Consider the following 55392-nt stretch of genomic DNA (forward strand, 5'->3'; position numbering starts at 1 on the left):
CGGATCACGTCGGCGCTGGTGCTGTTGCCTCTGACGGCTCCGATCACGTCGGCGCCGGAGCCGTTGCTTCCGATGGCGCGGATCACGTCGGCGCTGGTGCTGTTGCCTCTGATGGCTCCGATCACGTCGGCGCAGGCGCCCTCGCCGCCGATGGCGCAGACAAGGTCGGTGCCAACCGGCTCGCCTACTCCCGCGCAGGCGTTGGTTCGGACCAGGTCGCTTCGGCCCTTATGAGCGGCAGCTATTCCGACCAGTTCAACAGTCCTCAATAACCGCTATCGGCGCAACCAGCCCACCGCTGGTTGCGCCGCACTAGCACATTTGTGCTAATCGACCACCCCGATCCCTGGCGTTATATTCCCTCGCAACCCCCGACGCTCCCCAACATTGCCGCTGCGCAGTGCGCGGGATCGTTGTGCCTGGAAAAACAACAACACCAAGGAAGAAACACCATGAAACAGCAGCTCAGCCTCGCCAGGATCTCGATTCTCGGTGCCCTGCTCCTCGGCGCCAGCGGTTGCCAGACCGCCAAACCCACCGAAGACAGCATGCGCGAACGCGCCCAGACCGTCATCGGCCAACCAGTGACCAAGATCGGCAACATCCGCAACGACAGCACGCTGACCTACTACACCGCCTACACCGCCGCCGGCGAATACAACTGCGAGCTGCCCAGCGGCGCGATCATCGCAGTGGCCAGCATGGGCATCATGACGCCTCCGCTGTCTTGCCTGCCCAAAGGCGCGTCGCCGATTCCGTACCAATAATCCGGTGCAGAAAAACCGTTCAAATGCCTCTTCTCATCCGGTAAAGGATTGCGCTCGATCATGAAAACACTCATCGCCACCCTCAGCCTCGCAGCCATCGTTCTGACCGGCTGCGCCACCCCCAAGCAATGGGAAGCCACCGGCGGCAGCAAGACCGACGGCGTTGTCCAGGTCTCCTATGAACTGGGCCAGTTCGAGAGCGGGCAAACCTCCGCCGCTCAAGGCCTGGCCGCGGCTGAAGGACGTTGCAAGGTCTGGGGCTACAAGAGCGCCGAAGTGTCGGGCTCGGAGAAAAACATCTGCCGCACCATGGGCCAGTACAACTGCCTGCAAACCACCATCACGCAGGACTATCTGTGTAAGCGCTGACCGCTTCGGTCTGCCGGTCGCGCAGCGCACGCAGGGTCGCGCGCAGCTCGGCCGGGCGTACCGGCTTGGACAGAATGGCGATCTGGCGGTCATGCAGCGCCGCCTGGATTTTTTCGATGTCGTGCCCGGTGATGATCATGGCCGGCACCGCATAACCGCGCTGACGACGAACCTCGTCGATGCACTCGATACCGGTGCTGTGAGAGCCGAGGTCATAGTCGGCGACGATGATGTCGCAGTCCGTGACCAAGCCCTGTCCGCTGAGTTCGGCCTGCACAAGGCAACCCCAACGCTCGAGCAACGCCGACGTCGCCAACAGAACGTTACGATCATCTTCCACCAGACACACCTTCAGCCCTGTCAGCAACCCGACCTGTCGAGCCTCTTCACGATTGACCGGCACCTGCGGCGATGCGAGGGGCAGCCCATACAAGGTCACGGCCGTGCCATGCCCCAGCCGTGAGCGGATCGCAACGTCGACACCGATCAACTGCCCCAGACGCCGGACAATCGACAGTCCCAGCCCCACGCCCTCAACGTCCTTGTCGCGCAACTGGCGCACCCGATAAAACTCCTCGAACACCTTGGGCAAATGCTCTTCGGCGATACCACTGCCGCGGTCATAGATCGCGATGGCCAACCCCGCGCCGCGCTTGCGAACACCGATCAGCACCGGCCGGTGCGCGCCGTATTTGAAGCAATTGGAAAGCACGTTCTGCACCATCGTCGCGAGCAACGCCGGATCGGTGCGCACCCAGTGTTCGCAAGGCCGCAAGCGCAGTTCGACACCCGCCCAGCGTGCGGCTTCGGCGTTCTGGCGGATCAGATCCGCCAGCCATTCACCCAGCTCAAGCGTCTGCAACCGGGGCAGAATCCGCCCGTTGTCGAGGGTGTAGAGATCGAGAATCGAGCGAAACAGCTGCGACACGTTGAGCAGCGAACGGTCAATGCTGTCCACCAGCCGCCGCTCCTCCTCGCCCAGTCGTGACTCGCGCAGACACGCGGTGAACAGGCCGATGGAGTGGATCGGCTGACGCAGGTCATGACTGGCCTGGGCCAGGAAACGCGACTTCTCAAGGTTCGCAGCGACCGCTTCTTCCGATGCTTTGCGCGTACGCTCCAGCAACAGGTGCGCATACACCGGAATCACCGTGCTGGTGATCATCAGCATCAGCACCATGAACGGTTGCGCCTGCCAGTACGGCGTCAATCGATAGACCGCCAACAGCGCCAGCAATGCCAGCACCGTGGCGATCGCCAGGTAGCGCGAGCCGTAGCGCATGCCGTTGCCGAGATTGACCCAGACCATGACGGCATAGATGGGCAACGCCGCCTCGCCGCCGACCACCAGCCCGAAACTGGTGCCGGTGTAATCGTGGAGCATGCCGAAAATCCGCCGCGCCGGATAATGCCCAGGCCAGCGCACGATGACTTGACGAAGCACAACGGAGGCCAGCAGAAACAGGGAAATGTAGGTGACCACCGGCAGATAAGTATCGAAGCGCTGCCCCGGCAGGAAACCGAGCACGGCCATGTAAACCAGGGCGATGCTGGCGATGATGATGCGCAGATTGGCCTGGTCGAGTTCGGTGTTCTTTTCGAACTTCATGGTGGAACGTCCTTGTGCGGCAGTCGTCATAAACAGCACGAATCAACAGGCAATGCCTTCGCCCGGTGCTAAGGTGCATGCCGTGAGAAATGCTGACCCAGGGAGGGTTTTGCCATGGCGTGCCGAATCATCATAGCCGACGATCATCCGTTGTTTCGCGAAGCGCTGCTGCGCACCGTCCAGCGTCTGCTGCCCGAAGCCCTGATCGAAGAAGCCGGCGATCTCGACACCGTGCTCGCCCTGCTGCCGGCCGGCGATGAGCCCGACACCTTGATTCTCGACCTGCGTTTTCCCGGCCTGACCTGTGTCAGTCAGCTCGCGGAATTGCGCCGGCGTTTGCCGCGAACCACCCTGATCGTGGTGTCGATGGTCGATGACGAAGCACTGATCGGCGAAGTCATGGCCGCCGGCATCGATGGATTCATCGGCAAGAACATCGCCCCCGACGAAATCGGTCAGGCGATCCGGGCGATTCGTGAAGGTGAGGTTCTGGTGAAATTCGCCCCGTCCGGCCTGCTGCCGCTGGACACCGGCACCGCCCTCACCCCGCGTCAGCAAGAGGTGCTGCGGCTGATTGCCCAAGGCAAGACCAACAAGGAAATCGCCCGTGAACTGGATATTTCGCCGTTCACGGTGCGGATTCATGTGTCGTCGTTGTTGCGGGTGCTCAACGTGCCGTCGCGGGCTGCGGCGGCAGTCAAGTATTCCGGAGCGGGTTAGCGTCAGAAGCCTAGATCAAGGATCGACCTGGGCCATCAGTTCAGGCACCGATTCCTGGCGTTTCGCATACCGCTGCGCCAGCACCGCGCAGACCATCAGTTGAATCTGATGGAACAGCATCAGCGGCAGAATCAACACGCCAATCGTGCTGCCGGCGAACAACACCTGCGCCATCGGCACACCGGTGGCCAGGCTCTTTTTCGAACCGCAGAACAGAATGGTGATGCGGTCTTCCAGACTGAAACCGAACAGCTTGCCCAGCACTGTGGACGCCAGCAGCACCAGCGCCAGCAGAATGCAACACACCACCACCAGCCCCAGCAAGTCGATCACCGGAATCTGGTGCCAGATGCCCTCGTTCACCGCTTCGCTGAAAGCGCCGTAGACCACCAGCAGAATCGAGCCCTGATCGACAAATTTCAGCCAGTTCTTGTTGCGACCGACCCATGCCCCGATCCAGCGGCGGGCGATCTGACCGGCGATGAACGGCAGCAGCAGTTGCACACTGATTTTCACGATCGCATCGAGGGTCGAGCCACCGTCACCGTGAACGTTCAGCAACAGCGTCACCAGCAGCGGCGTGAGGAAAATTCCGAACAAACTGGACGCCGCTGCGCTGCAGATCGCCGCCGGAATGTTGCCCCGCGCCAGCGAAGTGAAGGCAATCGCCGACTGCACCGTGGCCGGCAGCGCACACAGGTAAAGCATGCCCATGTACAGCTGATCGCCGATCAATGGCGACAGCAGCGGCTTGAGCGCCAGTCCCAGTAGCGGGAACAGGACAAAGGTCAGGCCGAACACCAGCAAATGCAGGCGCCAGTGACCGGCGCCGGCGATGATCGATTCCCGCGACAGCTTGGCGCCGTGCAGGAAAAACAGCAGCGCGATGGCAATGTTGGTCAGCCAGCCGAAGCCGGCCGCGACCTGGCCGCTGGCGGGCAGGAAGCTGGCCAGCAGCACCACGCCGATCAGGGTCAGGGTGAAGTTGTCGGGCAAAAATCGTGGGCGCGTCATGGTTTGCTCATCCGGGGGGTTGCCAGTACGTTGAAGCGACTCTAACGTGACTGAAAATTACCGACTAACGCCGAAGAACCCACAGATGCCGCCAAAAGGACACGACAAGAGCGTCAGACGCAGCATTCCCGGGCTGCCCAGCCTGCCGCGTCCACTGTACGGGCGCACCGAATCGCTGCCCAATCGTGCACTCACCCGCCGCCACAGTCATCCGTGGGTGCAGTTGTCCTATGCGATCCAGGGCGTGCTCGAAGTGCAGACTGCCGTCGGTCGTTTCGTTGCCCCACCGGAGCGTGCGGTGTGGATTCCGGCGGGCGTACCACATCGGGTGTTCAGTTCACCGCACACGGAAATGCGCAGCCTGTACATCGATTGCAGTGTTGCCGACTGGGCGCCGGAGCGTTGCCATGTGCTCGGCGTCAGCGATCTTTTGCGTGAGCTGATTCGAGCGTTCAGTCAGATTCCTGTCGAATATGACCAGAGCGGCCCGCACGGGCGCCTGGCCCAGGTGATCCTCGATCAACTGGCCGATGCCCCGCCCATCGACCTGATGCTGCCATTGCCGCAGGACAGTCGCCTGCGCCAGATATACCAGAGTCTGGAGCAACATCCGGAACAGCAGACCACCCTGGCGCACTGGAGCGAAAAATTCGGCGTGACCGAGAAAACGCTGACTCGGCTGTTCCTGCGCGACACCGGCTTGACCTTCCGCACCTGGCGTCAGCGCCTGCGTCTGTTGGGTGCGCTGACGCCGCTGGAGCGTGGCGAACGCGTCACCGACGTGGCTTTGGCGTGTGGTTATGACTCGACGTCGGCCTTTATCGCGGCGTTTCGCCAACAGTTTGGTGAGACGCCGGGAGAGTTTTTCCGATGAAATTAACCGATATTTATCGACTTTGTGCATGCCAATGGGCCAATTTCAGGGTAGAGTTTCGCCCATCAAGAATCTTTGACATCTTTCGACGATAACAATGACCAACCACCCTTTAGCGAACCTGTCGGCGGTAACAGCATGATCGAAGTCACTGAAGTTTCCATTGCCCAATTGCGCGCGGCGCTCGAATCCGGCCAGACCACGGCGGTTGAACTGGTGCAGGCTTATCTGGCGCGCATCGACGCCTATGACGGTCCGGACACCGCTACGGCCCTGAATGCGGTGATCGTGCGCAACCCTGACGCGCTGAAAGAAGCGCAGGCCTCCGATGCCCGCCGTGCCAAAGGCGAAACCCTCGGTCCACTGGACGGCGTCCCCTACACCGCCAAAGACAGCTATCTGGTCAAAGGCCTGACCGCCGCGTCCGGCAGCCCGGCCTTCGTTGATCTGGTGGCCCAGCGCGATGCGTTCACCATCGAGCGCCTGCGCGCGGGCGGCGCTATCTGCCTGGGCAAGACCAACATGCCGCCAATGGCCAATGGCGGGATGCAGCGCGGCGTCTATGGCCGGGCTGAAAGCCCGTATAACGCTGATTATCTGACTGCGCCGTTTGCTTCCGGCTCGTCGAACGGTGCCGGCACCGCCACCGCTGCCAGTTTCTCGGCCTTCGGTCTGGCAGAAGAAACCTGGTCGAGCGGTCGCGGCCCGGCTTCGAACAATGGCCTGTGCGCCTACACGCCGTCGCGCGGGGTGATTTCGGTACGCGGTAACTGGCCGCTGACGCCGACCATGGACGTGGTGGTGCCCTACGCCCGTACCATGGCCGACCTGCTGGAAGTCCTCGACGTGGTGGTCGCCGAAGACACCGACACCCGTGGCGACCTGTGGCGCCTGCAACCGTGGGTGCCGATCCCGAGCGTCGCCTCGGTGCGCCCGGCTTCTTACCTTGAACTCGCCGTGAAAAGCGATGCACTGGCCGGCAAACGCCTCGGCGTGCCGCGCATGTACATCAACGCCGACCCTGAAGCCGGCACCAGCGAAGAACCGGGCATCGGCGGCCCGACCGGGCAACGCATCAACACTCGTGCCTCGGTGATCGATCTGTGGAAACAGGCCCGTCAGGCCCTCGAAGCCGCCGGCGCCGAAGTGATCGAAGTGGATTTCCCGCTGGTCTCCAACTGCGAAGGTGATCGTCCGGGCGCGCCGACCGTGTTCAATCGCGGCATCGTCTCGAAAGAGTTCATGCACCACGAACTGTGGGACCTGTCGGCCTGGGCGTTCGATGATTTCCTGCGTGCCAACGACGACCCGAAACTCAACCGTCTGGCAGACGTCGACGGCCCGAAAATCTTCCCCCACGACCCGGGCACCCTGCCCAATCGTGAAGGCGACCTCGCTGCCGGCATGGACGAATACGTGCGCATGGCCCAGCGCGGCATCACGCCGTGGGATCAGATCCCGACCCTGCCGGACGGCCTGCGCGGTCTGGAGAAGACTCGCAAGCTCGACCTCGAAGACTGGATGGATCGTCTCGGCCTCGACGCCGTGCTGTTCCCGACCAACGCCGACGTCGGCCCGGCGGACGCCGACGTCAACCCGGCCTCGGCGGATATCGCCTGGAGCAACGGCATCTGGGTCGCCAACGGCAACCTCGCAATCCGCCACCTCGGCGTGCCGACCGTCACCGTGCCGATGGGCGTGATGGCCGACATCGGCATGCCGGTGGGGCTGACGTTTGCCGGTCGCGCCTATGACGACTCGACGTTGCTGCGTCTGGCAGCGGCGTTTGAGGCGACCGGTTCCAGGCGTCTGGTGCCGCCACGCACGCCAGCGCTGGCGGCAGGCAAGTAAATGCAAAACGGCGGGATCGATTGATCCCGCCTTTTTTTATCGCTCTGCCAACTCTTCCAGCAAATCCGCCGAAGGCACGAAAAACAGACTGCCGGTGACCGCCGTGCTGAAGTCCAGCAACCGGTCGTAGTTGCCCGGCGGCTTGCCGACAAACATGTTCTCCAGCATCTGCTCCAACGGCTCCGGCGAACGCGCGTAGCCGATGAAATAAGTGCCGAACTCACCTGCGCCGGGCCGGCCGAACGGCATGTTGTCGCGCAGGATTTTCACCTCTTCGCCGTCCTTGGTGATGGTCGTCAAGGCGCTGTGGGAGTTGCTCGGTTTGACCGAATCGTCCAGCTCGATATCGGACAGTTTGGTGCGCCCGATCACCCGTTCCTGCGCCTCGACCGGCAACTCGTTCCACGCCTTCATGTTGTGCAGGTACTTCTGCACCAGCACATAACTGCCGCCACTGAACGGCTGATCTTCATCGCCCACGAGGGTGAAATGCTCGGCTTTGCGGCCGACCGGATTTTCCGTGCCGTCGACAAAACCGATGATGCTGCGCATGTCGAAATAGCGGAATCCTTGCACCTCGTCGGTCACCGTCACGGTGCCGTCCAGCGCCGACATCAACTGCGTCGCCAATTCGAAACACAGGTCCATCTGATCGGCACGAATGTGCAGCAGCAAATCGCCCGGCGTGGAAACGGCGCGCCGCCCTTCTACGCCGAATTCGCGAAAGTCATGCAAGGACGCCGGGCGTGGACTGCCGAACAGACGATCCCAAGCGCTGGAAGAAAATCCGCAGACACAGGACAGGTTGCCCGAAGGAACGCGCTTGCCGACCGAACGCGTCAGCCCCGCGACATCGGCGCACCAGCCGCGGACTTTTTCCGCTGCACCTGAATCGGCGTTGAGGGTCGCCACAATGAATATGGCAGCGCTGGTGATCGGGCTGCAAACGGCTTGAGGATCTGGCGTGTCGATGATCGTGACTCCCAAGGGATGATGGACTGGCTCGAAGGGAGGTTAGCAAAGAAGCACTGACTGAAATACCTTCCGTCACCCCATTGCCAAGGCAGACACTTCGTTAATAACGAACAATACCCACGAAATAAACGATTTTTCTTTGTCGGAAGGCTCCTACTAGCATGGCCTCGTCTACCCCGAAAAACATAAAGACAGGGAGAACGGCATGCACCCCATCAACATCGGCGAACCCTGGATGTGGGTCGCCTTCATCGTTTTTGTCCTCTCCATGCTGGCCGTCGACCTGTTCGTCCTCGGTGGGCGCAAGGCGCATCGGGTTTCGGTACGGGAAGCCTCATCCTGGGTATTTGCCTGGTGCATGCTGGCGATGGCCTTCGCCGGATTGCTCTGGTGGTACCTGAACGGCGAATTCGGCCCCGAAATCGCCAAGGTCAAGACCCTGGAATTCCTCACCGGTTACCTGATCGAGCAGTCGCTGTCGATCGACAACATGTTCGTCTTCGTGATGATCTTCAGCTACTTCGCCGTGCCCCCGGAGTTGCAGCGCCGGGTACTGCTGTACGGCGTGCTCGGGGCAATCGTGATGCGCGCGGCGATGATCTTTGCCGGGGTCTGGCTGGTGTCGCAATTCACTTGGCTGCTGTATGTGTTCGGCGTGTTCCTGATCATCACCGGGATCAAGATGCTGGTGTTTGCCGAGCAGCAACCGGACCTTGATAACAACCCGCTGCTGCGCTGGGTGCGCGGGCATTTGCGGATCACCAACGGCTTTCACGGCGAGCGCTTTTTTGTGCTGCAGAACGGTGTGCGCTGGGCCACACCGATGTTTCTGGTGCTGGTGCTGATCGAGGCGAGCGACCTGATGTTTGCGGTCGACAGCATCCCGGCGATTTTCGCGGTGACGACTGATCCGTTCATCATTTTCACCTCGAACATTTTCGCGATCATGGGCCTGCGGGCGCTGTACTTTCTGCTGGCGGACATGGCCGACCGCTTTCATCTGCTCAAGTACGGGCTGGCGCTGGTGCTGGTGTTCATCGGCGGGAAGATGACGGTGATGCCGTGGTTTCACATGCCGGTGGAGTGGTCGCTGGCGATCGTCGGCGGGCTGATTCTGGCGTCGGTGGTGCTGAGTCTGATCCTGACGAAGGACAAATCGCCTGAAGAAAGTCAGGCGAAATAACAGCCGGGGGAGCGAACGTGGTTCGCTTCCCCGGTTTTGGGCTTATTTATCCGACTTGATGCTGGTCCAGACCCGGGTCCGCACCCGCTCCAGTTTCTGCGGCAACGGTTGCACCACATACAGCTTCTTCAGCGCTTCGCTGGTCGGCGTCAGGTTCGGGTTGCCGGTGATTTCCTTGTTGATCAGCGGCAGCGAATCCTTGTTGGCATTCGGGTAACCGAGGAAGTCGCTGATCGAAGCGATGACCTTCGGATCGAGCAAGGTGTTGAGGAACTCGTGGGCCTCTTCGACGTTCTTCGCGCTCTTCGGAATGGCGAAGGTATCGAACCAGATCGGCGCGCCTTCCTTCGGCAAGCGCCAGTCGACCACCACGCCGTTGCCCGCCTCTTTGGCACGGTTGCCGAACTGGTAGAAGCTGCCGGAATAACCAATGGCCACGCAGATATCGCCGTTGGCGATGTCGGTCATGTACTTGGCCGAGTTGAAGTAGGTGACGTAAGGGCGAACCTTGAGCATCAGGTCCTTGGCTTTCTCATAGTCGGCCGGGTTCTGGCTGTTCGGGTCGAGGCCCAGGTAATGCAAGGCCAGCGGCAGGATTTCCGATGGCGAATCGAGCATCGCCACGCCGCAGGATTTCAGCTTTTCCATGTTCTCCGGTTTGAACACCAGGTCCCAACTGTCCACCGGTGCATTCTCGCCGAGCGCCGCCTTGACCTTGGCCGGGTTGAAGCCGATCAGCACCGTGCCGACCATGTAGGGCACGCCGTACTGATTGCCGGGATCGTTGGCGTCGAGCAACTTGAGCAGCGCGGGGTCCTGGTGACTCCAGTTCGGCAGCTTGGACTTGTCGAGCTTCTGGAACACGCCAGCCTTGATCTGGGTATCGAGGAACTGGTTCGACGGCACCACCAGGTCATAGCCGGAGTTACCGGTCAGCAACTTGGCCTCGAGGGATTCGTTGGTATCGAAGGTGTCCCAGGTCACTTTGATGTTGCTTTTGGCGGCGAAATCCTTGGGCACCGACGGCAGAATGTAATCCGCCCAGTTGTACACCCGCAGTTCGCGCTGTTCGGCCTGTACGGCGCTGGCCAGCAGCGTCAGCCCGAAAACAGTGGCGCCCAGAATGCGTTTCATCGTGACCATGTTGTGTTTCCCCGAATGCAGCGTGAGTCGATGGTTTTTATGTTCTGTACACGGCAGCGGCTGTCAAATCAGCCAAGGGCAAGGAAGGTGCAGCATTTAGTTGTGGCTCCGATTCTTGCTGACAGCGTAGTCGCAGCACAGTAGCCGGTTGGCCAAAAGGGGATCGAAATGGCCAATTTGCGTGACCGCCGGGATGCGGAAACAACAATGCCCGGCGAAGTGCCGGGCATTGTTTGAACAGCCTGCGAACGCTCAGTCGGTAAAACCCAACCGCGCCGCCCTGCTCTGCTGAGTCTGGCCACGGGTCGCGAGGCAGTAATACAGCGGGCACGTCACGATCAGGCCGACCAGCCATGACAGGTCCGCGCCTTCCACCAGATTGGCGTACGGCCCGACATACAACGATGTGTTGGCGAACGGTAGTTGCACGATGATGCCGATGAAGTAGGCAATGATCGCGTGCAAGTTGAAGCGCCCATAAATGCCGCCGTCGGCGCGGAAGATCGAAGCGATGTCGTAGCTACCGCGCTTGATCAGATAGAAGTCGATCAGGTTGATCGACGCCCACGGTACCAACACCAGCAGCAGCGCCAGAATCAAACCGATGAACTCGGAAATGAAATCCGCCGACGCGCCCAGCGCCACCAGGCAGCAGCCCGCCAGCACCACGCCCGACAAGCTCACTCGCACTTTGATACTCGGCGTCCATTGGCTGGCAAAGGTCTGGATCGAGGTAATGATCGACAGTACCGCGCCATACAGATTCAGCGCGTTGTGGCTGATGATGTTGAGCAGGAACAGCACCATCAGAATCGGCCCGAGCCAACCGGTGGATTGCTTGACCGCCGCCATCGCCTCAGTGCCTTCCGGCGTCGCCAGTACCGCCACCGCGCCGAACGTGAACGACAGAATCGTGCCCAGCGTGGCGCCCAGATAAGTCGCGATAAATGGCTTGCCGATCCCGATGTCCGCCGGCAGGTAGCGGGAATAGTCGGAGACGTACGGCGAGAAGCTGATCTGCCAGATGATCCCCAGCGACATCGTCGCCAGCCATCCGGACAGATTGAAGCTGCCCCGGGTAAGGAAGTCCGCCGGCAACTCATGGGCGAAGATGTAGATGAACCCGGCCAGCAACGCGCTGCCCATCACCCAGGTGCCGATGCGATTGAGCGTGTGGATGAAGTTGTAGCCAATCACGCCAATGGCCGTGGCGCTGAGAGCGCCGATCAGAATGCTCAACGGCACCGGCACCGACGGCGCAATGCCGACGATGGATTTACCCGCCAGCACAATGTTGGAAATGAAAAAGCCGATGTAGATGATCGCCGCAAAGAACACGATCAACAGCGCGCCGTAACGCCCGAACTGGCCCCGGCTCTGCACCATCTGCGGAATGCCCATGCGCGGGCCTTGCGCCGACGCCAGGGCGATCACCACGCCGCCGATCATGTGCCCCAGCGCAATCGCCAGCAGCCCCCAGAACAAGTCGAGATGAAATACCTGAACCACCATAGCGCCGGTGACAATGGGCAGTGGCGCAATGTTGGTGCTGAACCAAAGGGTGAACAGGTCGCGGGCCTTCCCGTGGCGTTCCGCGAGTGGGACGTAGTCGACCGTGTGATTCTCGATCAACGGATCTTGCCGGGACATCTGGGACATAAAAATGAACTCGATTGGGTCTGTTCTTATCGTTGTATGAAGCCAAACCGGGGGAGATTCGTGGCCGCCCCTCAGGTGAACACCATATTATGGTATTCCAACATTTTCACAAGACTGATCCGCTGTTTGCGGCGTTAACTGATCCGGCATCCTCTCCGATATCAAGGCCTTACGGCTAGACGAAAGGCCCGTAACTGTTGAGTTTCCGACGAAAACACCACGTTTATCGTTTCACCAAAAAAGCGCTTGCAATCGATGTATTACGGTATACCATCAGACCCATAAACACATAAAAACACGCTTCACCGCACTCGAGGATTGACCAATGATCGATGCTGCCGTCTACAAACAAGTCATGGGCTCGTTCCCGTCCGGCGTTACCGTCATCACCACGCTGGATGACGACGGCCAGATCGTCGGCCTGACCGCCAGCGCCTTCAGCTCGCTGTCGATGGACCCGGCGCTGGTGCTGTTCTGCCCCAACTACAGTTCCGATTCCTACCCCGTCCTGATCAAGAACAAACGCTTTGCCATTCACGTGCTGTCCGGTGGTCAGCAGAGCGAAGCCTACGCCTTCGCCCGCAAAGGCAAGGACAAGGCGCAGGGCATCGAGTGGACGCTGAGCGAACTGGGCAACCCGATCCTGGCCAACGCGACAGCTATCATCGAATGTGAGCTGTGGCGCGAATACGAAGGCGGCGACCACGCGATCATGGTCGGCGCGGTGAAGAACCTCATCCTCCCTCAGCAGGACGCCGGCCCGCTGGTGTACTGCCACGGCAAGATGGGCGCCCTGCCCGCCTTCGCCTGATCCGCACGATTGCACTTAAACAGGCCGGCAAGCGACCGGCCGACCACAAGAGATTCGAGGTAGCGTCATGAAATTTTCCCTGTTCGTACACATGGAACGCTGGGACGAAAGCGTCAGCCACCGTCAACTGTTCGAAGACCTGACCGAACTGACGTTGATGGCCGAGGCCGGCGGTTTCAGCACCGTGTGGATCGGCGAACACCACGCGATGGAATACACCATCTCGCCGAGCCCGATGCCGCTGCTGGCCTACCTCGCGGCCAAGACCACCACCATTCATTTGGGCGCCGGCACCATCATCGCGCCGTTCTGGCACCCGCTGCGGGTCGCCGGTGAATGCGCCTTGCTCGACGTGATCAGCAACGGCCGGATGGAAGTCGGTCTGGCGCGTGGTGCCTATCAAGTGGAATTCGATCGCATGGCCGGCGGCATGCCTGCCTCCAGCGGCGGTCAGGCGCTACGGGAAATGGTTCCGGTGGTCCGCGCGCTGTGGCAAGGCGACTACGCCCACAATGGCGAGATCTGGAAATTCCCCACCTCCACCAGCGTGCCGAAACCGATCCAGAAGCCCAATCCGCCGATGTGGATCGCCGCCCGCGACCCGGACTCGCACAACTTCGCCGTGGCCAACGGCTGCAACGTGATGGTCACGCCGCTGATGAAGGGCGACGAAGAAGTCCTAGACCTGAAGAACAAGTTCCAGACTGCGCTGGACAACAATCCGGATGTACCGCGTCCGCAATTGATGGTGCTGCGTCATACCCACGTGCACTCGGCGGATGACCCGGAAGGCTGGAAGGTGGGCGCCAAGGCGATTTCACGTTTCTATCGCACGTTCGATGCCTGGTTCGGCAACAAGGAGGTGCCAGTGAACGGCTTCCTGGCACCGAGCCCGGAAGAGAAGTTTGCCGGGCGTCCGGAGTTTGAGCTGGAGAGCCTGCACAAGACCGCGATGATCGGCACACCGGAAGAGATCATTCCGCGGATCAAGTACTACCAGGAACTGGGGGTGGATGAGTTCAGTTTCTGGTGCGACAACAGCTTGCCGCATGCGGAGAAGAAGAAATCGCTGGAGCTGTTTATCAAGCATGTGGTGCCGGCGTTTCGTTAAATACGCCAAGCGCCCCTGAATGCACAGCGCCCCGAACAGAACGTCGGGGCGCTTTTTTTTCGTCTGACGCAGGTGTCAGTACGCAGTAGAAGTTGTCGCGATATCTTCCGGCGCCAACTGGCGACCATCGGCCGATAGCAGCTCCAGTTTCCTGATCGGCTTTCGCTTCTGCGCATCGACCATCACAGAGCCCGACTCGCCCGGCTCGAACATGAACTCGCCACCCCACTGCGACAATGCAACGATCACGGTTTGCAACGCCCGGCCTTTTTCAGTCAGCACGTACTCCTTGTAAGCGCTGCCATCGGACGCCGGCACCAGCCGCAGGATGTCACGCTCCACCAGCCCTTTGAGCCGGGTGCTTAACATGTTCTTGGCGATTCCCAGGCTCTTCTCGAAATCGCTGAAACGACTGATGCCTTCCAGCGCGTCGCGGATGATCAGCAGCGACCACCAGTCACCGATCAGGTCGAGTGTCCGGGCGATCGGGCAGGCATTGCCCGCAAGGCTTTTGCGTTTCATTCAGCGCTCTCCAGCAAAACGGTCATCAAATCGTGGTTGCATCTTACAACTCTGACGCCCGCAGGCGTCTACGCTGATCGGCTGGCGAAACTTAGCACCTGCGTACAAGTAGACCAGACGCTTAACCGCGATAGTCAGCGATGCCATCCCGGCAACCACACACGCCCCGACACAAGGAGTTTTCATGAGCACCTTCACGACCCAAGACGGCACCGAGATCTATTTCAAGGACTGGGGCAGCGGCAAGCCCGTGCTGTTCAGCCACGGCTGGCCGCTGGATGCCGATATGTGGGAATACCAGATGGAATACCTGAGCAGTCGTGGCTATCGCACCATCGCCTTCGACCGCCGCGGCTTCGGCCGCTCCGAGCAGCCGTGGACCGGCTACGACTACGACACCTTCGCCGATGACATCGCGCAACTGATCGAACACCTGGATCTGCGCGACGTGACCCTGGTCGGCTTCTCCATGGGCGGCGGCGATGTCAGCCGCTACATTGCGCGCCACGGCAACGAACGCGTTGCCGGGCTGGTGTTGTTGGGCGCGGTGACGCCGCTGTTCGGCAAGAAGCCGGACTTTGCTGAGGGCGTCGACAAGTCGGTGTTCGACGGTATCAAGGCTGGTCTGCTGAAGGACCGCGCGCAGTTCATCGCTGACTTCAACGCTCCGTTCTACGGCACCAACCAGGGCCAGAAAGTCTCCGACGGCGTGCTGACCCAAACCCTGAACATCGCGCTGTTGGCCTCGCTCAAAGGCACCGTGGATTGTGTCACCGCCTTCTCGGAAACCGACTTCCGCCCGGACATGGCGAAAATCGATGTGCCGACCCTGGTGATTCACGGCGATGGCGATCAGATCGTCCCGTTTGAAACCACCGGCAAACAAGCGGCTGCGCAAATCAAGGGCGCTGAGCTGAAAGTCTACGCAGGCGCGCCGCACGGCTTTGCGGTGACCCATGCGCAGCAATTGAATGAAGACCTGCTGGCGTTTCTTGATCGCTGAGTCCTGCTGATCTGAACGCGCCTTGAAAAGGGCCGTCGACAACCCTGTCGGCGGTCCTTTTTTTTGTTGTCCCGGTTTTCAGTGCCAGGGCGAAGCCCCGTGTTTACGGGGCTTTCAGGCCTCTGCATCACGTTTTTATCTTCACATGCCAGCTTAATAATATTTTACCGATAACCACCCCCTCCCTAGTCTGATCCCAAGCACAGAGAACAGGTCGACAGCGACCTGAATCCAACGGCCTCGTGAGAAGGGATCAGAGATGACCACTGAAATAATAAAAACAGACACGCTTGTTGTCGGCGCCGGTCAAGCGGGTGTGGCCATGAGTGAACACCTGAGCAAACTCGGGGTGCCGCACCTGGTGCTGGAGCGCAGCCGCATTGCCGAACGCTGGCGCACCGGGCGCTGGGATTCGCTGGTGGCCAACGGTCCGGCGTGGCACGACCGCTTTCCGGGGATGGAATTCGATGATGTCGATCCGGACGGTTTCGCCCACAAGGAACGCGTCGCCGACTACTTCGAAGCCTATGCGAAGAAATTCAATGCGCCGATCCGCACCGGCGTCGATGTGAAAAGCGTGGTGCGCAATGTCGGGCGTCCGGGCTTCACCGTCGAGACCTCCGAGGGCGTGATCGAAGCGGCCCACGTCGTCGCCGCCACCGGCCCGTTCCAGCGTCCGGTGATCCCGCCGATTGCGCCGAAAGATGAGCGCCTGCTGCAGATTCACTCGGCCGACTATCGCAACCCGCAGCAACTGCCGGCCGGCGCAGTGCTGGTGGTCGGCGCCGGTTCGTCGGGCGTACAGATCGCCGATGAATTGCAGCGCTCGGGCAAGCAGGTTTACCTCTCGGTCGGCGCCCACGACCGCCCTCCCCGCGCTTACCGCAACCGTGATTTCTGCTGGTGGCTGGGCGTGCTCGGCGAGTGGGATCAAGCCGCTATGAAACCCGGCCGCGAGCACGTGACCATCGCCGTCAGCGGCGCCCACGGTGGCCGCACCATCGACTTCCGTGGCCTGGCCCATCGCGGCATGACCCTGGTCGGCGTCACCGAATCGTTCAGCAACGGCGTGGTGACCTTCAAACAGGACCTGCGCGACAACCTCAAGCGTGGCGACGAGAACTACCTCGCACTGCTGGATGCCGCCGACGCCTACATCGAACGCAACGGCCTCGATCTACCGCTGGAACCGGAAGCCCGCGAAACGTATCCGGATCCTGAATGCGTGAAAAACCCGCTGGCCGATCTCGATCTGGCCGCCGCCGGTATCACCTCGATCATCTGGGCCACCGGGTTTGCCGTGGACTATTCGTGGCTGAAAGTCGCCGCTTTCGACGACAACGGCAAGCCGCAACATCAGCGCGGTGTGTCCAGTGAATCGGGCGTGTATTTCCTCGGCTTGCCGTGGCAATCGCGACGCGGCTCGTCGTTCATCTGGGGCGTGTGGCACGACGCCAAATACGTGGCCGATCACATCGCCACTCAGCGCAAATACCTGGCCTATCGCGATGCCGAACAACGCGAAGCCGCGCTGCACAACCACGCTGTCGACACCGTCGACGCTTGATTTCCCTCTTCAATCCCGGCGCCCATCGCGCCGGGCCCGATTTCGTCAGGAGCCGCACATGAGTCAGCCAACCCACACCCGCATCCGCATGTTCAACACCAAGGACACCTACCCGAACCAGACCCTGGATAACGATCTGTGCCAGGCGGTGCGCGCCGGCAATACCGTGTATGTCCGTGGTCAGGTCGGGACCAATTTCGACGGTGAACTGGTCGGCCTCGGCGACCCGCGCGCGCAGACCGAACAGGCCATGCGCAACGTCAAGCAACTGCTCGAAGAGGCCGGCAGCGACCTCAGCCATATCGTCAAGACCACCACTTACCTGATCGACCCACGCTACCGCGAGCCGGTGTACCAGGAAGTCGGCAAATGGCTGAAAGGCGTGTTTCCGATCTCCACCGGGCTGGTGGTGTCGGCTTTGGGTCAGCCGCAGTGGCTGATGGAGATTGATGTGGTTGCGGTGATTCCCGAGTAATTCGACCTTAGCGAAAGGAGGCCACACATGACATTTTCCATCGCCGCCCGTTGCCCCGAAACCGGCCAGTTCGGCATCGCCATCAGTTCCTCCAGCATCGCCGTCGGCGCCCGCTGCCCTTGGTTGTTGCCGGGTGTTGGCGCGGTGTCGAGCCAGAACATCACCCTGCCGTCGCTCGGTCCGGAAGTGCTCGCTTTGATGGAGCAAGGCCTGGCACCCGAGGCTGCACTGGACAAGGTGCTGACCCGCAACGGCTACAGTCAGTACCGGCAGATCACGGCGATCAATCACCTCGGCCAGACCGCGCATTTCAGCGGCGCGCAGACCCTCGGCGTGCACAACGCCGTGTCCGGCGAGCAATGCGTGGCGGCGGGCAACATGCTCGCCGGGCGCTCGGTGATCGAAGCCATGGTCAGCGCGTTCGAAGAAGGCGAAGGGCAACTGGCCGATCGCCTGATCAAGGCCTTGCACGCCGCCCAGTCCTTGGGTGGTGAAGCAGGTCCGGTGCATTCGGCAGCGGTGGTCGTGGTGGGTGAACTGACCTGGCCCATCGTCAACCTGCGGGTGGACTGGGCCGATGCAGACCCGATCGGCCAATTGCAAAAACTCTGGGACGCCTATTGCCCGCAGCTTCAGGACTACATCGACCGCGCCCTCGATCCGGCCAAGGCGCCGGGTTATGGAGTTGCCGGAGACGACCGATGAGCGACAGCGTCGCGTTGCTCAAGACGCTGGTGGAGTTCGACACCACCAGCCGCGAGTCCAACCTGCAATTGATCGACTTCGTGCGCAGCTACCTCGAAGGTTTCGATGTGCCGTGCGAGCTGATCTACAACGATGAGCGCAGCAAGGCCAATCTGTTCGCCACGATCGGCCCGGCCGATCAACCGGGCATCGTGTTGTCGGGGCACACCGATGTGGTGCCCGCCGATGGCCAGCCGTGGACGCTGCCGCCGTTCGAACTCAGCGAGCGCGACGGCAAGCTTTACGGTCGTGGCACCGCAGACATGAAAGGCTACATCGCCTGCGTGCTGGCGCTGCTGCCGTCGTTGATCGAAGCACCGCTGCGCCTGCCGGTGCACATTGCCCTGTCGTACGACGAAGAAGTCGGCTGCCTCGGTGTGCGCTCGCTGCTCAAGGTGCTGGAGCAACGTCCGGTCAAACCGCTGCTGTGCATCATCGGCGAGCCGACCGAGCTCAAACCGGTACTTGGGCACAAGGGCAAACTGGCTGTGCGCTGCGATGTCCAGGGTCATGCCTGTCACTCGGCCTACGCGCCGCTCGGAGTGAACGCCATCGAGTGCGCCGCCGAGCTGATCGGCGAGCTCGGACGTATCGGCCGGCAGCTCAAGGACGAACACGTCGATCCGCGTTTCGACCCGCCGTATTCCACGGTGCAAACCGGCGTAATCGGCGGTGGCAAGGCGTTGAACATCGTCCCCGCCGATTGCCGTTTCGACTTCGAAATCCGCGCCCTGCCCTCGCAGGATCCGGCGCTTGTCGCCCAGCAACTCAAGGCCTACGCCGAACAGCAAATGCTGCCGCGCATGCGGGCCGTCAGCGAGCAGAGCGATATCCGGTTCAGCGAACTGTCGGCGTATCCGGGGCTGGCGACGGATGCCCGGAGCCAGGCTGCCGAATTGATTGCCACGTTCTGTGGTTCGGACGATTTCGGTACTGTTGCGTTTGGGACCGAAGGTGGCTTGTTTGACGCAGTGGGGATTCCCACGGTGGTGTGCGGCCCCGGCAGCATGGATCAGGGCCACAAGCCGGACGAGTTCGTCAGCGTCGATCAGCTCACGGCCTGCGATGAGATGCTGCAACGGATGCTGGCGTCTATTCGCCTTTGAAAGACCGGTCTGGCTGCCGGATTCAAATCCGCAGCCGAGCCGCAATAACACCGACAGACAGCTGCTCCAATGGAGGTCAGCTGCGTTGTCGTTCATGGTGCTGAAACACCCGAGACAGAGCGTTTTCAGCTGACCGGAGAGCCTCGTTTTTTTAACGCCTGAAGCAACAAAACTACTAATTTATCTCTCCCCTTTCCTTGCCCATGATCAACCCCAACAAGAAATGCGCCGTCCGTGCCGGCGCTCACTGAAGTACGTCCACGTACTCGTCCTTGCCTTGGAGTTCGTCATGGCCACCTCTGCAACAACGTCCGCACCGCTCATTGAGAAACACACGATCGGCTATGTGCCGCCCGAAGATCGCCACGGAAAGGTTCGGGATCTGTTCACCCTCTGGTTCGGCGGCAATATCGCGCCGTTGCCCATCGTCACCGGCGCCCTCGGCGTGCAGCTGTTTCACCTGAATCTGGTGTGGGGCATCGTCGCCATTCTGGTTGGCCATCTGGTCGGCGGTGTGCTGATGGCGCTGCACTCGGCGCAGGGCCCGCAGATGGGCATTCCGCAGATGATCCAGAGCCGCGCGCAGTTCGGCTCCCTCGGCGCGCTGCTGGTGGTGTTGATTGCCGGCGTCATGTACATCGGCTTCTTCGCCTCCAACATCGTGCTGGCCGGCAAGTCGCTGCATGGCGTGGTCGACAGCGTTCCGGTGCCGGTCGGCATCCTCATCGGCGCGCTGGGTTCGGGGATCATCGGGATCATCGGGTACCGCTTCATCCACGTGCTCAACCGCATCGGCACCTGGGTCTTGGGGATCGGCATCGTGGTCGGCTTCGGCTACATCCTCACCCACATCCAGACCGATGATTTCCTCACACGCGGCAGCTTCAACCTCTCGGGCTGGCTGGCAACTGTGTCGCTGGCAGCGCTGTGGCAGATCGCGTTTGCGCCGTACGTCTCGGACTACTCGCGTTACCTGCCAGCGAATGTGCCGGTGGCAGCGACCTTCTGGACGACCTATCTGGGTTCGGCGCTAGGTTCGAGCCTGTCGTTCGTGTTCGGCGCCGTCGCCGTGCTGGCAACGCCAGTGGGTATGGACACCATGGACGCGGTGAAACTCGCCACCGCCGCCATCGGCCCGCTGATGCTGGTGCTGTTCCTGCTCAGCGTGATCAGCCACAACGCCCTCAACCTGTATGGCGCGGTGCTGTCGCTGATCACCCTGGTGCAGACTTTCGCTTACCGCTGGATCCCGACCGCCAAGAGCCGCGCCGTGATTTCGATCATCGTCCTGCTGGCCTGCTGCTTCGCTGCGGTCGGCGCCTCGGCAGACTTCATCGGCCACTTCGTCGACATGGTGCTGGTGTTGTTGGTCGTACTGGTGCCGTGGACCGCGATCAACCTGATCGACTTCTACGCCATCCACAAAGGCCAGTACGACATCGGCTCGATCTTCCAGGTCGACGGCGGCATCTACGGCCGTTACAACCCGCAGGCCTTGCTGGCTTACGCGATCGGTATCGCGGTGCAGATTCCGTTCATGAACACGCCGCTGTACGTCGGGCCCGTGTCGGCGCACATCAACGGCGCGGACCTGTCGTGGCTGGTTGGCCTGCTGGTGACCTCTCCGCTGTATTTCTGGCTGGCGACTCGTGACAGTGCTTATCGTCGGCGGCTGACTTCCGGAAAACTGGCGAACAATCTGTAAGTCATCCGTTTTGCGCTGACACGCGAAGGCCCTCGCAAATGAGGGCCTTTTTTTGTTTTGGATGGAGCCGTCTATTTAGCTTTGAACGCCTCACGCCGCGCCTGTCGTTCGGCGGCGTACGCCTCTTGCGGCTGGCTGATCAGATCCTCACGGCGCAACACTTCACCGCAGTGATCGCACAACGGCCCGAGTCCGGCGCTGTGGTTGCAGTTCTTGTGGGTCATGTTCACCGCCAGCCCTTCCTCCGGCGACTTGCACCAGGTCTCGCCCCAGGCACGTAACGCAATCACCACCGGGTAAAACGCCTCGCCCTTTGCAGTGAGGTGGTACTCGTAGCGTTTCGGCCGCTCGTTGTACAAGCGACGCTCGACCAGTCCGTCCGCCTCCAGACTTTTCAGACGGGCGGCGACCATCTGCGGCGTGCCGCCGGTCTGCGCCAGGATCTCGTCATAGCGGTGGCTGCCCATGAACAATTCGCGCAAAACCAGCACCGTCCAGCGGTCGCCGACGATCGACTCGGCCCGGGAAATCGGGCACAGCGTGTCGGGAAGACTATCGTTTACAGCCATCAGGGCTTGCCTCTTTCACAGTTACTATGATTATCATATTAACACGATGCGGGAACAAGCCCTGAGCATCGATCACTCTCATTGCCGGAGTACATCGTCATGTCGAAACCTCTTTATCCGCTCGACAGAACCGCCTACCTGCTGGTCGATCCGTACAACGATTTTCTCTCCGACGGCGGCAAGATCTTTCCGCTGCTCAAACCGATGGCCGAGCAGAACGGCTTGCTCGACAACCTGCGCAAACTCGACCGCGCCGTGCGGGCCCTGCCGATTCCGGTCGTCATCGTACCGCATCACCGCTGGGTAAAAGGTGACTACGAGAACTGGGATCACCCCACCCCGACCCAACAAAAGATCATGCACATGCACCACTTCGCGCGCGGCGAATGGGGCGGTGAATGGCACCCGGATTTCGCGCCGAAGGACGGCGACATTGTGGTTCAGGAACACTGGGGCTCCAGCGGTTTCGCCAACACCGACCTGGACTTTCGCCTGAAACAGCAAGGCATCACCCACGTGATCATTGTCGGCCTGCTGGCCAACACCTGCATCGAAGCCACCGCCCGCTACGCGTCGGAACTCGGTTACCACGTCACTCTGGTACGGGATGCGACCGCCGCGTTCAAAGAGGAAATGATGCACGCCGCCCATGAACTCAACGGTCCGACGTTCGCCCATGTCATCACCACTACAGACGAACTGATCGCCAACCTTCAGTCGCAAGGTGACGCAAAATGACTCTGACCGGCCACCTGCTGATCGGCGCCGCTGACGTCCCCGCTACCGAGGGCACGATGAAGGCGCTGAACCCGGCAACCAACCAATTGCTCGAACCGGAATTCGCCCTCGGCGGTGCGTCGCAGATCGATCAGGCGGCAACCCTCGCTGATGCGGCCTTCGACAGCTACAGCCACACCTCGCTGGCCGAGCGTGCGGCGTTTCTGGAAAGCATCGCCGACAACCTCGACGCCGTCCGTGAGGAGCTGGCCGCCCGCGCCGCACTGGAAACCGGCCTGCCCCAGGCACAACTGGAGGGCGAAGCCGCCAAGGCCGCCACCCAGTTCCGCCAGTTCGCCGACGTGGTGCGCAAGGGTCGCTTCCTGCAATTGGCGATCGACCCGGCGCAACCCGATCGCCAGCCGCGGCCACGGATGGATCATCGCCTGCAAAAAGTCGCCATCGGCCCGGTGGCGATCTTCGGAGCAAGCAATTTTCCGATCTCCTATTCAGTGGCCGGCGGTGACACCGCGTCGGCACTCGCGGCCGGTGCAACGGTGATTCTCAAGGCGCATAACGCGCATCCCGGTGCCTCGGAAATCCAGGCGCGCGCCATCCGTAAAGCGGTGCAAATGCACGGTCTGCACGAAGGGGTTTTCTCCATGGTGCGCGGTGGTGGCAATGCCATCGGTGAGGCGCTGGTCGATCATCCTTTGATTAAAGCGGTGACGTTCACCGGTTCAGAGGTGGGCGGCATGGCGCTTTATCGTCGCGCGCAATTACGGCCTGATCCGATCCCGGTGTTCACCGAAATGACCAGCGTCAACCCGACGTTCATTCTGCCCGCAGCGCTGTCCGCGCGTGGCGGTGAAATCGGCGATGGCTTTGTCGAGCGGATGCTGGTGAATGTCGGGCAGGCCTGTCTGTGTCCGTCGATCCTGATCGCGGTCGAGGGCGAAGGTCTGCAAGCGTTACGCAGCGCCATGATCAAGCGGGTCAGTGCAGCGTCGGCGCGTACGATGCTGACGCCGGGGATTCACGGTTCATACGTCAAAGGGCTGGTGGCAATGGAAAGCGTGGGGGCCAATCTGGTGGCGGTCGGCGCGCCGGCGGATGGTCAGTTTGAGGGACGCTCGGCGTTGTTGGAAGTTGACGGCCAAGGCCTGCTCAGCGAACCGGCGCTGGCCCATGAAGTGTTCGGTCCGGCGGCGCTGTTGGTAACGGTCAGGGATGATGAAGAGTTGCTGGCGGTCGCCCGTTCGTTCAAGGGTCAACTGAGCGCAGCCATTCACCTTGAAGACCGCGATCTGGATCTGGCCCGGCGTCTGCTACCGATCCTCGAGCGCCGCACCGGACGCATCGTGGTCAACGCTTTCGCCCATCCGCAGGAAGTGACCTTCGCCACCGTACACGGCGGGCCGTTCCCGGCCACCTCGGACAGCCGTTTCACCTCGGTCGGCATGACCTCGATCGAGCGCTTTTTGCGGCCGGTGGCGTATCAGGGCTTTCCCGATGCATTACTGCCGGAGGTGTTGCGCGACGCCAATCCACTCGATCTGCCCCGCAGCATCGACGGCCAATAAAAAATGCCCGGTTCGGCGGATCACCGAATCGGGCATGCTTGTTCAATCAAATAAGCAGGTCCTCATAGAAAGCGCCGTACGGAAGCTCGGGGTGTTCGATCTGGATTTCCAGAATCCACACACCGGCATTCGGCGCCTGATCGAAGTCACCAAGATTGCCGCCGCGATAGATCGCGTGAGGGAAATCGCTGACCCGGTGGCCCTTGATGTCCAGGTTCAGTTTCCAACCCATCGCCTCGGCCTGATCGGTGGCGTAACGGTACAGCCCGACACCGGTCACGCCCTTGCGCCAGAAGGTTTCGACCTTGTCGAAGAGTTCTTTGGAGGCCGCCGCGCAAGCGACCATTTGTGGGTCGGAACCGGTGACATACGTCGCCCCGGCATCGCCTTCGTGACCTTCCCAGACCACGCCCATGTCGATGAAGAAAATGTCGTTCTCGCCCAGCACCGGATCGCCGTCGGAACGCTCCTTGAAGGTCTTCAGCGTGTTGGCGCCGAAGCGGATCAGCAGCGGATGCCAGATCCGGTCCATGCCCAGTTCGACGAGAATTTCCTTGCCCCGCGCATGGGCTTCAGATTCGCGCATACCGGGTTTGATCACCTTGGCGATCTCGTCCACGGCCTTCCAGGTCAACTGCTGGGCGTGGCGCATGGTTTCCAGCACAAAACGCTCACCTACCGCTTCTTTCCCGCTCAGGGCTGTGGTCATCGCTGATTCCTTCTGGCTAATCGCTTGCGCTGTATAGTTTTTTATATTGCGAAACAGGACGCCTAAGATACAACCATGACACAACGTGTCAATTCTCTTCTGCGCGCACCACACCGCGCTCTTCCAGCAAGCGCACAAACATGCTCAGACTGCGCGAAACCGTGCCCCGCCGCCATACCAGCCACGTCGTCAGATAGCGGAAATCCGACGCCAGCGGCCATACGCTGACCGTCGCGCAGCCGGGCATGCTTTGCAGCATGCTGCGTGGCATCAGGGCCAGGCCGGCGCCGGCACTGACACAGGCGAGCATGCCGTGATAAGACTCCATTTCGAAGATCTTGCCGGGCACGGCAGCATCGGTGCTGAACCATTTTTCGAAGTGATGGCGATAGGAGCAGTTCGAACGGAATGCATAGATGTTCTCGCCATTCACGTCCGCAGCGCGCTGGATCGGCCCGTGATGAAGTGGAGAGATGATGACCATTTCCTCTTCGAACGCCGGAATGCCTTCCAGCGCCGGATGCAGGACCGGGCCGTCGACGAACGCGGCCGCCAGGCGACCGGAAAGCACACCGTCGATCATCGTCCCGGACGGACCGGTCGACAGGTCCAGATCGACCTTGGGATGTTGCTGGTTATAGGTCGCCAGCAAACCGGGAATCCGCACCGCCGCCGTGCTTTCGAGCGAACCCAGCGGGAACGCCCCTTGCGGTTCCTCGCCGGCCACCGTGGCGCGGGCTTCCTGGACCAGGTCGAGAATGCGCCGCGCGTATTCAAGAAAACTCCAGCCGGCCGGCGACAGGCGCAAACGGCTTTTCTCGCGGATGAACAGGTCGACGCCTAGATCCTCCTCCAACTGCTTGATGCGCGTCGTCAGGTTCGACGGCACGCGATGGATCTGCGCCGCCGCAGCACTGATGCTGCCGTGCTCGGCAACGGCCTTGAAGATTTCCAGTTGCACCAGATCCACAGTCATTCTCCAATCGTGAAAGAAACGCTCTTTATTATTCAGTTTCCAGAAACCAAACGCCACCCTACTCTGAGCGCATCCACTGACCTCGCAGGACGATGCCATGAGCCCGATTTCCAGCCAGACCCACGCCATCTCGATCAACCCCGCCACCGGCGAGCAGATCGGTCACTACGCGTTCGAATCCGCCGAAGCCCTCGACGCTGCACTGACCCGCGCCGCATTCGGCTTCAACAAGTGGAAACGCAAACCGCTGCAGGATCGCTCCCGCGCCCTGACCGCGCTGGCCGGCGCCCTGCGGGACAGCAGCGAAGCCATGGCGACCATGATCACCCGGGAAATGGGCAAGCCGATCGCCCAGGCCCGTGGCGAAATCGAGAAATGCGCCAAACTCTGCGAGTGGTACGCCGAACACGGCCCGGCCATGCTCAACGCCGAAGCGACGCTGGTCGAAGGCGGCAAGGCGCGCATCGAGTATCGTCCGCTCGGACCGATCCTCGCCGTGATGCCGTGGAACTTCCCGATCTGGCAGGTGCTGCGCGGCGCCGTCCCGGCGCTGATCGCCGGCAACACCTACGTGCTCAAGCATGCGCCGAACGTGATGGGCAGCGCCTATCTGTTGCGCGACGCCTTCACCCGCGCCGGTTTTGCCGATGGCGTGTTCGAAGTGATCAACGTCACCCCGGAAGGCGTGTCCAGCGCCATTGCTGATCCGCGCATTGCTGCCGTGACCCTGACCGGCAGCGTCCGTGCCGGCATGGCCATCGGCGCACAGGCCGGTGCCGCGCTGAAGAAATGTGTACTGGAACTGGGCGGCTCCGATCCGTTCATCGTGCTCAATGACGCCGATATCGACGAAGCTGTGCAAGCAGCCGTCATCGGTCGTTACCAGAACTCAGGGCAAGTCTGCGCCGCCGCCAAACGCCTGATCATCGAAGAAGGCGTGGTCGAAGAGTTCACCCGCAAATTCGTCGAAGCCACCCGTCAGTTGAAGATGGGTGATCCGTTGGCCGCCGACAATTACATCGGCCCGATGGCCCGTTTCGATCTGCGCGACGAGCTCGATCAACAAGTGCGCGACACCCTCGAAGAAGGCGCCACCCTACTGCTCGGTGGCGGCAAGGCCGAAGGCCCCGGCAATTACTACGAGCCGACCGTGCTGGCCGATGTCACCGACCGCATGACCTCGTTCAAACAGGAACTGTTCGGCCCGGTGGCCTCGATCATCACCGCCCGCGATTGCGCTCACGCCGTGGCCCTGGCCAACGACAGCGAGTTCGGTCTGACCGCCACGATCTACACCGCCAACGTCGCCCTGGCTCAGCAACTGACCAGCGAACTGGAAACCGGCGGCGTGTTCATCAACGGCTACTCCGCCAGCGACCCGCGCGTGACCTTCGGCGGCGTGAAGAAAAGCGGTTTCGGCCGTGAGCTGTCGCACTTCGGCGTGCGCGAGTTCTGCAATGCGCAGACGGTGTGGCTGGATCGCCGCTGATCCAATGAAAAGAAGCCCGGAAGCGTTTTGCGCTTCCGGGCTTCTTCATTTATGCCGCAGCCTGTTGGGGTTCCGACTCCGTCCGATCTTTGCTTAATAGCCCCAGCACCACAGCCGCCGACACCAGCGTGATGATCGTCAGGATGTGCAGCAGGTACTGAAACGCCGAAGCGTAACCTTGAACCAGACGCTCATTGGCCAGGCCCGGAACCGTGTTGATCGCATGGGCCATGTCACCGGTGGTTACCCGGTGCGCGGTCTCGGCAATCAGCGCTGCATCTGCACCGTTGGCCACAGCCTGCAGATCGGTATGCAGCAGCGAGGCAATAATCGCCGCCACGCTCGCCAGTGCTATCCCTTCACCCGCCACCCGCACCGTGTTGAAAATCCCGGCCGCCATTCCGGCGCGCTCTTTCGGCACCACGCTGACCGACAGTCCATCCATCAAGCCCCACGGCAGGCCCGCGCCGATCCCGATCAACACCATCGGCACCACCAGCGCGAATTTCGGCTCGCCGACGTTGTACAGGCTCAGCCAGTGCAGCCCCACGGCGGCAATCAAAAAACCCACGCCCGACAAGACTCCCGCCGAAACAAAACGAGTCATGGACGCCGCCAGCATCGGCACCACCAGCATCGGTGCCGAGAGCGCCAGCAACAGCAGACCGGCATCGATTTCACTCAAGCCTTCGACACCGATAAAGCGCAGCGGCAGCATGACCACCAGCACGATGTAGCAATAGCAGGTGCCGATCGGCAGCATCTGCACGCCGACGAAGCGCGGAAAGCGGAACAGCGTCAGATCGAGCATTGGACGTTTGACGCGCATTTCGATGCAGACGAACAGTGCCAGCAACAACGCCGAAGCACCCAACAGACCGACCACTAAAGGACTGCCCCAACCGCTTTCGGGCGCCTGGATCACACCGAACGTGAACAGCGCCAGCATCGAGCTGAACGTCACGGTACCCGGCCAGTCGAGACCGCTGGCGTCGGGGTCACGGGTTTCACGCATGCGCGGCAGGCCGAAGACCATCGCGATCACACCAATCAGCGCGGTAAACACAAAGATCGCGCGCCAGTTGAACGCCTCGATCAACGCCCCGGCCACCAGAGGTCCGAACGCGAGACCGATGCCAAACGTGGCGCCGAGCATGCTGTACGCACGAGTGCGCGCATGGCCTTCGAATTCCTGCGCCAACGCCGCCGAACCACTGGCCAGCGCCGCCGCACCGGCCACGCCCTGAATCGCCCGAAGCACATCCAGCCAGAACACCGAAGGCGCCAGGCTCTGGGCAATCGACGCTGCGGTGAATAACAGCATGCCGGCAGTGAACAGGCGCTTGCGTCCATAGACGTCGGCGAGCGCCCCGGCCGCCATCAGCAAACTGCCGAACGACAACATGAACGCATTGGTGATCCAGGTCAGCGCCACCGGGCTGCCGCCCAGGTCACGGCCGATGGCCGGCGTTGCCACCGCGCCACCGGTAAAACTTAACGGAAGGACCAGCGCCGACAGGCAAATGGCCGCGAGGATCAGCAGCTTTTCGCGCGCGCCCTGGTATTGGGAGACGGTTGTCATGGATTTCATCCAATGAATAGAAAACAAGGCTGCGATCAACAGAGCGCAGCCTGCGATGGCTTCAACGGAGGGTTACGTCAGTCCTTGAAATCCGTGGACAACGCCAGCTCATTCCACTCGGCCAACTCCTGCGCCACCAAGCGGTTCTTCGCCTCGATTCGCGCGACCGTGTCGCTGCCCAATGCCAGCCGCTGCGGCGGGTTCGGTGCGTTGACCAGCGCCAGCATCGCTTCGGCAAACTTCTGCGGATCACCCGGTTGCGCATGGTTGGCCGCTTCAGCAAAGGTGCGCATCTTGCCGACGGTTTCGTCGTAGTCCGGCAGCACCAATGCGGTCTTGACCAGCGACTGTTCGTCGAGGAAGTCAGTGCGGAAGAAGCCCGGTTCGACCACCGTGGCATGAATGCCCAGCGGCGCCAGTTCCTGATGCAGCGCTTCGCTGATTCCTTCCACTGCGAACTTGGTCGAGCCGTAGACACCCCAGCCCACGTAGGCCTGATAACCGCCAATCGACGAGATGTTGATGACCCGTCCGCTGCGCTGGATGCGCATGTGTGGCAGCACGGCGCGGGTGACGTTGAGCAGACCGAACACGTTGGTGGCGAACAGGCGCTCGGTTTCGCTGGCGCTGGTTTCTTCGACGGCACCCAACACGCCGAAGCCGGCATTGTTGATCAGCACGTCGATGCGACCGAAGCGCTTGATGCCTGCTGCCACCGCTTGGTGGGCTTCCTCTTCGCGGGTGACGTCCAGCCGCACGGCCAGCAGGTTCGGGTGATCGCCGAGGCAGTCGGTGATGTCTTGCGGGTTGCGGGCGGTGGCAATCACCGCGTCACCGGCACGCAGGGCCTGTTCAGCGATAAGGGTGCCAAAACCACGGGAAGCTCCGGTAATCAGCCAGGTACGCATATCAACTCCTCCTGTCGGTGACCCTGGCGAGATTGCCGGGGCCTTCTTGATGAGTTGAGTCGACTTTAAAGCCGTGCTACTGATGTGATAATCCCAACAAATTTGCATGACTTTGTGAAAGGCGTTCACAAATGAAAACCCCGTCCACGGCGGATCTGCCGATCTTTCTCTGCATCGCCCAGCACCTGAATTTCAGCCGTGCGGCGGTGGATCTGGGCCTGACACCGTCCGCGCTGAGTCATTCGTTGCGGGCTCTGGAAAATCGCCTAGGCGTGCGCCTGTTCAATCGCACCACCCGCAGTGTGGCGCTGACCGAAGCGGGCGAGCGGTTATACGCGCGGCTGAAACCGGCGTTTCGCGACATCGACGACGCCCTCGAAGACCTCAATCACTTTCGCGACAAGCCTTCCGGCAACCTGCGTATCACTGCCGGGCGCCAGGCCTGTGAGCTGGTGCTGCTGCCGATTGCCAGCGAGTTCTTGCAGGCTTATCCAGACATTCGCCTGGAAGTGGTCGAAAGCGATGCGCTGCTGGATATCGTCGCCTCCGGATTCGATGCAGGTGTACGCTTCGGCAATCGGCTGGAAGCTGACATGGTGTCGATGCCCATCGGACCGAATCTGCGTTCAGTGGTGGTCGGCGCACCCGGCTTTTTCGAACGACATCCCGCGCCACAGAAACCTGAAGATTTGCATGCCCTTCCCTGCATCCGACATCGGTTCCCGAGCGGTTCGATGTACCGCTGGGAATTCGAACGGGGTGGTATAGAACAGGAAATCGAGATCAACGGCCCGCTGACGCTGGGCGATGTCAGCCTGATGATCGGCCCGGCATTGCAGGGCTTGGGACTGGCCTATGTGTTCGAGGACATGGCCCGGGAACATCTGGCGAGCGGGCGGCTGGTACAGGTGCTGGCGGACTGGTGCCCGTACTATCCCGGGCTGCATCTGTATTACCCGAGTCGGCGCCACGTGCCGGCACCGCTCAAGGCGTTTATCGATTTCGCCCGCAATGCCCGCGAAGGCAAAACGGGCTAAGCCGCTTTACAAATACTTCAACCAGGCAATGTCACGGCGTCGGGCCTTCAGTGCCGAAAACCAGCGCACGGCCGGGAACAAAGCGGCCGCCAGCACCATCGCCGCCAGCCAAACCGCCGTCACCGACGAGAAACCGAAATAGGTGCCCTGATTGAGCCCGAACAGCGCCACGCCGATCAGGTACAGCACCTTCAGCGCATACAAGTGCAGCAGGTAAAAAAACATCGGTGCCGAACCGAACACCGTCAGCCAGCGAATCCAGCGTCGATCCTGCGCGCGCTCGAATACCAGCAACAGCAGTAGCCCGACACTCACCGTCAACGTGATGAACAACAGCGACGGCGGGTATTTGGTGATGTTGAAAAAACTCATCAGGGTTTGCAGGCTGTTGTCACTGATCGACCACGGTTTCTCGCCATAACCGTTGACCAGTCGCACTGCCACAAAGCCCAGCAACCCGGCGACACCACCGATCAACAAACGGCGCTGGCGCACGCCGGCATCGGCTGCGCGAGCGAACCACGGCCCCAGCGCGTAACCCAGCCCGATCACGCCGATCCACGGCAGCAACGGGTACGAGGTACGCAGACGCAAGGTCTCGCCCGCCTCGATCCAGCCGCGGTCATGCAGGATTGCCCACGGTACGTGCAGCGCCGACTCGGTTGCGAAGTGCAGCCCGTCGAGCAGGTTGTGCCCGGCGATGATCGTCAGGCTCAGCGTCAACAACAGCCAGCGTGGCAGCCAGACCAGCAGCGACAACGCGATCATGCTCAGGCCGATCGCCCAGATCACTTGCAGGTAGATCACGGTCGGTGGCAACTGGAACGTCCAGGCGAAATTCACCAGAGTGAATTCAAGCGCCACCAGAAACAGTCCGCGCTTGAACAAAAAGGCACTGACGTCAGCCTTGCCGTCGTACTTCTCGCCGAACAGCCACGCCGACAACCCGGTCAGCAACACGAACACCGGTGCGCACAGATGCGCCAGGGTACGGCTGAAGAACAGCGCCGGTTCCGTGCTGGCGATGTCCATCGGGTCAGTGACCTGACGATGCAGCAGAAAGGTTTCGCGCACGTGGTCCAGCAACATGAACAGAATGACCAGGCCACGCAGCGCATCAATGGACAGCAACCGGCCAGTCGCCGAGGGGGCAGAACGGGGAACCGCAATCGTCATGGAGGTATCGCAATCGAAAGGTTGATCGATGCGACCGCCCGAAAGCGGCCACATAATTTGCGTTACCTTATAACATGAAAAACCGATCCAATCGCTAGCGGTTCTCAAACAGCGATTACGCTGTACGCAGGATTTCCAGCACGACCTGCAACGGATGGCGCAACTGTCGATCGGCCTGGCGCTTGACCTGACTGCGGCAGGAATACCCGGTGGCCAGCGCCTCGCCCTTCTCCACCGGCGCCTCGATCTGCTTCGCCCAGGATTGCTCGTAAATCACTGCCGACGTCTCGCGATTGCGCGCTTCGTGTCCGTAAGTGCCGGACATGCCGCAGCAGCCGGTGGCCTGAGTCGCGAGCTTCAGGCCAACGCGCTCGAAAACCTGCTCCCATTGCCGGGTGGCGGCCGGGGCGTTGGTTTTTTCGGTGCAGTGCGCCAGCAGGCGGAAGGGTTCGGCGCGACGTTGATCGATTTGCTCCGGCATGACCTTGAGCAACCACTCCTGCACCAGCGCCACCTCCGGGCATTTCTCCATCCCCGGCACTTTCAGATACTCCTGGCGATAGACCAGGGTCATGGCCGGGTCGAGCCCCACCAACGGCACGCCGATCTCGGCCAGTGCGCGCAATTGCCCGGCATTGCGCAGCGCCGCGCGATTGAACGCCGACAGGAAGCCCTGCACATGCAGCGGCTTGCCGTTGGCACTGAACGGTGCCAGATAGACCTGATAGCCCAGTCGCGAAATCAGCTCGATCAGATCCGCCAACAATGGCGCCTCGAAATACCGGGTGAAGGCATCCTGCACCAGCACCACGCTGCGTTCGCGCTGGGCTGCAGACAGCGCCGACAACACCTCGACCGACGCCGGCTGAACCTGCCAGCGACGCATCGCCGCGTGGAAATCGAAACGGCTGAGCAACGGCACATCGACCATGCCGCCAAGGCGCTCGATCAAGCGCCGGCTGAACGAGGCGCCCATCACGCCGTTGTAGAGCAACGGAATCCGCGCCATGTACGGAATCGTGTACTCCAGCGAAGCGATCAGATAATCCCGCGCCGGCCGCAGATAACGGGTGTGGTACAGCTCGAGAAACCGCGAGCGGAAGTCCGGCACGTTCACTTTCACCGGGCACTGCCCCGCGCAGGATTTGCACGCCAGGCAGCCGGCCATGGCGTCGTAAACCTCGTGGGAAAAGTCCTGTTCCTGCGCACGGCTGTTGCGCCAGCGCTGGAGCAACGTGCTGAAAAACGGCGGACGGCGACTGGCATCGGCCAACACATCAACACCCGCCTCGCCCTGCAACCGCAGCCATTCGCGAATCAGCGAGGCGCGGCCTTTTGGCGATTGCGCACGCTGGCGGGTGGCTTTCCAAGACGGGCACATCGCATCGTCGGGATCGAAGTTGTAGCAGGCGCCGTTGCCGTTGCAGTGCATGGCCGCGCCATAGTCCTGCCAGACTTTTTCGTCGATCTGCCGATCGAGCTCGCCGCGCAGGGTCACTTCGTCGATCTTCAGCAATGCCGCGCCGGGAATATTCGGCGTGGCGATCTTGCCGGGGTTGAACTGGTTGAACGGATCGAACGCCGCCTTCAAGGCTTGCAGCGCCGGGTACAGTTCGCCGAAGAAGGCCGGCGCATATTCCGAGCGCAGACCCTTGCCGTGCTCGCCCCACAGCAGACCGCCGTAACGCTGGGTCAGCGCGGCGACGCCGTCCGACACCGGGCGCACCAATGCGGCTTGTTGCGGATCCTTCATGTCGAGAATCGGCCGTACGTGCAGCACGCCGGCATCGACGTGACCAAACATGCCGTACTGCAACTGGTGGCTGTCGAGCAGGTCGCGCAACTCGGCGATGTACTCGGCCAGGTGTTGTGGCGGCACGGCGGTGTCTTCGACAAACGGCTGTGGGCGCGCTTCACCGGCGACGTTGCCGAGCAGGCCCACCGCGCGTTTGCGCATGCCGTAGACGCGATTCACCGCCGCATGCCCGACGGCCAGCGTGTGGCCCAGGCGCTCGACCGTGGCGTCGGTGCCCAAGTGCTGGACGAAGGCCTCGACCCGGCGTTGCAGCTCCTCGGGATCGTCGCCGCAGAACTCCACCAGGTTGATCCCCAGCGTCGGCCGCTCGGCGCTTTCCGGGAAGTACTCGGCGACGCCATGCCAGACGATGTCCTGCATCGCCAGCAACAGCACTTTGGAGTCGACGGTTTCGATCGACAATGGCTTGAGCGCCATCAACGCCCGGGCATCGCGCAAGGCATCCATGAAGCCGGCGTAGCGAATGTTCACCAGCATCGTGTGCTTGGGGATCGGCAACACGTTGAGCTTGGCCTCGACCACAAACCCCAGCGAACCCTCGGCGCCGCACAGCACGCTGTTGAGGTTGAAACGATTGTCGGCCTCGCGCAGGTGCGCCAGGTCGTAGCCAGTCAGACAGCGGTTGAGATCGGGGAAGGTTTCCCGGATCAGCTCGCCCTGCTCATCGATGATCTGCCGCGCACAGCGATACACCTCGCCGGCCCGGCCCTCGCGGGCGCATTCCGCTGCCAGCTCGCTTTCTGCCAGCGGGCGGCCGTGCAAACGTTCGCCACCGCGCAGAACCATGTGCAGTTCCAGCACGTGGTCGCGGGTCTTGCCGTAGGTGCAACTGCCCTGGCCGCTGGCGTCGGTGTTGATCATGCCGCCGACGGTGGCCCGGTTCGAGGTCGACAGTTCCGGGGCGAAAAACAGCCCGGCGGATTTCAGCGCGGCGTTGAGTTGATCCTTCACCACACCGGCCTGTACCCGCACCCAACGCTGTTCAACGTTGATTTCGAGGATGCGGTTCATGTGCCGCGACAAGTCGACGACGATGCCGTCGGTCAACGACTGGCCGTTGGTGCCGGTGCCGCCACCGCGAGGCGTGATCACCACTTTCTGGTAAGCCGGTTCGGCGATCAGACGCGCCAGCAGCGCTACGTCGTCAGCGTCACGCGGGAACACCGCCGCTTGCGGCAAGCGCTGATAGATCGAGTTGTCAGTGGCGAGCACCACGCGGCTGGCGTAGTCGGCATTGATTTCGCCGCGAAAACCGCTGGTTTCAAGGGCTTTGAGAAACTGTTGGTAGTCGGTGTTCAACGCGGTGGAAGGCGACAGCTGGGCAATCATCGGGAGGGCAATCTCGGTCAAAAACGGGCCGTGTGGCGGTGAACAGTTGTGCGCAAGGAATGATTGCGTCACGCTCCCGCCATCTCATAGGCCTTATGTTCATTGCAGAGCGATGTCGGGACAACCGTAAAATCGACCCGCAATCCATGACTAAAACGAATGAATCCGCGAACCCTCACTCCCTCGATGTCGTTGCTGCTGGCTTTTGAAGCCGCTGCACGCCATGAAAGCTACACCCGCGCCGCCCACGAACTATCGCTGACCCAGAGCGCCGTCAGCCGGCAGGTGCAGATTCTGGAAAAGATGCTCGGCATGCGCCTGTTCAGCCGCGAAGGCCGGCGGGTGATCCTTACCGACGTCGGGCGCATGTATCAGCGCGAACTGTCCGAAGCCCTCGGCCAGATCCGCAGTGCGACCTTGCAGGCCATGGCATTTGGCTCAGGCATCCACAGTTTGCGCCTGGCGACCCTGCCGACCTTCGGCTCGAAATGGCTGCTGCCGCGCTTGAAGGATTTCTACACCGCGCACCCGGGCATGACCGTTCATCTTCATTCGCGCATCGAGACGATTGACTTCGACACCAGCGAAATCGACGCGGCGATTTGCGTCGGTGGCGGTGACTGGCCGGGGCTGACCGCCCACCGCCTGCACACCGAAGAACTGGTGGTGATCGCCAGTGCGCAGCTGTCCGATGCCGAACGCCGTGCGGCCGACAAGGACATCGCCGGGCAACTGCTGCTCAACGTCAGCAGCAACGCTCAGGCCTGGTCCGAGTGGTTCAGCCATCATGCCCTGCCCCATCGCAGTATGCGCATTGGCCCGAGTTTCGAGATGACCTCGCACTTGATCCAGGCCGTGCGCGCCAATATCGGGATCGGGCTGGTGCCGAGGATTCTGGTGGAAGATGAATTGCATAACGGCGAGCTATTGCAACTGGGTGAACCGATCAGCAGCCGGCGCAGCTATTACCTGGTTTACCCGGCGCGCAATGAGTCGCTGGCGTCGCTGAAGGCGTTTCGCGACTGGTTGATGCGTACGCTTTGAAACAACCGAGGGCGCCGTTCGGCGCCCTCTGGTTTTGCTCGATCAGAATCGTGGCTTCAGCGCTTTCCAGTCAGGTTTATAGCGTTGCATCTGCCGCACATCATCGCGCTGGCGAATGCCGCAGGTCAGGTACTGGTCATGCAGCTTGCCCAGTTGATCGTGATCCAGTTCCAGCCCCAGGCCCGGCGCACGCGTGATCTTCACGCAGCCATCGACAATCGGCAGCTTGCCGCCTTTGATCACCTCTTCATCCGGCTCCTGCCACGGATAATGGGTGTCGCACGCGTAGTCCAGATTCGGCACGGCGGCCGCCACGTGCGCCATGGCCATAAGGCTGATGCCCAGGTGTGAGTTGGAATGCATCGACACGCCGAGGCCGAAGGTGTCGCACATTTTCGCCAGGGTCTGGGTATCGCGCAGGCCGCCCCAGTAATGGTGATCGGCGAGAACAATCTGCACGCTGTTCTGCGCCACGCTGCGGCGGAACTCGTCGAAATCAGTGACCACCATGTTGGTGGCCAGCGGCAGCCCGGTGCGTTTGTGCAGCTCGGCCATGCCGTCGAGGCCCGGGGTCGGATCCTCGTAATACTGCAGATCATCACCCAGCAACTCGGCCATGCGGATCGAGGTTTCCAGCGACCAGTTGCCGTTGGGATCGATGCGCAGCGGATATCCGGGAAAGGCCTTTTTCAGCGCCTTGATGCACGCCACCTCATGTTCCGGCGGCAACGTGCCGGCCTTGAGCTTGATGCTCTTGAAACCGAACGCCTCGATCATCCGCGCCGCCTGGGCGACGATCTGCTGTTCGTTCAGCGCCTCGCCCCAGTTGTCCGGTTTGTAGGGTGAATCGACGTGTTGCGCGTACTTGAAAAACAGGTAGGCGCTGAACGGTACTTCGTCGCGCACCGCCCCGCCCAGCAGATCCACCAACGGCACATTCAGGTAACGAGCCTGCAAGTCGAGAAACGCCACTTCGAACGCCGAATACGCATTGCTGACGGCCTTGCTGGCGTGGGAACCGGGCGCCAGTTCGGCACCCGCCAGACTGGCCGGTTTGTGTGCGGCAACCGTGGTCTGAACGATCCGACGCAGCTGATTAAGATTAAACGGATCGAGGCCGATCAACTGCGACTGCACCTGTTGCTGGATCGCCAGCGCCGGGGCATCGCCATAGCTTTCGCCGAGGCCGATGTAGCCGTTGTCACTCTCGATCTCGATGATCGAGCGCAGGGCAAACGGTTCGTGGATGCCACTGGCGTTGAGCAGCGGCGGATCACGGAAGGCAATCGGAGTGACGGTTACGCGAGTGATTTTCAAAATGACGCTCCTGTAGAGTCGAAATCAGTGGCTCGCCAGCGGGTTGGCCGTCGGCGCAACGGCGGTTTCGGGTTCAGGCTTTGCCGGGGTGTTGCCTTTGGCGCCTGGCGCCATGCGGGCGAAGAAGATAACTACTGCCGCTAACAGCGAAGTCGCGGCCAGGCCATACAGACCGCCCTCGATAGAGCCGGTGGTCTGTTCCAAAAAACCGAACGCGGTCGGCGCAACGAAGCCGCCGAGGTTGCCGATGGAGTTGATCAGAGCAATGACTGCCGCCGCGATGCGCGCATCCAGATAGCTCTGCGGAATCGGCCAGAACAGTGCCGAAGCCGCCTTGAAACCGATGGCCGCGAAACAGATGGCGACGAAGGCGAAAATCGGCCCGCCGGTGGTGGACATGAACATGCCGAACGCGGCGATCACCAGGGTCAGTGCGGCCCAGGCCTGCTGGAATTTCCACTTGCCCGCCAGCGCCGCAAAGCCGTACATCGCGACGATGGAAATGATCCACGGCACGGAGTTGAGCAGCCCGACCTGGAAGTCGCCCAGGTTGCCCATTTTCTTGATCATGCTCGGCAGCCAGAAGGTGGCGCCGTAGATGGTCAAGGCGATGGAGAAGTAGATGAAGCAGAACAATGCGATCTGCCGATCCGCCAACAGTTTGAACATCGATGGTTTGGCGACGTGGGTCGCTTCGCGGGCACGTTGTTCCTCGGCGATTGCCATCACCAGCGCTTCACGCTCCTCTTCGGTCAGCCACCTGGCCTGGCGCGGATGGGATTGCAGCCAGAACCAGACAAACCCGCAGAGCACCACCGACGCAGCGCCTTCGATCAGGAACATCCACTGCCAGCCGTGCATGCCCAGGCCGCTGATATGCAACAACGCGCCGGACACCGGACCGGATATCACCGAAGCAATCGCCGACCCGCTGAGAAATACCGCCATGGTCTTGCCGCGTTCAGAAGCCGGCAGCCATTGGGTGAAGTAATAAATGATCCCCGGGAAGAAGCCGGCTTCGGCAGCGCCCAGGATGAAGCGCAGCACGTAGAAACTGGTTTCGCCTTTGACGAACGCCATGGCCATCGCCGCTGCGCCCCAGGTGAACATGATCCGCGTCAGCCAGGCGCGGGCGCCGTAGCGTTGCAGAAGCATGTTGGACGGCACTTCAAACAAGGCGTAACCGATGAAAAACAGACCGGCGCCAAGGCCATAGGCGGCAGCACCGATACCCAGATCGGTTTCCAGATGACTGCGCACGAAACCGATGTTGACCCGGTCGATGTAGTTGACGATGAACATCACCACGAACAACGGCAGCACATGGCGCTTGACCTTGGCGGCAGCGCGGGCGAGTACCGTGATGTCCGGCGAACTCTGGAGGGTTTTCAAGGGGCGACTCCCGATCTTTGTTTTTGTAGGGAAGGCCTGTTCAGGCGTAGAGCGATCATGGACGGGGCAATTGATCCCGTCTAATCTAACCTGGCATTCGATTGATACCTGGATTAGATCAATGTTCGAATTGACCCAACTGCGCTGCTTCACCACTGTCGCCACCGAACTCAACTTCCGCCGCGCCGCCGAGCGGTTGAACATGACCCAGCCGCCACTCAGCCGGCAGATCCAGTTACTGGAACATCATCTGGGCGTCGAACTGTTTACCCGCAGCACGCGCAGTGTCGCGCTCACCGCCGCCGGCCGGGCGTTTTTCATCGAGGCGCAGAATCTGCTCGAACGCGCGCAACAGGCTGCCGTCACCGCCCGGCGCTTTGCCGAGGGCGATATCGGTTCGGTGAACATCAGTTTTGTCGGCAGCGCGGTGTACGAATTTCTGCCCAAGGTCATCGCCGAGGCGCGCCTCAAGCAGCCGCAGGTGAAGATCGACCTGACTGAAATGAACACCTATCAGCAACACGAAGCCCTGCGTGCCCGTCGCATCGATCTGGGCATCGTCCGCGCGCCGTTGCTCGAACCTGGTTACGCCACCGAATGCCTGGTGCGCGAGCCCTTTGTGCTGGCGGTACCGAGCGGCCATCGACTGGCGGAGGCAGACGACGTTTCAGTGAAGGACCTGGATGGGCAGCCCTTCCTGATGTATTCCCACGCCGCCTATCCGCCGTTCAACGAATTGCTCACCGGCATGCTGCGCTCGGCCCGGGTCGCTCCGGATTACGTGCAGTGGCTGGGATCTTCCTTGACGATTCTGGCGCTGGTCAACGCAGGCATGGGCCTGGCGCTGGTGCCGCGTTGCGCGACCAGTGTGGTGTTCAGGAATGTGGTGTTTCGCGAGATCGATCTGGGCGAAGGGGTGCAGAGCGAGCTGCATCTGATCTGGCGGGAGAACAACGACAACCCGGCGTTTGCGATGTTGCTGGAGGGCATTCGCCGGGCGGTGAAGGATGGATGGGGTCAGGAATGAGCTTGCGGATATGGAGGGTATTTCGGCGGAGGAGGTGCCTTTGATGCCTCGATCAATGGTTTCTCCAGCCGCTTTCCGTCCGGCCCTACAAAAAGACGCTTTATATGTGGAGGTATCAGTTGCGGTGCTCTGGCTGTCATGATGAACCCTCTGATGCCGGGCTGAATTCAACCCATTGAACCTTCGTGGAATCTATCAGCAAAAATTCGGCGCTAATAGGCTCCTTTGTTCCATCGCCATTAATCCAGCACGGGTACTGCATCACAAACTGCCCGGAGGTCGACTCCGGCGGCCACTCAACCGGCCAGCCTAGAACACGCCTTTCATCGTTCAAATGCAGAGTGATAACCCGATCGAATTGCGCAAACGCGCAGAACCATTCACTGGGATAGGAAGATTGTTTCGTTACGTTTCTGCTGCGCAACCACCTATGCAATTTGCCATTAGTTGCCAGACAACAAGCCATCAATCCCAGCAGCAAGGACGCAGAAAATGCCCAGCACGTTTCAGCTTTCGCATCCCATCTCCCTACAGAAATCCCCTGCTCTCCCACCCACACACAAACCGCCCCAATACCCAGCACCATCCCGTGAATCACAAACGTGAAAATCAACGCCTGTACAATCTGTCCGAACGTATCCGGCCGTTTGAACGCCGTCAGGGTGTAGAAAATCCAGGTCGAGACAAACCCGGGATCAGGTACTGCAACAACGGAATCACTTCTTTCACCAGATCATCCATGATCGGTCGCTCCTTGAATCAAAAAAACACTCCTCCTAAAACAGCAATGCCGGCCCGTAATGAGCCGGCATTCAAAGCCTAGTGCACGCGGGAGGAACGCTCGCGATCATCTGTCACCGCGCATTACTATCCTGCAGAATCCGATCCACGCCCTTCTCTGCCGCCATCAGCACCGCCGCATGAAGGTTGATGCATGACCTGGATCGTTTCATCATCGCCCAAGGTTTCGAGGAGTAACGCCATGACCCGTTATCAGCCATTGAATTGTGACCTTTACGACTACCTGGAAATCGCTTGCCTGCGCGGCTATCAGCTCGACATCGAGTTGATCGACGGTCAGCGGCTGATGGCCAAAGCCGTGACCACGCGAACCAGCAGTGACAAAGAAGAATTCCTGGTGATCGAGCAACAAGCCGCGCAACAGGAAATTCGCCTCGACCAACTGCTTGCCATCACGCCTCAGGAGACCAACGCCGAGTTCGGTCGGGTGATCCTTGCCGAAGGGGTTTGCGCAATCTGAACAAAAAATCCCGCTCGGAATCAACCGGCGGGATTTTTTGTGACACGTCGCTTTACGCGACGACGGGAATCACCGGATCCGCAGCAGCCAGCGCAATCGCACCGGTCAGCCGCTGGCCGGTTTGTGACCTTACAGACAGTCGCGCACCGCTTTGCGCAACGACCCGGACTTCGCCCACGGCGGCCCCTGATACAGGGAAACGCGGCTGCCGTCCTTGTACTTGACCACATCGAGAATCTCGTCGGCGGTGACGATGCTCGGCGCGGTGATCCGGTAGCCATTGGAAATCGCTGTCTGGGACGTCTTGGCAACGTCCTGCTGCCACAGGGGCAATACACAAGCGGCGTAGTCCTTGGGAGTCTTGTCGCTGGTCTTGCTGACATTCGGTTCGCCCGGCACCAGTGAAGCAGGCAACGAACAACCGGCCAATGCCGCCATCAGCATCCCCCCGATCAACATCCGCATGGTGATTCCTTCATCTGAAAAAACGCGAATGTACCCTGTAACTGTTCGGACATCCATCGTAGCGCTCTGCCTGCATTCCCTGAAAACCGGGCCGTTCAGCTCATCGACAGAAGACCTTGCCCCACACCGGAAAAATGCGGCTAATCTGTTTTACCGAGAATGTTCCGGAGGTGATCATGCGGCTCAATGAATACGAACACGAACTTCAGCGTGACCTGCAAAGCGTGGCATCGGACCTGAGATGGTCGGCGGTGGACCTCAAGCGTATCGCCGAGCAACTGCGCCAGTCGGGCAACGAGGCGGACGCCCAGGCGGTACTGCGATCCTGCGAGGTACTGCAAAGCGATGAAGAACGCCTGCAACTGTACGCCCGGGAAGTGAAAGCCCGCGCCATCAGCCGAACCAAAGTCCACTGAACCTCACCCTTCCATAGCAAAAGCCCCGGACAACCGGGGCTTTTTCTTCACAGACCTTCAGTCTGCCTTGCGACCGCGTGCGCGGCTTTTGTACCCCGGCAGCGCGGCGGCGTACGCCAGCGCTTCCTCGCGACTGGCAAACGAAGCGAGCCGGTCACCCTGCGTGCAGACCCGCCACGGGCCGTTGTTGACGCTGAGTACGTCGTAGCCATTCATGTGCATTTTGTTCAGCATCGCCATGCTCATAGGCACCTCCTGTCTGCTGAAGAACTTTTCCACCTTACACCCGCAATGCCCCCTGTGCCGACCGAACGTCGCACCGCGGCCGCGTCAAGTCTCCGGCACTTTTGCCGCTGCCAGGCACTCAGAAGCTCTAGACCGGCAGCGGCCCAAATATTGCTAATTCATGACAGATTTATGACAACCGACATTCGGGTAACACATGAAAGTACGAGCAACGGTCATCTGCGAGCAGGACCGACACATTCTTCTGGTGCGCAAACCCAGGTGCCGCTGGACGCTGCCGGGCGGCACCGTCGAGCCGGGAGAAACCCGCGCGCAAGCCGCCGCCCGCGAACTCAAGGAAGAGACCGGACTGGACAGCGATGAGATGCTCTATCTGATGGAGTTGCAGAACGGCAGCACCCGGCACCACGTCTACGAGGCGTCGGTGCTGAACATCGATCAGGTTCGCCCGCTGAATGAAATTGTCGACTGTCTCTGGCACCCGCTCGATGCGGTGCAGAATCTGAACGTCAGTAACGCTACGCTGAACATCGTCCGCGCCTTCCAGCGACGTCTTTGACCGTCAGCCGGCGAAAGCCCGGCGTCCGGCGCTCATTTCGGTGCGCAATTCACCGATGAAATTGGAAATGTCACGAATGGTGACCAGATGCTCCGGGGAAACCCCGTTGAGCAACAGCTCGACACGCCCGCTGTCGGGTTCGTAAACCTTGATCTGCAAGAGTCCCTGCGCCGTTTCGGTGCAATCGCAATACAGCGGCGAGAAGCCGGATTCGACGATGCGGCAAATATCGGCAATGGCAATCATGGGGGCACGCCTCACAGGCGTTGACTCGGGCAACCCGATGAGCATAGATGAGCTTTTATCGCCCCGCTTGCGCCGACACCTGCAGAATTTGCCAACCGCTTCACATTTCACATCACCGCACTCAGTGGGCGTCATGGTCCCAGATCCAGTTCCAGATCCCTGGCAGGTTCACCGGTTTCGACGACTCACGCACGGTGCGCGCCAATGCGGCTTTTTCCAATGTCGCGCGATCATCATAGAACGGTTTTTCTGCCAGTCGCACGCCGGTGGCAGCGGCGCTGTCGAGCAGAATCTCTAAGTACTCGCGGGTGTGGCGAGCGGTGTAACGGTTGAGGTCATGGAAGGTCACCACCACCGGAATCACCCCGTCCACCGTTGGCAGTTCACCGAGGGCAATCCGTTCGCGGACTTCCGATAGCTGACGCAGCATGTTCGCCCGCCGCCGGGGACTGGCGTTGAAGCCCCAGATCTTGCCGTCATTGGCGCTCAGATCGGTCAGCAACACCTGCATATGGTGCTGCTGATAAGCGGCGAAGGTGCGTTTGTCGTAGTTCCAGAATGGCGGGCGCAATAACGTCGGCGGCGCGCCGGTGATCGCCACGATGTCTGCCGAGCCGTTGGTCAGCGAGGTTTCGAGCTCATCAGGATCGAGCAATCGATGATTGGTGTGCCAATGGGTAGCGGTGTGAAAACCCAGAATGTGCCCTTCAGCATGCTCGCGACGCATGACCCGCCGGCCGATCTCGCTGTTGCCCGCCCGTGGAGCGCGGGTCTGGACGAAAAACACCGCTTTGATCCCCGGTTGCAGCGGGTTGTCCTTGAGGCTGTCGAGCACGGTGTCGGTGGGATTGAACAAACTGGAAGCGCTGGGGCCGTCATCGAAGGTCAACAGAAACCGCACAGGCGCCTGGGCCTTGAGCCGGGTCTCGGTCTGCGCGGTCATTTCGATGGGAGCGGCGATGCATCCGGCCAACCCGACGGCCACCGCCATCGCGCAGAAAAGCTTGAACCACTGTGTCATGTTTTGCCTTGAGCCCGACCGTAGCGGTCATGTTGTCGATTGGCAAAACTCCTTCGCCGCTGCTGCCTCCCTGCGACCCAATGAGATGGGCCGAGGTTGGATAAAGATACACAGGGTTTGGTTCCAGCGCTCGCTCAGCGTGCCAGCGCCTGTTGAAACGAGCTGTCGATGATCCCCGCTGTGGCCAGCGGTGCCGGCAGCGCCTTGACCTTGAACAGGAAGTCGGCGGTGCTTTGCAGATCGGCGGCGGCCTGTTGATCGACCGGGCCGACCGTCATGTGCGCCTGGCGCAACCAGTGCCGCGAAACCTGCTGATCGAGATTGGCCTTCTTCGCCCACAGGTCGGCGTATTCGTCGGTGTGGCTGTCGACCCAGGCCCGGGCCTGCTTCAGGCGCCCGAGGAAATCGGCGATCGCTTCGCGCTTGCTGTCGATGGACGGCGCCGATGCCGCAATGGCGCTCAAGCCCGGCATCAGGTTTTTCGCCGTCAGAATCGGCCGCGCACCCGAGAACACGATCTGCTGGGAAATGTACGGTTCCCAGACCGGGAACGCATCGATGCTGCCTTGCGGTAGCGCCGCCGCTGCATCAATCGGCATCAGCTTGACGAAGTCGACGTAATTCTCCGGCAAACCGCCCTGCTCCAGCGCCCGCAAGGTCAACTGCTGACTCCAGGCACCCGGCCAGTAGGCGACTTTCTTGCCCTTCAGATCCTCGATGGTTTTCACCGGAGAATCCTTGGGCACCAACAGGGCGATGGTGTCCGGGTTCTGCCGCGACACCCCGATCAGCTTCACCGGCGCCTGCTTGGCCGCCAGAAACAGAAATCCCGAATCCCCCAGAAAACCCAGATCCAGCGACCCGGTCTGCAACGCCTCGGCCAGTGGCGCGGCGGCCTGGAAGTGTTTCCAGTCGACCGTGTAAGGCGCGTCCTTCAACACGCCGGACGCTTCTATGGACGCGCGGATGTTGTAGTAATTCTGGTCGCCGACGTGCAGGACTAAGGGTTCGGCAGCGTAGGTCAATGGGGTGGCAAACAGTGCGCTGGTCAACGCGGCGCGTAGGAAACGTGAGAGCTTCATGGCGAGTCCTGCAGAAGGGGTTTTTATAGACCATAACGCTCTTACAAATAAGATTTGAAATTCGATTAGCGCATAAGCTCAGCACCCTCCCGTTGCACTGTTCGCCGAGCAACAGTGGCTCGGCACAGTGTTTTCCCTGCAACACTTCAAACCTGCAAAACCGGCGTTAAACCCCGTAAATACGGGACAAGGCGCACATGGCACAGAGCCTGCAATATTCCATTCATGCAGGAAGCATTCGATAAAAATATCTTTTTGGACATAAGAATCTGTTGCCTTGCCGGAGCGTGCCCATGAAATTCCTCTTACCGTTTTCCCGCTTCAAAACGCTGCTCGCGGCCTGCGCAGTAGCCCTGAGCCTGCAACCGCTCGCCCACGCTGCCGAAGCGCCGCCGGCCGAAGTGCATCTGGATTACGCCTATTACTCGCCGGTCAGCCTGGCGCTGAAACATCTGGGCTACCTGGAAAAAGCCCTGCCCCAGAGCAAAGTCAGCTGGGTGCTGAGCCAGGGCAGCAACCGCTCGCTGGAATACCTGAACAGCGGCGGCGTGGATTTCGCCTCTTCGGCCAGCCTCGCCGCCGTGCTCAGCCGCGCCAATGGCAGCCCGATCAAATCGGTCTACGTCTACAGCCGCGCCGAATGGACCGCGCTGGTGGTGCGCAAGGACTCGCCGATCCAGTCCGTCGCCGACCTCAAGGGCAAGAAAATCGCCGCCACCAAGGGCACCGATCCGTATCTGTTCACCCTGCGCACCCTGCAACAGGCCGGGCTGAAAAAGGACGACGTGGAACTGGTGCATCTGCAACACCCGGACGGCCGCACCGCGCTGGAGAAAGGCGATGTCGACGCCTGGGCCGGTCTTGATCCGCACATGGCCGCCAGTCAGGTGCAGGCCGGCTCGCGCCTGCTGTACCGCAATCGCGACTTCAACAGCTACGGCGTGGTCAGCGTCACCGAGCAATATGCCAAGCAACATCCGCAAACCATCGACACCGTGATCAAGGCCTATGAGCAGGCCCGCGAATGGTCGGTGAAGAACCCCGACGAATTGGCAAAGTTGCTCGCCAGCGAATCCGGCCTGCCGCTGGACGTGGCCAAACTGCAACTGTCGCGCACCGACCTGAGCAGCCCGCAACTGACTGCCAAGGATGTGCTGGCCTCGAAAGCCGCCGCGCCGATTCTGGTTTCCGAAGAGCTGGTGCGCCGTGGGGTGAATGTCGATCAGGTCATCGATCAATTGATCGACACCGGTTTCCAGCAAGTCGCCGCCGCCCAGTAACCGATCAAGCCCATGACAAGTCCGCGCCCGTCGCGGATTTGTCGTGAGCGGAGAACCGTCCATGAGCAACGACTTGCCCGCTCGCCTTGCCTTGTCGGCCCCACGGCGAAAACTCCCCCTGCTGAATCCGCTCTGGCTTCGGCGCTTCAAAGGCCTGGCCCTGCCACTGCTGATCGTGGTCGCCCTGGAATTCATCGTACGCATCGGCTGGCTGCCGTCCTACCAGATGCCGGCGCCGAGCGAGATTGCCCTGACCCTCACGGATCTGGCCGAAGGCGCCTTGTGGAAACACATCGGCGCCAGCCTGATTCGCGTGCTGCTGGGGTTTGCCATCGGCGCGAGTCTGGCGCTGGTGTTTGCCGCGTGGGTCGGTCTCAGCCGCGAAGCCGAGGCTTATCTGGAACCGACGTTCGCCGCGCTGCGTTCGATTCCCAGCCTGGCCTGGGTGCCGCTGTTGCTTTTGTGGCTGGGGATCGACGAGACCTCGAAAATCGTCCTGATCGCCATCGGCGCGTTCTTTCCGGTTTACGTCAACGTGGTCGCAGCGATCCGCAACATCGACCGCAAACTGGTGGAGGTCGGGCACATCTACGGCTTCAGCCCACTGCAACTGGTGCGACGGATTCTGCTGCCTGCCGCCCTGCCCGGCCTGTTCACAGGATTGCGCAGCGGCATGAGCCTGTCGTGGATGTTTCTGGTGGCGGCCGAACTGATCGCCGCAACCAAAGGACTGGGTTACCTGCTCAGTGACGGTCGCGAAACTTCACGGCCGGACATCGTGCTGGCCGCGATCATCGTCCTGGCGCTGCTGGGCAAACTCAGCGACGGACTGCTGGCCATATTGGAGCGCCGCTGGCTGGTCTGGCGCGACGCGTTCACCGGTCAGGGCAGCAAGGAGTGAACGGTGCAACTAAGCTCAAAGCTTCAGGCAGCTGCCGGAGGGTCGGTCGATGTGCGGAAGACTGTCGCAATACCGGGGCATCCACGATTTCGTCGCGGTGCTGAGCATTCCCGATGCGCTGATCAATCACGTCGGTGACGCACCGCTGGCGCATTACAATGCCGCGCCCACGACGTCACTGGCGATCCTCCATCAGCACCAACAACGGCTATACGCCGACAATCTGCGCTGGGGCTGGCGCCCGCACTGGGCGACGGATCGCGCCGCGCCGATCAACGCGCGGGTGGAAAAAGTCGCCCACGGGCCGTTCTTTCGAGCGATCTGGCGCCATCGACTGATCGTGCCCGTCGACAACTGGTTCGAGTGGGTCAATGCACCCGACAAAAGCCGACAGCCCTGGCTGATTCGTCGGGCCGATCATCAACCGGTTTTCTGCGCCGCCATCGGCCAGTTTCCGACACCCGGAGAGCCTCAACGGGACGACGACGGCTTCGTCATCATCACCGCCAACAGCGAAGGTGGCCTGCTCGATGTGCATGACCGGCGCCCGATCGTTCTGCGCGCTGATCGGGTGCACGAATGGCTCGATCCCGCCACGCCGACCGAGCGCGCCGAACAGATGCTGCTGTTCGAAGCCGAACCCAGCGAAGCGTTCCACTGGCACAAAGTCGGCAAAGCGGTGGGCAGCTCCCGCAATCAGGGTGCGGAATTGATTGAAGCCGTAACGTAAATAAATGTCGACGCGATGCGTTATCAAAAGCAGGAATTCAGCAATCGAATCCTGTGTGTTACACGCGGTGTTTCAAACGCGAAACATTCAACATAAACAGTCGTTTGATTGAACTAACCGCCTGTCTGACATTTCAACCGTCATACATACATTTACAAACACTACGGATAGCATGCGCGCCGCATTTCCTTTTGGCATACCAGTTGACCAAAGAGTCAGCAAAACCAGGAATCCCCCCAAACTTACAAGCCTTGCAGAGAACTAAGTTGCGCGACGATTTTGCAATCAAACAGGTCACAGGCCTGGAGTGTATTCATCTGTCCACGACAGAACGCTTTCAACTCGACTGTTTTATCGGCCACTACATAAAGACTCGAAACCTGCGTGAGGTACCCGATATCGACCGCATCCTGCGCGCCACCCTCCAAAGCTATCCCGGGCGCCCTCCGGTGATGGTCAACGAGCTGAATGCCTGGATCGACAAGACCTTGGGTTATCGGGCCTCCCACCCCGATTTCACGCAGCTGGAAGATCTTTGATGAAACGAAAAAGCCCCGCAATCGCGGGGCTTTTTCGTTGTGGCGTTCAGGGTTTCAGCGGGCGTTCCTGATCACGGTCGGACAACTCGCGGCTGTCGTCATGCTTCCAGGTCTGCTCCTTGTGTCTCTCCCGCTCGATTTCTTCTTCGCTCGGTTCGTCATCTTCTTCGGGACGTTTCTGCTCGGTTGCCATGTTCACCTCGCTAATGGAATTCATCCATTAAGCGTAGAACTTAAAGCCACCAGCGCAATAGAAAGAAGAACGCCATGCTCAATAGCATGCTAAGCAACGTATTGCGTGTGTAGATCACGAGGCCGATTGCTACTAGTGAACTCAGCAGATAGGGGTTGTCCCACTGCAAATTCAGTTGTTTGTCCGGCATGAACACAATCGGCCCGCAAATCGCGGTCAACATGCCCGGCACGGCAAAACCGAGAAACTGCCGCGCGTTGCTGCTCAGTCGCACCGGCAAACGCGGTTCGAGAAACACATAACGGTTGAGGAACACCAGAATCCCCATGCCGATAATCACTGCCCAGACCATCATGTGCGCTCCCGATACAGTTTGTTGCAGATAAACCCGGCAGTCATACCGGCCAGGCCCGAAAGCACCAGCGCCGAACCCCATTGCCAGTAGCTGAACAACACCGAGCAGAACAGCGACACTGCCACGCAGACCACCGTCGGCACATTGCGCACCACCGGGGTGATCAGGGCGATGAAGGTGGCGGCAATCGAGAAGTCCAGCCCCAGGTGTTCCAGTCCCGGAATACTGCTGCCGAGCACGATGCCGGCCAGGGTGAAGAGATTCCAGGCGATGTAGAACGTCAGGCCGACGCCCAGCGCATACCAGCGGTTGAACTGCTGGCGGTCGTGTTGACTGGTCAGGGCGAACAGTTCGTCGGTGAGCAAAAAGCCCAGGCCGATGCGCCAGCGTCCCGGCAAAGGCGAAATCACATGACGCATGCTCATGCCGTAAAGCAAATGTTGCGAGGTCAGCAGCAGCGTGGTCAGCAAAATCGAGAAAATCCCCGCGCCGCCCTTGAGCATGCCGATCGCCACCAGTTGCGCAGCACCGGCGAACACGATGCTCGACAGGCCCTGCCCTTGCAGCGGCGTGAGGTTGGCTTCAATCGCCATGGAGCCGGCCAGCAGCCCCCAGGGTGCGGTGGCCAGCGATAACGGCATGATCGCCGCGGCTCCGCGAAGAAAGGCACTGCGCGGCATTGATGAGTCAGACATAACACGCTTCAACCGTGAGACAAGGCCCCGGACTCTGCCAGCAAATGCCCGTTGGTGGCTTGAACAATCTTGCGCAGTTGGCGCAAATCCTTCCTTCGGGCAGTCGTTTACCGGCGTAACATGGCAGCCATTCACACACGCGTCAGGGAGACGACATGCTGTATCGAATAGCCGCCGACGGGCTGGTGCTGTTTCATTTGCTGTTCATTCTGTTCGTGCTGTTCGGCGGACTGCTGGTGCTCAAGTGGCCGCGGCTGGTGTGGCTGCATTTGCCTGCGGCGGCCTGGGGCGTGGCGGTCGAGGTATTGCACCTGACCTGTCCGCTGACCTATTGGGAAAACCTGATGCGCCACGCCGCCGGGCAAACCGAATACGCGGGTGGCTTCATCGAGCACTACATCTGGCCGATCATCTACCCGGCCGGGCTGACCCCGCAGATTCAGCTGGCGCTGGGCAGCGTGGTGCTGGTGGTCAACCTGCTGGTCTACGGGCGTCTGATCCGCCGTTGGAAACTGCGGCGCGCCGCGCGCATTCCTTTCTAGCGCGCTTTCAAGGTTTCCAGCCAGGCCGGATCGAGGCGCGTCTGATCGGTGTCCAGACCGAGCGCCTCCATCCGCGCCTTGTGCGCTTCGACTTCCCGGTGCAATTGCGCGTGATCGCTGGAGTTGCCGTCCAGTTCATGCATCTGGGTCAGGCCCAGGTGATAGAAACGCAGCACCTTCATCGCCACCGGGTCGCCCTTGTCCACCGCCGCCGTCACCTGATGCATGACGTTGGTGACGCTCATCAGGCTGCGCTTGAGCCGCCAGCCGTACACCGCCGGGGCCATCCAGGTCTGGTTCCAGAATCGCCCGCGCAGCAACGCCGCCGTCAGCAGAAATGCGCCAAACACCCCGCCGACATTGAATCGCAGATTATCCCCGCCCGGCTCGCCGAACAGCGCCACCGCCGCCGTCGAAAACGCCATCGCCAGCACCAGAAACAGCACCGCGATGATCAGCGTGCTGCGCCGGGTCTGCTGGCGATATGTGATGGCATCGATCGGTTGAATCTCGAACATCGCGACAGGCTTCCATGGCTTGAGTTAAAAAGAGGCTGCGCATTATCGCCTCTGAGGCGGATTTAGCTATGCTGGAGCGCCTTTTCATCTTTTCAACGTCCAACGGGGACATGGCGATACCACGCAGATCGTGCCATCTTCATTCATGGATACACACTATTCGGATGCCATTGGCCATGCCGGCAATGACATCGTTTTAAGGATCACTGCATGACCCAACGACACGTAATCAATGCCTCGGTCAGCCCGAAAGGCAGCCTCGAAACCCTTTCCCAACGTGAAGTTCAGCAACTGAGTCAGGCCGGAACCGGCAGCACCTACACCCTCTTTCGCCAGTGCGCCCTGGCCATCCTCAACACTGGCGCCCATGTCGACAACGCAAAAACCATTCTTGAAGCCTACAAAGACTTCGAAATCCGCATCCACCAGCAGGATCGCGGCGTGCGTCTGGAACTGCTGAACGCCCCGGCTGACGCCTTCGTCGACGGCGAGATGATCGCCAGCACCCGGGAAATGCTGTTCAGCGCCCTGCGCGACATCGTCTACACCGAAAACGAACTCGACGCCCTGAGCATCGACCTCAGCACCTCCCAGGGCATCAGCGACTACGTCTTCCACCTGCTGCGCAACGCGCGCACCCTGCGTCCGGGCGTCGAGCCGAAAATCGTCGTGTGCTGGGGCGGCCACTCGATCAACACCGAAGAATACAAATACACCAAGAAAGTCGGCCACGAACTGGGCCTGCGCAGCCTCGACATCTGCACCGGCTGCGGTCCCGGCGTAATGAAGGGGCCGATGAAAGGCGCGACCATCGCCCACGCCAAGCAGCGGATTCACGGTGGCCGTTACCTGGGCCTGACCGAGCCGGGCATCATCGCCGCCGAAGCGCCCAACCCGATCGTCAACGAACTGGTGATCCTGCCGGACATCGAAAAACGCCTGGAAGCCTTCGTCCGTGTCGGCCACGGCATCATCATCTTCCCGGGCGGCGCCGGCACCGCCGAAGAGTTCCTGTACCTGCTGGGCATCCTGATGCACCCGGACAACGCCGGCCTGCCGTTCCCGGTGATCCTGACCGGGCCGAAACACGCCGCGCCGTACCTGGAACAACTCGACGCTTTCGTCACCGCGACCCTCGGCGAAGCAGCGAAAAAGCACTACGAAATCATCATCGACGACCCGGCCGAAGTGGCGCGGCAGATGACGGCGGGCCTGAAGGCCGTGAAGCAATTCCGCCGCGAACGCGCCGACGCGTTCCACTTCAACTGGCTGCTGAAGATCGACGAAGGCTTCCAGCGCCCGTTCGATCCGACCCACGAAAACATGGCCAACCTCAAGCTGCACCGCGACCAGCCACCCCATGAACTGGCGGCCAACCTGCGCCGCGCGTTTTCCGGGATCGTGGCCGGCAACGTCAAGGACAAGGGCATCCGCCTGATCGAGGAACACGGGCCGTACCAGATCCGTGGCGACGCCGCGATCATGCAGCCCCTCGATCTGCTGCTCAAAGCCTTCGTCGCCCAGCACCGGATGAAACTGCCGGGTGGCGCAGCGTATGTGCCGTGCTACCGCGTGGTGTCCTGACCCGAAGTGACAAGTGCCCGGAGCGCAACGCTTCGGGCACTCCCTATAAAAAGAGCGAACCATGGATCACATCAACCACATCCTGATCGTCGACGATGACCGCGAGATCCGCGAACTGGTCGGCAATTACCTGACCAAGAACGGCCTGCGCAGCACCGTGGTCGCCGATGGCCGGCAGATGCGCAGCTTTCTGGAAGCCAACACGGTCGACCTGATCGTGCTCGACATCATGCTCCCCGGCGATGACGGGCTGGTGCTGTGCCGCGAATTGCGCGCCGGCAAACACAAGGCGATCCCGATCCTGATGCTCACCGCCCGCGACGACCAGACCGACCGCATCCTCGGCCTGGAAATGGGCGCCGACGACTACCTGACCAAACCCTTCGCCGCCCGCGAACTGCTGGCGCGGATCAACGCCGTGCTGCGCCGTACACGAATGCTGCCGCCCAATCTGCTGATCAGCGAAACCGGGCGCCTGCTCGCGTTCGGCCGCTGGCGGCTGGACACCACCGCCCGCCACCTGCTCGATGAAGACGACACCATGGTTGCCCTCAGCGGCGCCGAGTATCGTTTGCTCCGGGTGTTTCTCGACCATCCGCAACGGGTGCTCAGCCGCGACCAGTTGCTCAATCTGACTCAGGGTCGCGACGCCGACCTGTTCGACCGCTCCATCGATTTGCTGGTCAGTCGCCTGCGCCAGCGTCTGCTGGACGACTCCCGCGAGCCGACTTACATCAAGACCGTGCGCAACGAGGGTTATGTGTTCTCCTTCGCCGTGGAGATGCTCGCCGAATCCTGACGGATTTGTATCGCTCTGTATAAATTCGCCGCGCAGATACGTAACCCGTGTTTTCGCGCCGCATCACCACATATCAGCGATACACCCTCGCGTTTGAATGAACCCACCAGAAAGCACTGGCTCACTCATCATCAAACGCAAGGAGAAACACCATGTTCAAGTCCTCGAAATCCCTGGTACTCGCACTCAGCCTGCTCGGTGGCCTGGCAATGGCCGATCTGGCATCCGCCAGCTCCCAGCCGCTGGTCGCTGAATACGGCTCGGAAAACCTGCAGAAGGATCGCGTTGCCGAAGGTGGCGCGGATCGCTTGCAGGAACTGCGTGAACGCGTGGCAGAAGGCGGCGCCGACCGTTTGCAGGAGCTGCGTGAGCGCGTCGCCGAGGGTGGTGCAGACCGCTTGCAGGAACTGCGCGAGCGCGTCGCCGAGGGTGGTGCAGACCGCTTGCAGGAACTGCGCGAGCGCTCGGCCCGCAGCGTGCTGGTCGCCGAGAACCGTCCCGAGTTCGGTTCCAAGTACCAGCGCTACTGATCGTTTTTACCCGCCGTTGTCGATTCCTGCCGGGGGCACTCTGCCCCCGCAGCGATCACTACCGATAAGCCTTGTTCTCTGACACAAAAGCCCCGCTGTTTCCCGACGACAGCCGTCATGGCTCGTACTAAGCTGCGCGATTGATTTGTTCAGGGACGATCCATGAAACGATTTGCCGCTTGTCTGCTGTCCATGCTGGCCCTGACGGCCAACGCGGCGGATTTGCAACTGCTCACCGACAACCACCCGCCCCTGCATTTCATGCAAGGCAATCAGCTCGCAGGATTCGGTGTGGACGTGGTGCAGGCCCTGGCGACCCAGACCGGCGACCGTATCCATCTGCAACAAGTCCCGCTGCTGCGCGCCCTGCGCATGGCCAGCGATACCCCCGACACCGGCGTATTCACCGTGCTGCGTACCGACGAACGCGACGATCGCTATCAATGGGTCGGGCCGCTGATCGAAGTCGAAACCGCGCTGTACGCCCGCGACAATCTCCAGCCTCCCGTGCACAGCCTGCGTGAAGCCGATCACCTGGGCCGGATCACCGTGCCGCGCAAATGGCTGGTCTACAGCTACCTGCAAGGGCAAGACCTGAACAATCTCTACGGCGTGGAAACCCCGGAGCAGATGATGCGACTGTTCAGCCTGGGGCGTACCGATTTCGTGGTCTCCGATACCTGGTCCAAAGCCGCCCTCGCCCGCGAACAAGGCATGGAGCCGGGACGCCTGCAGTACCAGATCCCGTTGATGAAACAGAACACCTACATTGCCTTTTCGCCGCAGACCAATCCGAAACAGGTCGCCCGCTGGCAGCAGGCGCTGGATACATTGCGGGCCGACGGCCGTCTGGAGCAGCTGCGCCAGCGCTGGCTGAGCAATAACCTACCGCGCTGATCGCGCATCAACACCTTCGATAACGACTATGCGCAAGGGTGTTTTCACATCAAAACCCTCCAGCACTACAGTGGGCCCCATCTTCTCCCCACTCTCTGGAGCAACATCATGAAAGACCTCATCGCACTCGGCTTCATCGTTTCCCTGATCGGCGCCACCTCCGCCATCGCTGCCCCACACGCCAGCACCCCGGTTGTCGCGGCTGCAACCATCGGCCAGTCCGGCACCCTGAACGTCGACACCGTCAGCGTCGATGCCGAACACCAAGGCAGTCTCAAACTGCAACAGAACGCCGAACAGACCAAACTGTACATCGCGGAAAACCGCCCGGAATTCGGTTCCAAATATCAGCGCTACTGAGTGATCGGTTTGAGCTGCCAGAAACAGGAAACCCCGCCGAAGCGGGGTTTCTTGCATTTTGCGTCAGCGCACCAGTCGCGCGGCCAGTGCCTTGGCCTGCGACGCCACATCGGTGACAGCGGTGCTTTCCCACCACATGCCACGCAACGGCGGGCCCATGGCGAACAGGCAGGGCGAAACCCGGCCTTCGGCATCCAGCACAGCGCCGTCCACCGCGGCTGCGATGCCCAGCGCCAGCGGCCCCGGACGAACCAGACCGCGCGCCAGCAACTGCTGCGGCAAAGGTCGCGCGAC

The 55392-nt window shown here is 61.1% G+C and carries 58 protein-coding genes and 2 pseudogenes (1 of these 60 only partly in view); 34 read left to right on the plus strand and 26 right to left on the minus strand.

Annotation, left to right across the window (positions count from 1 at the left end):
* From QRN46_RS25985 to yecR, 3 genes and pseudogenes are all read left to right on the plus strand, one after another.
* Window positions 1-272, plus strand: a pseudogene (locus QRN46_RS25985) (hypothetical protein); the annotation flags it as partial.
* 180 nt (window positions 273-452) lie between these two features.
* Window positions 453-767 carry a hypothetical protein gene (locus QRN46_RS25990; protein WP_011334628.1) on the plus strand — a complete coding sequence of 105 codons (315 nt, stop codon included), beginning with the start codon at window positions 453-455 and terminating at the stop codon, window positions 765-767.
* A 60-nt stretch (window positions 768-827) separates the two neighbouring features.
* Window positions 828-1136 (plus strand): YecR family lipoprotein, encoded by a 309-nt coding sequence (gene yecR, locus QRN46_RS25995; protein WP_285358161.1) that lies wholly within the window; start codon window positions 828-830, stop codon window positions 1134-1136.
* On the opposite strand, the gene QRN46_RS26000 is transcribed toward yecR, so the two are convergent.
* Entirely contained in the window at window positions 1108-2745 is a 1638-nt protein-coding gene (locus QRN46_RS26000) for an ATP-binding response regulator (RefSeq protein WP_011334630.1), read from the minus strand. The two genes, yecR and QRN46_RS26000, sit on opposite strands and share 29 nt — an antisense overlap.
* A gap of 114 nt (window positions 2746-2859) precedes the next feature.
* Here QRN46_RS26000 and QRN46_RS26005 point away from each other — a divergent pair, with 114 nt between their 5' ends.
* A complete protein-coding gene (locus QRN46_RS26005) occupies window positions 2860-3465 on the plus strand; it encodes a LuxR C-terminal-related transcriptional regulator (protein WP_201819194.1) in 606 nt (201 codons plus the stop codon).
* Window positions 3466-3480: 15 nt separating this feature from the next.
* On the opposite strand, the gene QRN46_RS26010 is transcribed toward QRN46_RS26005, so the two are convergent.
* Entirely contained in the window at window positions 3481-4479 is a 999-nt protein-coding gene (locus tag QRN46_RS26010) for a bile acid:sodium symporter family protein (RefSeq protein ID WP_285358162.1), read from the minus strand.
* An 85-nt stretch (window positions 4480-4564) separates the two neighbouring features.
* Here QRN46_RS26010 and QRN46_RS26015 point away from each other — a divergent pair, with 85 nt between their 5' ends.
* Together QRN46_RS26015 and QRN46_RS26020 are read left to right on the plus strand one after the other, a co-directional pair.
* Window positions 4565-5353, plus strand: coding sequence for an AraC family transcriptional regulator (locus QRN46_RS26015; RefSeq protein ID WP_011334633.1), 789 nt, complete (start codon window positions 4565-4567; stop codon window positions 5351-5353).
* A gap of 138 nt (window positions 5354-5491) precedes the next feature.
* Window positions 5492-7204, plus strand: a complete 1713-nt coding sequence (locus tag QRN46_RS26020) for an amidase (protein ID WP_285358163.1) — start codon at window positions 5492-5494, stop codon at window positions 7202-7204.
* A 36-nt stretch (window positions 7205-7240) separates the two neighbouring features.
* Here the strand turns inward: QRN46_RS26020 and QRN46_RS26025 are convergent, their stop codons facing one another.
* A complete protein-coding gene (locus QRN46_RS26025) occupies window positions 7241-8191 on the minus strand; it encodes a Dyp-type peroxidase (protein ID WP_285358164.1) in 951 nt (316 codons plus the stop codon).
* 193 nt (window positions 8192-8384) lie between these two features.
* Here QRN46_RS26025 and QRN46_RS26030 point away from each other — a divergent pair, with 193 nt between their 5' ends.
* Entirely contained in the window at window positions 8385-9362 is a 978-nt protein-coding gene (locus QRN46_RS26030; RefSeq protein WP_285358166.1) for a TerC family protein, read from the plus strand.
* 42 nt (window positions 9363-9404) lie between these two features.
* Here the strand turns inward: QRN46_RS26030 and QRN46_RS26035 are convergent, their stop codons facing one another.
* The gene (locus QRN46_RS26035) at window positions 9405-10505 is read right to left on the minus strand and encodes a polyamine ABC transporter substrate-binding protein (protein ID WP_011334637.1); all 1101 of its coding nucleotides are present in this window, start codon (window positions 10503-10505) and stop codon (window positions 9405-9407) included.
* A gap of 252 nt (window positions 10506-10757) precedes the next feature.
* A complete protein-coding gene (locus QRN46_RS26040; protein ID WP_011334638.1) occupies window positions 10758-12164 on the minus strand; it encodes a purine-cytosine permease family protein in 1407 nt (468 codons plus the stop codon).
* Between the two features lie 325 nt (window positions 12165-12489).
* Between QRN46_RS26040 and QRN46_RS26045 the strand changes: the two genes are divergently transcribed.
* Window positions 12490-12975, plus strand: a complete 486-nt coding sequence (locus QRN46_RS26045; protein WP_285358171.1) for a flavin reductase family protein — start codon at window positions 12490-12492, stop codon at window positions 12973-12975.
* 67 nt (window positions 12976-13042) lie between these two features.
* Entirely contained in the window at window positions 13043-14086 is a 1044-nt protein-coding gene (locus QRN46_RS26050; RefSeq protein ID WP_007950451.1) for an LLM class flavin-dependent oxidoreductase, read from the plus strand.
* Window positions 14087-14161: 75 nt separating this feature from the next.
* Here the strand turns inward: QRN46_RS26050 and QRN46_RS26055 are convergent, their stop codons facing one another.
* On the minus strand, window positions 14162-14608 hold the full coding sequence (locus QRN46_RS26055; RefSeq protein WP_285358173.1) for a winged helix-turn-helix transcriptional regulator: 447 nt from the start codon (window positions 14606-14608) through the stop codon (window positions 14162-14164).
* Between the two features lie 184 nt (window positions 14609-14792).
* Here QRN46_RS26055 and QRN46_RS26060 point away from each other — a divergent pair, with 184 nt between their 5' ends.
* From QRN46_RS26060 to QRN46_RS26085, 6 genes are all read left to right on the plus strand, one after another.
* Window positions 14793-15611 (plus strand): alpha/beta fold hydrolase, encoded by an 819-nt coding sequence (locus QRN46_RS26060; RefSeq protein ID WP_285358175.1) that lies wholly within the window; start codon window positions 14793-14795, stop codon window positions 15609-15611.
* Between the two features lie 259 nt (window positions 15612-15870).
* On the plus strand, window positions 15871-17178 hold the full coding sequence (locus tag QRN46_RS26065; protein WP_285358177.1) for a flavin-containing monooxygenase: 1308 nt from the start codon (window positions 15871-15873) through the stop codon (window positions 17176-17178).
* 58 nt (window positions 17179-17236) lie between these two features.
* Entirely contained in the window at window positions 17237-17653 is a 417-nt protein-coding gene (locus tag QRN46_RS26070; protein ID WP_007950460.1) for a RidA family protein, read from the plus strand.
* Between the two features lie 27 nt (window positions 17654-17680).
* Window positions 17681-18358, plus strand: coding sequence for a DUF1028 domain-containing protein (locus QRN46_RS26075; protein ID WP_285358180.1), 678 nt, complete (start codon window positions 17681-17683; stop codon window positions 18356-18358).
* The gene (argE, locus tag QRN46_RS26080) at window positions 18355-19503 is read left to right on the plus strand and encodes an acetylornithine deacetylase (RefSeq protein ID WP_285358182.1); all 1149 of its coding nucleotides are present in this window, start codon (window positions 18355-18357) and stop codon (window positions 19501-19503) included. Before QRN46_RS26075 ends, argE begins: the two co-directional genes overlap by 4 nt.
* A gap of 289 nt (window positions 19504-19792) precedes the next feature.
* Entirely contained in the window at window positions 19793-21208 is a 1416-nt protein-coding gene (locus QRN46_RS26085) for a purine-cytosine permease family protein (protein ID WP_285358184.1), read from the plus strand.
* Between the two features lie 71 nt (window positions 21209-21279).
* Here the strand turns inward: QRN46_RS26085 and QRN46_RS26090 are convergent, their stop codons facing one another.
* Window positions 21280-21777: a winged helix-turn-helix transcriptional regulator gene (locus QRN46_RS26090; RefSeq protein ID WP_207983034.1), complete on the minus strand. Its 498-nt coding sequence runs from the start codon at window positions 21775-21777 to the stop codon at window positions 21280-21282.
* Between the two features lie 99 nt (window positions 21778-21876).
* Between QRN46_RS26090 and QRN46_RS26095 the strand changes: the two genes are divergently transcribed.
* Both QRN46_RS26095 and QRN46_RS26100 read left to right on the plus strand, forming a co-directional pair.
* A complete protein-coding gene (locus QRN46_RS26095) occupies window positions 21877-22515 on the plus strand; it encodes a cysteine hydrolase family protein (protein ID WP_011334648.1) in 639 nt (212 codons plus the stop codon).
* A complete protein-coding gene (locus QRN46_RS26100; protein ID WP_011334649.1) occupies window positions 22512-24077 on the plus strand; it encodes an aldehyde dehydrogenase (NADP(+)) in 1566 nt (521 codons plus the stop codon). Before QRN46_RS26095 ends, QRN46_RS26100 begins: the two co-directional genes overlap by 4 nt.
* Before the next feature lie 46 nt (window positions 24078-24123).
* Here QRN46_RS26100 and QRN46_RS26105 read toward each other — a convergent pair whose 3' ends face one another.
* Window positions 24124-24786 (minus strand): M24 family metallopeptidase, encoded by a 663-nt coding sequence (locus tag QRN46_RS26105; protein WP_011334650.1) that lies wholly within the window; start codon window positions 24784-24786, stop codon window positions 24124-24126.
* A gap of 88 nt (window positions 24787-24874) precedes the next feature.
* Window positions 24875-25756, minus strand: coding sequence for a putrescine utilization regulator PtrR (ptrR, locus tag QRN46_RS26110; protein ID WP_007950470.1), 882 nt, complete (start codon window positions 25754-25756; stop codon window positions 24875-24877).
* A 103-nt stretch (window positions 25757-25859) separates the two neighbouring features.
* Here ptrR and QRN46_RS26115 point away from each other — a divergent pair, with 103 nt between their 5' ends.
* A complete protein-coding gene (locus QRN46_RS26115; RefSeq protein WP_201819182.1) occupies window positions 25860-27251 on the plus strand; it encodes an aldehyde dehydrogenase family protein in 1392 nt (463 codons plus the stop codon).
* Between the two features lie 49 nt (window positions 27252-27300).
* On the opposite strand, the gene QRN46_RS26120 is transcribed toward QRN46_RS26115, so the two are convergent.
* Window positions 27301-28833, minus strand: a complete 1533-nt coding sequence (locus QRN46_RS26120) for an MFS transporter (protein WP_285358190.1) — start codon at window positions 28831-28833, stop codon at window positions 27301-27303.
* 77 nt (window positions 28834-28910) lie between these two features.
* Complete coding sequence (locus QRN46_RS26125; protein WP_285358192.1) at window positions 28911-29741, minus strand: oxidoreductase; 831 nt, start codon at window positions 29739-29741, stop codon at window positions 28911-28913.
* 131 nt (window positions 29742-29872) lie between these two features.
* On the opposite strand from QRN46_RS26125, the gene QRN46_RS26130 reads away from it, so the two are divergent.
* Window positions 29873-30778 carry a LysR family transcriptional regulator gene (locus QRN46_RS26130; protein WP_221614505.1) on the plus strand — a complete coding sequence of 302 codons (906 nt, stop codon included), beginning with the start codon at window positions 29873-29875 and terminating at the stop codon, window positions 30776-30778.
* A gap of 6 nt (window positions 30779-30784) precedes the next feature.
* Here the strand turns inward: QRN46_RS26130 and QRN46_RS26135 are convergent, their stop codons facing one another.
* Together QRN46_RS26135 and ydiJ are read right to left on the minus strand one after the other, a co-directional pair.
* Window positions 30785-31954 (minus strand): acetyltransferase domain-containing protein, encoded by a 1170-nt coding sequence (locus QRN46_RS26135; protein ID WP_285358460.1) that lies wholly within the window; start codon window positions 31952-31954, stop codon window positions 30785-30787.
* Window positions 31955-32069: 115 nt separating this feature from the next.
* Window positions 32070-35099 carry a D-2-hydroxyglutarate dehydrogenase YdiJ gene (gene ydiJ, locus QRN46_RS26140; protein ID WP_285358195.1) on the minus strand — a complete coding sequence of 1010 codons (3030 nt, stop codon included), beginning with the start codon at window positions 35097-35099 and terminating at the stop codon, window positions 32070-32072.
* A 159-nt stretch (window positions 35100-35258) separates the two neighbouring features.
* On the opposite strand from ydiJ, the gene QRN46_RS26145 reads away from it, so the two are divergent.
* Window positions 35259-36143, plus strand: coding sequence for a LysR substrate-binding domain-containing protein (locus QRN46_RS26145; RefSeq protein WP_011334658.1), 885 nt, complete (start codon window positions 35259-35261; stop codon window positions 36141-36143).
* Window positions 36144-36185: 42 nt separating this feature from the next.
* Here the strand turns inward: QRN46_RS26145 and QRN46_RS26150 are convergent, their stop codons facing one another.
* Both QRN46_RS26150 and QRN46_RS26155 read right to left on the minus strand, forming a co-directional pair.
* Window positions 36186-37460 (minus strand): glucarate dehydratase family protein, encoded by a 1275-nt coding sequence (locus QRN46_RS26150; RefSeq protein WP_285358198.1) that lies wholly within the window; start codon window positions 37458-37460, stop codon window positions 36186-36188.
* A gap of 24 nt (window positions 37461-37484) precedes the next feature.
* On the minus strand, window positions 37485-38852 hold the full coding sequence (locus tag QRN46_RS26155; protein ID WP_285358200.1) for an MFS transporter: 1368 nt from the start codon (window positions 38850-38852) through the stop codon (window positions 37485-37487).
* 121 nt (window positions 38853-38973) lie between these two features.
* Here QRN46_RS26155 and QRN46_RS26160 point away from each other — a divergent pair, with 121 nt between their 5' ends.
* The gene (locus QRN46_RS26160) at window positions 38974-39879 is read left to right on the plus strand and encodes a LysR family transcriptional regulator (RefSeq protein WP_011334661.1); all 906 of its coding nucleotides are present in this window, start codon (window positions 38974-38976) and stop codon (window positions 39877-39879) included.
* 136 nt (window positions 39880-40015) lie between these two features.
* On the opposite strand, the pseudogene QRN46_RS26165 reads toward QRN46_RS26160, so the two are convergent.
* Window positions 40016-40620: pseudogene (locus tag QRN46_RS26165) on the minus strand (DUF6338 family protein).
* Window positions 40621-40861: 241 nt separating this feature from the next.
* Here QRN46_RS26165 and QRN46_RS26170 point away from each other — a divergent pair.
* Window positions 40862-41140, plus strand: a complete 279-nt coding sequence (locus tag QRN46_RS26170; protein ID WP_011334663.1) for a Rho-binding antiterminator — start codon at window positions 40862-40864, stop codon at window positions 41138-41140.
* Between the two features lie 129 nt (window positions 41141-41269).
* On the opposite strand, the gene QRN46_RS26175 is transcribed toward QRN46_RS26170, so the two are convergent.
* On the minus strand, window positions 41270-41605 hold the full coding sequence (locus QRN46_RS26175) for a hypothetical protein (protein ID WP_041475321.1): 336 nt from the start codon (window positions 41603-41605) through the stop codon (window positions 41270-41272).
* Window positions 41606-41781: 176 nt separating this feature from the next.
* On the opposite strand from QRN46_RS26175, the gene QRN46_RS26180 reads away from it, so the two are divergent.
* A complete protein-coding gene (locus QRN46_RS26180) occupies window positions 41782-42021 on the plus strand; it encodes a hypothetical protein (protein WP_007950501.1) in 240 nt (79 codons plus the stop codon).
* Between the two features lie 57 nt (window positions 42022-42078).
* On the opposite strand, the gene QRN46_RS26185 is transcribed toward QRN46_RS26180, so the two are convergent.
* Entirely contained in the window at window positions 42079-42267 is a 189-nt protein-coding gene (locus QRN46_RS26185) for a hypothetical protein (RefSeq protein ID WP_007950503.1), read from the minus strand.
* A gap of 196 nt (window positions 42268-42463) precedes the next feature.
* On the opposite strand from QRN46_RS26185, the gene QRN46_RS26190 reads away from it, so the two are divergent.
* A complete protein-coding gene (locus QRN46_RS26190) occupies window positions 42464-42826 on the plus strand; it encodes an NUDIX hydrolase (protein WP_011334666.1) in 363 nt (120 codons plus the stop codon).
* A 3-nt stretch (window positions 42827-42829) separates the two neighbouring features.
* On the opposite strand, the gene QRN46_RS26195 is transcribed toward QRN46_RS26190, so the two are convergent.
* From QRN46_RS26195 to QRN46_RS26205, 3 genes are all read right to left on the minus strand, one after another.
* Entirely contained in the window at window positions 42830-43072 is a 243-nt protein-coding gene (locus QRN46_RS26195) for a DUF1652 domain-containing protein (RefSeq protein WP_011334667.1), read from the minus strand.
* 121 nt (window positions 43073-43193) lie between these two features.
* The gene (locus QRN46_RS26200; RefSeq protein ID WP_201819169.1) at window positions 43194-44093 is read right to left on the minus strand and encodes a polysaccharide deacetylase family protein; all 900 of its coding nucleotides are present in this window, start codon (window positions 44091-44093) and stop codon (window positions 43194-43196) included.
* Window positions 44094-44227: 134 nt separating this feature from the next.
* The gene (locus QRN46_RS26205) at window positions 44228-45175 is read right to left on the minus strand and encodes an ABC transporter substrate-binding protein (RefSeq protein ID WP_011334669.1); all 948 of its coding nucleotides are present in this window, start codon (window positions 45173-45175) and stop codon (window positions 44228-44230) included.
* Window positions 45176-45468: 293 nt separating this feature from the next.
* On the opposite strand from QRN46_RS26205, the gene QRN46_RS26210 reads away from it, so the two are divergent.
* From QRN46_RS26210 to QRN46_RS26225, 4 genes are all read left to right on the plus strand, one after another.
* On the plus strand, window positions 45469-46455 hold the full coding sequence (locus tag QRN46_RS26210) for an aliphatic sulfonate ABC transporter substrate-binding protein (RefSeq protein ID WP_285358208.1): 987 nt from the start codon (window positions 45469-45471) through the stop codon (window positions 46453-46455).
* A 61-nt stretch (window positions 46456-46516) separates the two neighbouring features.
* Window positions 46517-47356, plus strand: coding sequence for an ABC transporter permease (locus QRN46_RS26215; RefSeq protein WP_285358210.1), 840 nt, complete (start codon window positions 46517-46519; stop codon window positions 47354-47356).
* Window positions 47357-47405: 49 nt separating this feature from the next.
* Complete coding sequence (locus QRN46_RS26220) at window positions 47406-48086, plus strand: SOS response-associated peptidase (RefSeq protein WP_285358212.1); 681 nt, start codon at window positions 47406-47408, stop codon at window positions 48084-48086.
* A 266-nt stretch (window positions 48087-48352) separates the two neighbouring features.
* On the plus strand, window positions 48353-48625 hold the full coding sequence (locus QRN46_RS26225; RefSeq protein ID WP_221614497.1) for a hypothetical protein: 273 nt from the start codon (window positions 48353-48355) through the stop codon (window positions 48623-48625).
* A gap of 46 nt (window positions 48626-48671) precedes the next feature.
* Here the strand turns inward: QRN46_RS26225 and QRN46_RS26230 are convergent, their stop codons facing one another.
* From QRN46_RS26230 to QRN46_RS26240, 3 genes are read right to left on the minus strand one after another with little or no spacing between them, the layout of a single operon-like run.
* A complete protein-coding gene (locus QRN46_RS26230; protein WP_201819167.1) occupies window positions 48672-48818 on the minus strand; it encodes a hypothetical protein in 147 nt (48 codons plus the stop codon).
* Between the two features lie 40 nt (window positions 48819-48858).
* Entirely contained in the window at window positions 48859-49170 is a 312-nt protein-coding gene (locus QRN46_RS26235; protein WP_166742327.1) for an AzlD domain-containing protein, read from the minus strand.
* A complete protein-coding gene (locus tag QRN46_RS26240; protein WP_011334675.1) occupies window positions 49170-49868 on the minus strand; it encodes an AzlC family ABC transporter permease in 699 nt (232 codons plus the stop codon). Before QRN46_RS26240 ends, QRN46_RS26235 begins: the two co-directional genes overlap by 1 nt.
* Window positions 49869-50023: 155 nt before the next feature.
* Between QRN46_RS26240 and QRN46_RS26245 the strand changes: the two genes are divergently transcribed.
* Complete coding sequence (locus tag QRN46_RS26245; RefSeq protein WP_201819165.1) at window positions 50024-50410, plus strand: DUF2784 domain-containing protein; 387 nt, start codon at window positions 50024-50026, stop codon at window positions 50408-50410.
* Here QRN46_RS26245 and QRN46_RS26250 read toward each other — a convergent pair.
* Window positions 50407-50928, minus strand: a complete 522-nt coding sequence (locus QRN46_RS26250; RefSeq protein ID WP_285358216.1) for a DUF3087 domain-containing protein — start codon at window positions 50926-50928, stop codon at window positions 50407-50409. The genes QRN46_RS26245 and QRN46_RS26250 overlap by 4 nt on opposite strands.
* A gap of 210 nt (window positions 50929-51138) precedes the next feature.
* Between QRN46_RS26250 and ppnN the strand changes: the two genes are divergently transcribed.
* The 5 genes from ppnN to QRN46_RS26275 all read left to right on the plus strand — a co-directional run bounded on the left by ppnN (window position 51139) and on the right by QRN46_RS26275 (window position 55098).
* Window positions 51139-52512: a nucleotide 5'-monophosphate nucleosidase PpnN gene (ppnN, locus tag QRN46_RS26255; RefSeq protein ID WP_007950520.1), complete on the plus strand. Its 1374-nt coding sequence runs from the start codon at window positions 51139-51141 to the stop codon at window positions 52510-52512.
* A gap of 61 nt (window positions 52513-52573) precedes the next feature.
* Window positions 52574-53311, plus strand: coding sequence for a response regulator (locus QRN46_RS26260; RefSeq protein ID WP_011334678.1), 738 nt, complete (start codon window positions 52574-52576; stop codon window positions 53309-53311).
* Between the two features lie 152 nt (window positions 53312-53463).
* Window positions 53464-53841, plus strand: coding sequence for a hypothetical protein (locus QRN46_RS26265; RefSeq protein ID WP_011334679.1), 378 nt, complete (start codon window positions 53464-53466; stop codon window positions 53839-53841).
* 162 nt (window positions 53842-54003) lie between these two features.
* Window positions 54004-54738: a substrate-binding periplasmic protein gene (locus QRN46_RS26270; protein ID WP_221614495.1), complete on the plus strand. Its 735-nt coding sequence runs from the start codon at window positions 54004-54006 to the stop codon at window positions 54736-54738.
* Between the two features lie 108 nt (window positions 54739-54846).
* A complete protein-coding gene (locus tag QRN46_RS26275; RefSeq protein WP_011334681.1) occupies window positions 54847-55098 on the plus strand; it encodes a hypothetical protein in 252 nt (83 codons plus the stop codon).
* A gap of 63 nt (window positions 55099-55161) precedes the next feature.
* On the opposite strand, the gene QRN46_RS26280 is transcribed toward QRN46_RS26275, so the two are convergent.
* Window positions 55162-55392, minus strand: the 3' end of a protein-coding gene (locus QRN46_RS26280; protein ID WP_285358223.1) for an FAD/NAD(P)-binding protein. The gene runs 1185 nt beyond the window's last position; 231 of the gene's 1416 nt are visible here — the last part of the coding sequence; its start codon lies beyond the right edge, outside the window; it ends in the stop codon at window positions 55162-55164.

It is taken from the genome of Pseudomonas sp. lyk4-R2A-10 (assembly GCF_030209075.1).
Lineage (GTDB): Bacteria > Pseudomonadota > Gammaproteobacteria > Pseudomonadales > Pseudomonadaceae > Aquipseudomonas > Aquipseudomonas glycinae.

Excerpts from the sequence above, each read along its gene's own strand:
- QRN46_RS26020 (WP_285358163.1), top strand. The coding sequence starts at position 5,492 with ATGATCGAAGTCACTGAAGTTTCCATTGCCCAATTGCGCGCGGCGCTC.
- QRN46_RS26275 (WP_011334681.1), top strand. The coding sequence starts at position 54,847 with ATGAAAGACCTCATCGCACTCGGCTTCATCGTTTCCCTGATCGGCGCC.
- QRN46_RS26100 (WP_011334649.1), top strand. The coding sequence starts at position 22,512 with ATGACTCTGACCGGCCACCTGCTGATCGGCGCCGCTGACGTCCCCGCT.
- ydiJ (WP_285358195.1), bottom strand. The coding sequence starts at position 35,099 with ATGATTGCCCAGCTGTCGCCTTCCACCGCGTTGAACACCGACTACCAA.
- QRN46_RS25990 (WP_011334628.1), top strand. The coding sequence starts at position 453 with ATGAAACAGCAGCTCAGCCTCGCCAGGATCTCGATTCTCGGTGCCCTG.
- QRN46_RS26120 (WP_285358190.1), bottom strand. The coding sequence starts at position 28,833 with ATGACAACCGTCTCCCAATACCAGGGCGCGCGCGAAAAGCTGCTGATC.
- QRN46_RS26070 (WP_007950460.1), top strand. The coding sequence starts at position 17,237 with ATGAGTCAGCCAACCCACACCCGCATCCGCATGTTCAACACCAAGGAC.
- QRN46_RS26030 (WP_285358166.1), top strand. The coding sequence starts at position 8,385 with ATGCACCCCATCAACATCGGCGAACCCTGGATGTGGGTCGCCTTCATC.
- QRN46_RS26265 (WP_011334679.1), top strand. The coding sequence starts at position 53,464 with ATGTTCAAGTCCTCGAAATCCCTGGTACTCGCACTCAGCCTGCTCGGT.
- QRN46_RS26210 (WP_285358208.1), top strand. The coding sequence starts at position 45,469 with ATGAAATTCCTCTTACCGTTTTCCCGCTTCAAAACGCTGCTCGCGGCC.
- QRN46_RS26160 (WP_011334661.1), top strand. The coding sequence starts at position 38,974 with ATGTTCGAATTGACCCAACTGCGCTGCTTCACCACTGTCGCCACCGAA.
- QRN46_RS26190 (WP_011334666.1), top strand. The coding sequence starts at position 42,464 with ATGAAAGTACGAGCAACGGTCATCTGCGAGCAGGACCGACACATTCTT.
- QRN46_RS26205 (WP_011334669.1), bottom strand. The coding sequence starts at position 45,175 with ATGAAGCTCTCACGTTTCCTACGCGCCGCGTTGACCAGCGCACTGTTT.
- QRN46_RS26230 (WP_201819167.1), bottom strand. The coding sequence starts at position 48,818 with ATGGCAACCGAGCAGAAACGTCCCGAAGAAGATGACGAACCGAGCGAA.
- QRN46_RS26005 (WP_201819194.1), top strand. The coding sequence starts at position 2,860 with ATGGCGTGCCGAATCATCATAGCCGACGATCATCCGTTGTTTCGCGAA.
- yecR (WP_285358161.1), top strand. The coding sequence starts at position 828 with ATGAAAACACTCATCGCCACCCTCAGCCTCGCAGCCATCGTTCTGACC.
- QRN46_RS26170 (WP_011334663.1), top strand. The coding sequence starts at position 40,862 with ATGACCCGTTATCAGCCATTGAATTGTGACCTTTACGACTACCTGGAA.
- QRN46_RS26015 (WP_011334633.1), top strand. The coding sequence starts at position 4,565 with ATGCCGCCAAAAGGACACGACAAGAGCGTCAGACGCAGCATTCCCGGG.
- QRN46_RS26200 (WP_201819169.1), bottom strand. The coding sequence starts at position 44,093 with ATGACACAGTGGTTCAAGCTTTTCTGCGCGATGGCGGTGGCCGTCGGG.
- QRN46_RS26235 (WP_166742327.1), bottom strand. The coding sequence starts at position 49,170 with ATGGTCTGGGCAGTGATTATCGGCATGGGGATTCTGGTGTTCCTCAAC.
- QRN46_RS26250 (WP_285358216.1), bottom strand. The coding sequence starts at position 50,928 with ATGTTCGAGATTCAACCGATCGATGCCATCACATATCGCCAGCAGACC.
- QRN46_RS26075 (WP_285358180.1), top strand. The coding sequence starts at position 17,681 with ATGACATTTTCCATCGCCGCCCGTTGCCCCGAAACCGGCCAGTTCGGC.
- QRN46_RS26135 (WP_285358460.1), bottom strand. The coding sequence starts at position 31,954 with ATGACGATTGCGGTTCCCCGTTCTGCCCCCTCGGCGACTGGCCGGTTG.
- QRN46_RS26045 (WP_285358171.1), top strand. The coding sequence starts at position 12,490 with ATGATCGATGCTGCCGTCTACAAACAAGTCATGGGCTCGTTCCCGTCC.
- QRN46_RS26220 (WP_285358212.1), top strand. The coding sequence starts at position 47,406 with ATGTGCGGAAGACTGTCGCAATACCGGGGCATCCACGATTTCGTCGCG.
- QRN46_RS26270 (WP_221614495.1), top strand. The coding sequence starts at position 54,004 with ATGAAACGATTTGCCGCTTGTCTGCTGTCCATGCTGGCCCTGACGGCC.
- QRN46_RS26185 (WP_007950503.1), bottom strand. The coding sequence starts at position 42,267 with ATGAGCATGGCGATGCTGAACAAAATGCACATGAATGGCTACGACGTA.
- QRN46_RS26055 (WP_285358173.1), bottom strand. The coding sequence starts at position 14,608 with ATGAAACGCAAAAGCCTTGCGGGCAATGCCTGCCCGATCGCCCGGACA.
- ppnN (WP_007950520.1), top strand. The coding sequence starts at position 51,139 with ATGACCCAACGACACGTAATCAATGCCTCGGTCAGCCCGAAAGGCAGC.
- QRN46_RS26260 (WP_011334678.1), top strand. The coding sequence starts at position 52,574 with ATGGATCACATCAACCACATCCTGATCGTCGACGATGACCGCGAGATC.
- QRN46_RS26115 (WP_201819182.1), top strand. The coding sequence starts at position 25,860 with ATGAGCCCGATTTCCAGCCAGACCCACGCCATCTCGATCAACCCCGCC.
- QRN46_RS26000 (WP_011334630.1), bottom strand. The coding sequence starts at position 2,745 with ATGAAGTTCGAAAAGAACACCGAACTCGACCAGGCCAATCTGCGCATC.
- QRN46_RS26195 (WP_011334667.1), bottom strand. The coding sequence starts at position 43,072 with ATGATTGCCATTGCCGATATTTGCCGCATCGTCGAATCCGGCTTCTCG.
- QRN46_RS26240 (WP_011334675.1), bottom strand. The coding sequence starts at position 49,868 with ATGTCTGACTCATCAATGCCGCGCAGTGCCTTTCTTCGCGGAGCCGCG.
- QRN46_RS26085 (WP_285358184.1), top strand. The coding sequence starts at position 19,793 with ATGGCCACCTCTGCAACAACGTCCGCACCGCTCATTGAGAAACACACG.
- QRN46_RS26010 (WP_285358162.1), bottom strand. The coding sequence starts at position 4,479 with ATGACGCGCCCACGATTTTTGCCCGACAACTTCACCCTGACCCTGATC.
- QRN46_RS26090 (WP_207983034.1), bottom strand. The coding sequence starts at position 21,777 with ATGGCTGTAAACGATAGTCTTCCCGACACGCTGTGCCCGATTTCCCGG.
- QRN46_RS26060 (WP_285358175.1), top strand. The coding sequence starts at position 14,793 with ATGAGCACCTTCACGACCCAAGACGGCACCGAGATCTATTTCAAGGAC.
- QRN46_RS26215 (WP_285358210.1), top strand. The coding sequence starts at position 46,517 with ATGAGCAACGACTTGCCCGCTCGCCTTGCCTTGTCGGCCCCACGGCGA.
- QRN46_RS26035 (WP_011334637.1), bottom strand. The coding sequence starts at position 10,505 with ATGGTCACGATGAAACGCATTCTGGGCGCCACTGTTTTCGGGCTGACG.
- QRN46_RS26040 (WP_011334638.1), bottom strand. The coding sequence starts at position 12,164 with ATGTCCCAGATGTCCCGGCAAGATCCGTTGATCGAGAATCACACGGTC.
- QRN46_RS26125 (WP_285358192.1), bottom strand. The coding sequence starts at position 29,741 with ATGCGTACCTGGCTGATTACCGGAGCTTCCCGTGGTTTTGGCACCCTT.
- QRN46_RS26145 (WP_011334658.1), top strand. The coding sequence starts at position 35,259 with ATGAATCCGCGAACCCTCACTCCCTCGATGTCGTTGCTGCTGGCTTTT.
- QRN46_RS26105 (WP_011334650.1), bottom strand. The coding sequence starts at position 24,786 with ATGACCACAGCCCTGAGCGGGAAAGAAGCGGTAGGTGAGCGTTTTGTG.
- QRN46_RS26050 (WP_007950451.1), top strand. The coding sequence starts at position 13,043 with ATGAAATTTTCCCTGTTCGTACACATGGAACGCTGGGACGAAAGCGTC.
- QRN46_RS26130 (WP_221614505.1), top strand. The coding sequence starts at position 29,873 with ATGAAAACCCCGTCCACGGCGGATCTGCCGATCTTTCTCTGCATCGCC.
- QRN46_RS26175 (WP_041475321.1), bottom strand. The coding sequence starts at position 41,605 with ATGCGGATGTTGATCGGGGGGATGCTGATGGCGGCATTGGCCGGTTGT.
- QRN46_RS26245 (WP_201819165.1), top strand. The coding sequence starts at position 50,024 with ATGCTGTATCGAATAGCCGCCGACGGGCTGGTGCTGTTTCATTTGCTG.
- QRN46_RS26095 (WP_011334648.1), top strand. The coding sequence starts at position 21,877 with ATGTCGAAACCTCTTTATCCGCTCGACAGAACCGCCTACCTGCTGGTC.
- QRN46_RS26180 (WP_007950501.1), top strand. The coding sequence starts at position 41,782 with ATGCGGCTCAATGAATACGAACACGAACTTCAGCGTGACCTGCAAAGC.
- argE (WP_285358182.1), top strand. The coding sequence starts at position 18,355 with ATGAGCGACAGCGTCGCGTTGCTCAAGACGCTGGTGGAGTTCGACACC.
- QRN46_RS26065 (WP_285358177.1), top strand. The coding sequence starts at position 15,871 with ATGACCACTGAAATAATAAAAACAGACACGCTTGTTGTCGGCGCCGGT.